Annotated in this window: 54 protein-coding genes, 1 tRNA gene and 1 pseudogene (2 of these 56 cut by a window edge); 27 read left to right on the forward strand and 29 right to left on the reverse strand. The window is 66.3% G+C overall.

Annotation, left to right across the window (positions count from 1 at the left end; all coding sequences use genetic code 11):
• From EQZ23_RS10995 to EQZ23_RS11005, 3 genes are all read left to right on the forward strand, one after another.
• Positions 1-1,817: the 3' portion of a terminase family protein gene (locus tag EQZ23_RS10995; protein WP_240663493.1), read on the forward strand. 424 nt of this gene lie to the left of the window's left edge; only the last 1,817 of its 2,241 coding nucleotides appear in the window; its start codon lies beyond the left edge, outside the window; it ends in the stop codon at positions 1,815-1,817.
• Positions 1,738-2,586, forward strand: a complete 849-nt coding sequence (locus EQZ23_RS11000) for a phage portal protein (RefSeq protein ID WP_240663495.1) — start codon at positions 1,738-1,740, stop codon at positions 2,584-2,586. The genes EQZ23_RS10995 and EQZ23_RS11000 overlap by 80 nt, the downstream gene beginning before the upstream one ends.
• A 190-nt stretch (positions 2,587-2,776) precedes the next feature.
• Entirely contained in the window at positions 2,777-3,589 is an 813-nt protein-coding gene (locus EQZ23_RS11005) for a DNA adenine methylase (RefSeq protein ID WP_128454432.1), read from the forward strand.
• A 348-nt stretch (positions 3,590-3,937) separates the two neighbouring features.
• Here the strand turns inward: EQZ23_RS11005 and EQZ23_RS11010 are convergent, their stop codons facing one another.
• The 6 genes from EQZ23_RS11010 to EQZ23_RS11035 all read right to left on the reverse strand — a co-directional run bounded on the left by EQZ23_RS11010 (position 3,938) and on the right by EQZ23_RS11035 (position 9,139).
• Positions 3,938-4,309 carry a hypothetical protein gene (locus EQZ23_RS11010; protein ID WP_128454433.1) on the reverse strand — a complete coding sequence of 124 codons (372 nt, stop codon included), beginning with the start codon at positions 4,307-4,309 and terminating at the stop codon, positions 3,938-3,940.
• A 241-nt stretch (positions 4,310-4,550) separates the two neighbouring features.
• The gene (locus EQZ23_RS11015; protein WP_128454434.1) at positions 4,551-5,417 is read right to left on the reverse strand and encodes a helix-turn-helix domain-containing protein; all 867 of its coding nucleotides are present in this window, start codon (positions 5,415-5,417) and stop codon (positions 4,551-4,553) included.
• A 13-nt stretch (positions 5,418-5,430) separates the two neighbouring features.
• Positions 5,431-6,687, reverse strand: a complete 1,257-nt coding sequence (locus tag EQZ23_RS11020) for an integrase arm-type DNA-binding domain-containing protein (RefSeq protein WP_128454435.1) — start codon at positions 6,685-6,687, stop codon at positions 5,431-5,433.
• Positions 6,688-6,847: 160 nt separating this feature from the next.
• Positions 6,848-6,923, reverse strand: a tRNA-Thr gene (locus EQZ23_RS11025).
• Positions 6,924-6,954: 31 nt separating this feature from the next.
• A complete protein-coding gene (locus tag EQZ23_RS11030) occupies positions 6,955-7,827 on the reverse strand; it encodes a hypothetical protein (RefSeq protein WP_128454436.1) in 873 nt (290 codons plus the stop codon).
• Entirely contained in the window at positions 7,820-9,139 is a 1,320-nt protein-coding gene (locus EQZ23_RS11035; RefSeq protein ID WP_128454437.1) for a replication-associated recombination protein A, read from the reverse strand. The genes EQZ23_RS11030 and EQZ23_RS11035 overlap by 8 nt, the downstream gene beginning before the upstream one ends.
• A 256-nt stretch (positions 9,140-9,395) precedes the next feature.
• Between EQZ23_RS11035 and EQZ23_RS11040 the strand changes: the two genes are divergently transcribed.
• Positions 9,396-9,986, forward strand: a complete 591-nt coding sequence (locus EQZ23_RS11040) for a PadR family transcriptional regulator (protein WP_128454438.1) — start codon at positions 9,396-9,398, stop codon at positions 9,984-9,986.
• Positions 9,983-10,276, forward strand: coding sequence for a DUF2218 domain-containing protein (locus EQZ23_RS11045; RefSeq protein ID WP_128454439.1), 294 nt, complete (start codon positions 9,983-9,985; stop codon positions 10,274-10,276). Before EQZ23_RS11040 ends, EQZ23_RS11045 begins: the two co-directional genes overlap by 4 nt.
• 156 nt (positions 10,277-10,432) lie before the next feature.
• Here EQZ23_RS11045 and EQZ23_RS11050 read toward each other — a convergent pair whose 3' ends face one another.
• A complete protein-coding gene (locus EQZ23_RS11050) occupies positions 10,433-11,584 on the reverse strand; it encodes a glycosyltransferase family 1 protein (RefSeq protein ID WP_128454440.1) in 1,152 nt (383 codons plus the stop codon).
• A gap of 103 nt (positions 11,585-11,687) precedes the next feature.
• Here EQZ23_RS11050 and radA point away from each other — a divergent pair, with 103 nt between their 5' ends.
• The 7 genes from radA to EQZ23_RS11085 all read left to right on the forward strand — a co-directional run bounded on the left by radA (position 11,688) and on the right by EQZ23_RS11085 (position 17,290).
• Positions 11,688-13,058: a DNA repair protein RadA gene (radA, locus tag EQZ23_RS11055; RefSeq protein ID WP_128454441.1), complete on the forward strand. Its 1,371-nt coding sequence runs from the start codon at positions 11,688-11,690 to the stop codon at positions 13,056-13,058.
• 149 nt (positions 13,059-13,207) lie between these two features.
• On the forward strand, positions 13,208-13,528 hold the full coding sequence (locus EQZ23_RS11060; RefSeq protein WP_240663497.1) for a hypothetical protein: 321 nt from the start codon (positions 13,208-13,210) through the stop codon (positions 13,526-13,528).
• A 48-nt stretch (positions 13,529-13,576) separates the two neighbouring features.
• Entirely contained in the window at positions 13,577-14,137 is a 561-nt protein-coding gene (locus tag EQZ23_RS11065) for a YkgJ family cysteine cluster protein (protein WP_128454744.1), read from the forward strand.
• Positions 14,138-14,212: 75 nt separating this feature from the next.
• Entirely contained in the window at positions 14,213-14,779 is a 567-nt protein-coding gene (locus EQZ23_RS11070; protein ID WP_128454442.1) for a CvpA family protein, read from the forward strand.
• Positions 14,776-15,207, forward strand: coding sequence for an iron-sulfur cluster assembly scaffold protein (locus tag EQZ23_RS11075; RefSeq protein ID WP_128454443.1), 432 nt, complete (start codon positions 14,776-14,778; stop codon positions 15,205-15,207). The genes EQZ23_RS11070 and EQZ23_RS11075 overlap by 4 nt, the downstream gene beginning before the upstream one ends.
• Positions 15,207-16,967, forward strand: coding sequence for a cation:proton antiporter (locus EQZ23_RS11080; protein ID WP_128454444.1), 1,761 nt, complete (start codon positions 15,207-15,209; stop codon positions 16,965-16,967). The genes EQZ23_RS11075 and EQZ23_RS11080 overlap by 1 nt, the downstream gene beginning before the upstream one ends.
• Positions 16,964-17,290, forward strand: coding sequence for a DUF423 domain-containing protein (locus tag EQZ23_RS11085; RefSeq protein ID WP_128454445.1), 327 nt, complete (start codon positions 16,964-16,966; stop codon positions 17,288-17,290). Before EQZ23_RS11080 ends, EQZ23_RS11085 begins: the two co-directional genes overlap by 4 nt.
• An 86-nt stretch (positions 17,291-17,376) precedes the next feature.
• Here EQZ23_RS11085 and EQZ23_RS11090 read toward each other — a convergent pair whose 3' ends face one another.
• The 3 genes from EQZ23_RS11090 to EQZ23_RS11100 are packed head-to-tail and all read right to left on the reverse strand — an operon-like array spanning position 17,377 to position 19,165.
• Positions 17,377-17,517: a DUF2256 domain-containing protein gene (locus tag EQZ23_RS11090; RefSeq protein WP_082444318.1), complete on the reverse strand. Its 141-nt coding sequence runs from the start codon at positions 17,515-17,517 to the stop codon at positions 17,377-17,379.
• On the reverse strand, positions 17,517-18,617 hold the full coding sequence (gene aroB / locus EQZ23_RS11095) for a 3-dehydroquinate synthase (protein WP_128454446.1): 1,101 nt from the start codon (positions 18,615-18,617) through the stop codon (positions 17,517-17,519). Before aroB ends, EQZ23_RS11090 begins: the two co-directional genes overlap by 1 nt.
• The gene (locus EQZ23_RS11100; protein ID WP_128454447.1) at positions 18,614-19,165 is read right to left on the reverse strand and encodes a shikimate kinase; all 552 of its coding nucleotides are present in this window, start codon (positions 19,163-19,165) and stop codon (positions 18,614-18,616) included. Before EQZ23_RS11100 ends, aroB begins: the two co-directional genes overlap by 4 nt.
• A 101-nt stretch (positions 19,166-19,266) precedes the next feature.
• On the opposite strand from EQZ23_RS11100, the gene EQZ23_RS20460 reads away from it, so the two are divergent.
• From EQZ23_RS20460 to EQZ23_RS11115, 4 genes are read left to right on the forward strand one after another with little or no spacing between them, the layout of a single operon-like run.
• Positions 19,267-19,401, forward strand: coding sequence for a hypothetical protein (locus EQZ23_RS20460; RefSeq protein ID WP_267904487.1), 135 nt, complete (start codon positions 19,267-19,269; stop codon positions 19,399-19,401).
• Positions 19,385-21,235 carry a hypothetical protein gene (locus tag EQZ23_RS11105; protein ID WP_128454448.1) on the forward strand — a complete coding sequence of 617 codons (1,851 nt, stop codon included), beginning with the start codon at positions 19,385-19,387 and terminating at the stop codon, positions 21,233-21,235. Before EQZ23_RS20460 ends, EQZ23_RS11105 begins: the two co-directional genes overlap by 17 nt.
• A complete protein-coding gene (locus tag EQZ23_RS11110) occupies positions 21,232-22,155 on the forward strand; it encodes a tyrosine-type recombinase/integrase (RefSeq protein WP_276318467.1) in 924 nt (307 codons plus the stop codon). The genes EQZ23_RS11105 and EQZ23_RS11110 overlap by 4 nt, the downstream gene beginning before the upstream one ends.
• A 53-nt stretch (positions 22,156-22,208) precedes the next feature.
• Positions 22,209-23,156, forward strand: coding sequence for an acetyl-CoA carboxylase carboxyltransferase subunit alpha (locus EQZ23_RS11115; RefSeq protein WP_128454449.1), 948 nt, complete (start codon positions 22,209-22,211; stop codon positions 23,154-23,156).
• 75 nt (positions 23,157-23,231) lie between these two features.
• Here the strand turns inward: EQZ23_RS11115 and EQZ23_RS11120 are convergent, their stop codons facing one another.
• Both EQZ23_RS11120 and EQZ23_RS11125 read right to left on the reverse strand, forming a co-directional pair.
• The gene (locus tag EQZ23_RS11120; RefSeq protein WP_128454450.1) at positions 23,232-23,408 is read right to left on the reverse strand and encodes a Flp family type IVb pilin; all 177 of its coding nucleotides are present in this window, start codon (positions 23,406-23,408) and stop codon (positions 23,232-23,234) included.
• A gap of 123 nt (positions 23,409-23,531) precedes the next feature.
• On the reverse strand, positions 23,532-23,735 hold the full coding sequence (locus EQZ23_RS11125) for a Flp family type IVb pilin (RefSeq protein WP_128454451.1): 204 nt from the start codon (positions 23,733-23,735) through the stop codon (positions 23,532-23,534).
• A 31-nt stretch (positions 23,736-23,766) separates the two neighbouring features.
• On the opposite strand from EQZ23_RS11125, the gene EQZ23_RS11130 reads away from it, so the two are divergent.
• A complete protein-coding gene (locus EQZ23_RS11130; protein ID WP_128454452.1) occupies positions 23,767-24,195 on the forward strand; it encodes a (deoxy)nucleoside triphosphate pyrophosphohydrolase in 429 nt (142 codons plus the stop codon).
• A gap of 384 nt (positions 24,196-24,579) precedes the next feature.
• Here the strand turns inward: EQZ23_RS11130 and EQZ23_RS11135 are convergent, their stop codons facing one another.
• From EQZ23_RS11135 to EQZ23_RS11160, 6 genes are all read right to left on the reverse strand, one after another.
• Positions 24,580-24,759 (reverse strand): hypothetical protein, encoded by a 180-nt coding sequence (locus tag EQZ23_RS11135; protein WP_128454453.1) that lies wholly within the window; start codon positions 24,757-24,759, stop codon positions 24,580-24,582.
• A 261-nt stretch (positions 24,760-25,020) separates the two neighbouring features.
• Positions 25,021-25,899, reverse strand: coding sequence for a hypothetical protein (locus EQZ23_RS11140; RefSeq protein ID WP_128454454.1), 879 nt, complete (start codon positions 25,897-25,899; stop codon positions 25,021-25,023).
• Between the two features lie 36 nt (positions 25,900-25,935).
• Positions 25,936-26,208, reverse strand: a complete 273-nt coding sequence (locus EQZ23_RS11145; RefSeq protein WP_128454455.1) for a hypothetical protein — start codon at positions 26,206-26,208, stop codon at positions 25,936-25,938.
• Positions 26,205-27,734 carry a PAS domain S-box protein gene (locus EQZ23_RS11150; RefSeq protein WP_128454456.1) on the reverse strand — a complete coding sequence of 510 codons (1,530 nt, stop codon included), beginning with the start codon at positions 27,732-27,734 and terminating at the stop codon, positions 26,205-26,207. Before EQZ23_RS11150 ends, EQZ23_RS11145 begins: the two co-directional genes overlap by 4 nt.
• A gap of 25 nt (positions 27,735-27,759) precedes the next feature.
• Entirely contained in the window at positions 27,760-28,125 is a 366-nt protein-coding gene (locus EQZ23_RS11155) for a CsbD family protein (protein ID WP_128454457.1), read from the reverse strand.
• A 202-nt stretch (positions 28,126-28,327) separates the two neighbouring features.
• Positions 28,328-29,623 (reverse strand): MFS transporter, encoded by a 1,296-nt coding sequence (locus EQZ23_RS11160; protein ID WP_128454458.1) that lies wholly within the window; start codon positions 29,621-29,623, stop codon positions 28,328-28,330.
• Between the two features lie 205 nt (positions 29,624-29,828).
• Here EQZ23_RS11160 and EQZ23_RS11165 point away from each other — a divergent pair, with 205 nt between their 5' ends.
• Positions 29,829-30,062: a hypothetical protein gene (locus tag EQZ23_RS11165; RefSeq protein WP_128454459.1), complete on the forward strand. Its 234-nt coding sequence runs from the start codon at positions 29,829-29,831 to the stop codon at positions 30,060-30,062.
• A complete protein-coding gene (locus tag EQZ23_RS11170) occupies positions 30,059-31,312 on the forward strand; it encodes an arsenic transporter (protein WP_128454460.1) in 1,254 nt (417 codons plus the stop codon). The genes EQZ23_RS11165 and EQZ23_RS11170 overlap by 4 nt, the downstream gene beginning before the upstream one ends.
• A 312-nt stretch (positions 31,313-31,624) precedes the next feature.
• On the opposite strand, the gene EQZ23_RS11175 is transcribed toward EQZ23_RS11170, so the two are convergent.
• Entirely contained in the window at positions 31,625-32,161 is a 537-nt protein-coding gene (locus tag EQZ23_RS11175) for a DnaJ domain-containing protein (protein WP_128454461.1), read from the reverse strand.
• A 261-nt stretch (positions 32,162-32,422) separates the two neighbouring features.
• On the opposite strand from EQZ23_RS11175, the gene EQZ23_RS11180 reads away from it, so the two are divergent.
• Genes EQZ23_RS11180 through EQZ23_RS11190 form a run of 3 tightly spaced genes read left to right on the forward strand, consistent with a single transcriptional unit; the run spans position 32,423 to position 36,209 of the window.
• Positions 32,423-33,040 (forward strand): (2Fe-2S)-binding protein, encoded by a 618-nt coding sequence (locus EQZ23_RS11180; RefSeq protein WP_128454462.1) that lies wholly within the window; start codon positions 32,423-32,425, stop codon positions 33,038-33,040.
• Entirely contained in the window at positions 33,040-34,059 is a 1,020-nt protein-coding gene (locus EQZ23_RS11185) for a xanthine dehydrogenase family protein subunit M (RefSeq protein WP_128454463.1), read from the forward strand. The genes EQZ23_RS11180 and EQZ23_RS11185 overlap by 1 nt, the downstream gene beginning before the upstream one ends.
• The gene (locus EQZ23_RS11190) at positions 34,056-36,209 is read left to right on the forward strand and encodes a xanthine dehydrogenase family protein molybdopterin-binding subunit (RefSeq protein ID WP_128454464.1); all 2,154 of its coding nucleotides are present in this window, start codon (positions 34,056-34,058) and stop codon (positions 36,207-36,209) included. The genes EQZ23_RS11185 and EQZ23_RS11190 overlap by 4 nt, the downstream gene beginning before the upstream one ends.
• Before the next feature lie 326 nt (positions 36,210-36,535).
• Here the strand turns inward: EQZ23_RS11190 and EQZ23_RS11195 are convergent, their stop codons facing one another.
• Both EQZ23_RS11195 and EQZ23_RS11200 read right to left on the reverse strand, forming a co-directional pair.
• Complete coding sequence (locus EQZ23_RS11195; RefSeq protein ID WP_128454465.1) at positions 36,536-38,635, reverse strand: phospholipase C, phosphocholine-specific; 2,100 nt, start codon at positions 38,633-38,635, stop codon at positions 36,536-36,538.
• An 88-nt stretch (positions 38,636-38,723) separates the two neighbouring features.
• Positions 38,724-41,123: a TonB-dependent receptor gene (locus tag EQZ23_RS11200; RefSeq protein ID WP_128454466.1), complete on the reverse strand. Its 2,400-nt coding sequence runs from the start codon at positions 41,121-41,123 to the stop codon at positions 38,724-38,726.
• A gap of 163 nt (positions 41,124-41,286) precedes the next feature.
• Between EQZ23_RS11200 and EQZ23_RS11205 the strand changes: the two genes are divergently transcribed.
• Entirely contained in the window at positions 41,287-42,045 is a 759-nt protein-coding gene (locus EQZ23_RS11205; protein ID WP_240663499.1) for a DeoR/GlpR family DNA-binding transcription regulator, read from the forward strand.
• 6 nt (positions 42,046-42,051) lie between these two features.
• Here EQZ23_RS11205 and EQZ23_RS11210 read toward each other — a convergent pair whose 3' ends face one another.
• A complete protein-coding gene (locus EQZ23_RS11210) occupies positions 42,052-43,269 on the reverse strand; it encodes a DUF5690 family protein (RefSeq protein ID WP_164913428.1) in 1,218 nt (405 codons plus the stop codon).
• Positions 43,270-43,655: 386 nt separating this feature from the next.
• Here EQZ23_RS11210 and EQZ23_RS11215 point away from each other — a divergent pair, with 386 nt between their 5' ends.
• Both EQZ23_RS11215 and EQZ23_RS11220 read left to right on the forward strand, forming a co-directional pair.
• Positions 43,656-44,273, forward strand: a complete 618-nt coding sequence (locus tag EQZ23_RS11215) for a tyrosine-type recombinase/integrase (RefSeq protein WP_240663500.1) — start codon at positions 43,656-43,658, stop codon at positions 44,271-44,273.
• 77 nt (positions 44,274-44,350) lie between these two features.
• A pseudogene (locus EQZ23_RS11220) lies at positions 44,351-44,840 on the forward strand (mechanosensitive ion channel domain-containing protein); the annotation flags it as partial.
• A 79-nt stretch (positions 44,841-44,919) separates the two neighbouring features.
• Here the strand turns inward: EQZ23_RS11220 and EQZ23_RS11225 are convergent.
• Entirely contained in the window at positions 44,920-46,845 is a 1,926-nt protein-coding gene (locus EQZ23_RS11225) for a glycoside hydrolase family 97 protein (protein ID WP_128454470.1), read from the reverse strand.
• Between the two features lie 206 nt (positions 46,846-47,051).
• Between EQZ23_RS11225 and EQZ23_RS11230 the strand changes: the two genes are divergently transcribed.
• On the forward strand, positions 47,052-47,504 hold the full coding sequence (locus EQZ23_RS11230; protein WP_128454471.1) for a DUF302 domain-containing protein: 453 nt from the start codon (positions 47,052-47,054) through the stop codon (positions 47,502-47,504).
• Positions 47,505-47,539: 35 nt separating this feature from the next.
• Entirely contained in the window at positions 47,540-48,340 is an 801-nt protein-coding gene (locus tag EQZ23_RS11235; RefSeq protein ID WP_240663502.1) for a haloacid dehalogenase type II, read from the forward strand.
• 41 nt (positions 48,341-48,381) lie between these two features.
• On the opposite strand, the gene EQZ23_RS11240 is transcribed toward EQZ23_RS11235, so the two are convergent.
• From EQZ23_RS11240 to EQZ23_RS11265, 6 genes are all read right to left on the reverse strand, one after another.
• Positions 48,382-49,590 carry a hypothetical protein gene (locus tag EQZ23_RS11240; RefSeq protein WP_128454472.1) on the reverse strand — a complete coding sequence of 403 codons (1,209 nt, stop codon included), beginning with the start codon at positions 49,588-49,590 and terminating at the stop codon, positions 48,382-48,384.
• Positions 49,587-50,993, reverse strand: a complete 1,407-nt coding sequence (locus tag EQZ23_RS11245; RefSeq protein WP_128454473.1) for a DUF2254 domain-containing protein — start codon at positions 50,991-50,993, stop codon at positions 49,587-49,589. The genes EQZ23_RS11240 and EQZ23_RS11245 overlap by 4 nt, the downstream gene beginning before the upstream one ends.
• Entirely contained in the window at positions 50,990-52,261 is a 1,272-nt protein-coding gene (locus tag EQZ23_RS11250) for a sodium:proton antiporter (protein ID WP_128454474.1), read from the reverse strand. The genes EQZ23_RS11245 and EQZ23_RS11250 overlap by 4 nt, the downstream gene beginning before the upstream one ends.
• The gene (locus EQZ23_RS11255; RefSeq protein WP_128454475.1) at positions 52,258-53,820 is read right to left on the reverse strand and encodes a DUF389 domain-containing protein; all 1,563 of its coding nucleotides are present in this window, start codon (positions 53,818-53,820) and stop codon (positions 52,258-52,260) included. The genes EQZ23_RS11250 and EQZ23_RS11255 overlap by 4 nt, the downstream gene beginning before the upstream one ends.
• Positions 53,817-54,764 (reverse strand): mechanosensitive ion channel family protein, encoded by a 948-nt coding sequence (locus EQZ23_RS11260; protein ID WP_206364221.1) that lies wholly within the window; start codon positions 54,762-54,764, stop codon positions 53,817-53,819. Before EQZ23_RS11260 ends, EQZ23_RS11255 begins: the two co-directional genes overlap by 4 nt.
• 93 nt (positions 54,765-54,857) lie before the next feature.
• On the reverse strand, positions 54,858-55,712 hold the end of the coding sequence (locus tag EQZ23_RS11265; protein WP_240663504.1) for an SLC13 family permease. The gene runs 954 nt beyond the window's last position; 855 of the gene's 1,809 nt are visible here — the last part of the coding sequence; its start codon lies off the right edge, out of view; its stop codon occupies positions 54,858-54,860.

Genomic DNA, 55,712 nt, shown 5'->3' on the forward strand with positions numbered 1-55,712 from the left:
ATCATCTGACGGCCGACCAGGTCGCTGAGATAAAGGCCGCCTTCGAAAGCGGCCTGTTCGATTACCAGCTCGCCTGGCGCGCGCCGCTTGCCGGCGTCGACGTCGCGGCTGGCAATGTCGTTCCGTTGCGGCAAGACCTCGTTACATCTTCGGCGAACGTCACCCGGTTCATTCTGAAGTCACGCCAGATCGGTGCGACGTTCTACTTCGCACGCGAAGCATTCATTCGCCTGCTGGAAACCGGCAACAACCAAATATTCATTTCGGCTAGCCGCGCGCAAGCGAACATCTTCCGGCAATACATCGTTGATTTCGTGATGGCGGTTACCGGCGTGAAGCTGGAAGGCGATCCGATCACGATGGATCTGACCTGGGACGACGGCGCCGGGATCACTGGACCGAACGACGAAAGCCCGAAGCTCTATTTCCTCGGTACGAATTACCGGACGGCGCAGGGTTATCACGGCGACGTCTACGTCGACGAATGTTTCTGGGTGCATGGTTTCGACCGGATCGACGACGTCGCCAGCGCGATGGCGACGCAGGCGCGATACCGGATCACCTATTTCTCGACGCCATCGACGGTCGCGCACGACGCGCACCGGACTTGGAACGGCGAAAAATTCAACGAGGGCCGGGAAAAGTCCGAGCGCGGCAGCTTCAAATTCACGGATGACGAACTGCGCGCCGGCGTGCTCGGCGCAGACGATATCTGGCGCCAGCGCGTCACGATCCTCGACGCGATCGCCGGGGGTTGCGACCTCATCAACCTCGATCGGCAGCGCAAGCGCTACGCGCCGGACGTCTTCGACCAGCTCTATATGTGCCAGTTCATCGACGACAGTCAGTCGATGTTCCCGTTCAACCTCATGCGGCGCGCGATGTGCGACAGCTGGGACGAATGGGCGAAGGATTTCCAGCCATATGCGATCCGCCCCTTCGGCGAGCGCCCGGTTTGGGTCGGCGTCGACCCGGCGGAGAGCGCTGCCGGCGACGCCGCAGCCGTCGTCGTTATCGCGCCGCCCGATGTTCCCGGCGGCAAGTTCCGCGTGCTCGAGAAGTATCGGCACACCGGTTACGACTTCCAGCGCCTGGCGGCGTTCGTCCTCGCGTTGCGCGATCGGTACAACGTCGAGCACATCGCGATCGACACGACCGGCATGGGATCCGCGACCTGGAAGCTGGTAGTCGCAGAATTCCCGACGGCACGCCGGATCGATTACAACGTCGCCGTGAAGACCGAAATGGTGCTGAAGGCGAAGAACGTGTTCAGCGCCGGCCGGATCCAGTTCGACAACGGCGCGATCGATATTGCGCACAGCTTCATGGCAATCCGCGCCGAGCTTACCGGCAGCCAGAAACAGATCACCTATACGGCCAGCCGCGCCGGCGACACCGGGCACGCGGATCTCGCCTGGGCGATCATGCACGTTCTTCACAATGAACCGCTCGACCCGGAACAGGCCGGCGTGAGAAAATCCCGAATGAGGATCTACGGAAATGGACCAGCCAAAAACGATCGACGCGATTCCGGCGACACCCGCGCCGAGCGGCGCGATCGTCGCGACGTCGTCACCCGACACCGCGACGGCGCCGGCACGCAGTCGCGCCTTTCGATTCGGCGAACCAGAGGCCGTGCTCGATCGCCGCGAGTTCCTCAACCGCATGGAGGCGCGATGGAACGGCAAGTGGTACGAGCCGCCTATATCGCCCGTCGCGCTCGCAAAGACGCGCCATATGTCGCCGCATCATTCGAGCGCGATCAAATACAAGGTCAATCAGCTGACGCGCTTCTTCGAGCCCTCGCGGTGGCTTGATCGAAAGACGTTCGCCAATTTCGCGACCAACTTCGTCGCGATGGGTAACGCCGCGGTTCAACGGCTCGACAGTATGGCGAACCGGCCGTTGTCCCTGGTCAACGTTCCGGCCGCCTATCTGCGCGCCGGGCGCGACGGCGCGTTCTGGTGGGTGCCGGGCACACAGCAGCAGGCCGTCGAGTTCGCGGCCGGCACCGTGTTCCATCTGCTCGAGCCCGATCTGTTGCAGGAGCTTTACGGCCTGCCCGACTGGCTCTCGGCGCTACAGTCCGGACTGCTCAACGAGGCGGCGACGATCTTCCGTCGTCGCTATTACATCAACGGCGCGCACTCGGGGCACATCCTCTACATCAACGAGGCTGCGTTCAGCGCGGCCGACGCCGACGAGCTCGAAGAGCAGGTCCTGCAGAGCAAGGGCCCCGGCAACTTCAAGTCGATGTTCCTTCACATCCCCGGCGGGAAAGAGAAGGGGGTGCAGGTCATCCCGGTCGGTGAGACGGCCGCGAAGGACGAGTTCCTCAACATCAAGATGGTGACGCGCGACGACATCCTCGCCGCGCACCGCGTGCCACCGGTGCTGATCGGCGTGGTGCCGCAGGTCACGGGCGGGTTCGGCAAACCGGGCGAGGCGGCCGACGTGTTCCACTTCGCCGAGATCGAGCCGCTTCAGCAGCGCATGCTCGAGCTGAACGACTGGCTCGGTTACGAAGCCGTCCGGTTCCGCGAGTATCAGCGCCAAGCGGTAGCAGCGACCAGCGCGAAGGATTGATTGTCGGCGGGGCTGTTGTCGGACGATTCGCGACAACAGCCCCGCATTGCCGCATGACAGCGGCGGGTGGAGCGGGGTCCTGCGGGCGGTAACCCGCAGAGACGACGAGCAGTGGGCTCGCCATGACCGAACTGGCCGATCCGGCCACCCCGCACCCGCGCAACGGGCGGGGCCCTAGGAGCCCACTCACATGCATACGTCAAGAGCCGCGATCGCGGCGACCAAGCCGCTTGCCGGTTATATCGGCGGCAAGCGCAATCTCGCCTCGCGCCTGGTGCCCATGATCGATGGCACCGAACACACCAGCTACGCCGAGCCATTCGTCGGGATGGGTGGGATCTTCCTGCGACGCCGGCAGCGCCCGGCCGCCGAGTTCATCAACGACATCTCAGGCGACGTGACGACGTTCTTCCGCGTCGTGCGCGAGCATCATGGTTTCTTCATGGACACGCTGCGCTGGATGATCGCGAGCCGCGGAGAGTTCGACCGGCAGCAGGCTATGCCGGCGGAGCATCTTACCGACCTGCAGCGCGCCGCGCGCTTCCTCTACCTTCAGCGCCTGGCATTCGGCGGCAAGGTCGCCGGCCGCAACTTCGGCGTCTCGCCAGGGCAGGGCGCCCGGTTCAACGTGCTGCGCCTCGAGCGGGATCTCGCGGACCTGCACGATCGCCTCGCCGGCGTTCTGATCGAACGGTTGCCGTTCGACGAATTCATTCGGCGATATGATCGCGCGGGCATGCTGTTCTACCTCGATCCGCCCTACTGGGGGTGCGAGACCGATTACGGGAAGGACGTCTTCACCCGCGACGACTTCGGCCGGTTGAGCGGCCAGCTGGCGGGGATCCGTGGCAAGTTCATTCTGTCGATCAACGACACGCCCGGCGCGCGCGAGGTGTTCGGCCGGTTCATGCTGCGCGAAGCAGAGGTAACCTACTGCGTTGGGGGCGGTGGCAATGCCACCCGAGCGCGCGAGCTCATCATCAGCAACTACCAGCCCGGCTGACGCCGAGGCCGCCGACGTCGCCCCATCAGGGGCGGCGGAGGCGTCATCGAACGGCCCGACGCGGGCCGAGGGGCACGGCCTGCCCCCTCGAAACCACGACCGAACCGGACCCATCGACCCCCGAGGGGGGGCACCCCACCTCCGCCCGGCGCACCGCGCTTGCCCCCACGCCTCGCCCGCCCGCTTTTGGGATGCCTATTCGTGCAGTTTTGTACGCTGGCGGGCGGCTGGAACCCGCCGGGCACCGTGAGAACAGGCGATTTGGCGGTCGATAAGCTCAACGCAATTCCGTGCGCGCCATTTGGCGCGGCGATGTTCGTGCTTTCGGATATCAATTGTTCGGCGCCGCTAGATCGAATCGGGCTGGACGAGACCGGCGGCTAGATCCTCGCGGTACCGCAGACAGTCCGCGAGGTTCCGCCAGTCGTAATCGCCGACGATCCAGTCGTTGCCGCATGCCCGGCAGTATTCCATGCCGACCCCACCGCCGCCACCGCCGAGAATGTCGGCCCCAGGCGCGCCGCAGAATTGACATGGCTCATGCACGAACGCCTCCCAGTCGTCGGCCGCGATCGAGCCGAGCGGGGCGTTCGATCCAATCCGCCATGCAGGGTGGGTTGCGTCACCGCGACCGCTGACGAAGCGACAGATCGCCAGTCGTGCCGCCCACTGGCGTGTGCGATCGAAACGGCAGTCGGTAATTCGATCGAGCGGCGTCATATGGGTCTCTGCTTCGACAGCGCCGCATGCGCGACGCAAGAAAAGAACAACGGATCTCGCACACTTCCCCCATCGATAGCCCGGGGCGGCGCAAGCCGCCTCGTTCCGACAGCCGGGTCTTGGCGGTCGGGTGCTTGAGGCATGCCGTTTCGGCTTTGGGGGAATATCAAACTAGCGCCGGCTCCGCGTTCAGCGGAGACGTTCCTTATTCCTCATACCTGAATGCAGGATAGAGCACATATCATGTACTCGCGTTAGCGAACGACGAAGCCGCGCTGGCGAGGGCGGCGCGCAGGGCGGGGTCCTGGACTTCGCGGGGCGCTGCCGGCGCACCGGGTGCCACGGCGGCAGGGACGGCCCCTAGGCGCCGAAGCTTGGCGACGAGGATCTGCATGTACCGCTGCCATGTTCGGGGCGCCATGCTGCGCCTGTGGTCGAAATAATACGCGTTCGACGTCTGCTCGCGCTGGGGGGCAAACTCGCCGTCGTTATTCGTCCGGATGCTACGGCGCACCCAGTCAACGAACCCGCGGCTCTTCAGCCGCTTTATCGCCTCGATCGCCGCGTTGCGGCTGCAGACCGCCCACTCGGCGATGGTATCGTACGACGGGAAGAGCGCGCCGGTGGCGAAGTCGATCTTCGCGAGCAGCGCCTCGAGGACGGTAACGTCGATACGTGTCAGCCGGCCGTCGGCGCGCGCGATCGTCGCGTCAAGACGCTCGATCTCGTGCCGAAGCGTCGCAGGCCGGCCGATCGGGGCTTGCCCCTGGGCAACGAGCGCTGCCAGCTCGGCCGCGAGAGTGTCGCGCAATTCGCGGACCTCGCGCAGTCGGCGGTTTGGGAGTTCCTTCCAATCCTGCCGGCGCTGCTCCTTCGCGCTCTGAACCAGCGCCTCGCCATGGATTACACCCTGGGCGTGCGATCCGTCGCCGACCTTCTTCCATGGCTGCGCGCGCAGATCGTCGACGTCGTAGCTAAGGCGCCGCGGGACGCGACGGCCTTCGCCATGATCGGGGCCGCGGGACTTCTCCGAGAACTGGGCGCTGGCGCCGCGGATCAGGTTGCGGACGGCGTGCGCCGATGGCGCGGTACGATCGACCGCGCTCATCGTGCTGCACCCTTCAGGAGTGCCGCGACCCCTCGAGGAGCTGGGCTGGATTCAACAGATCGACGCTCAGCAAGTCCGCCCATTCCTGCGCGATCTCGCGCCGTCGAGGCATGTATGCATATCGATTGTAGATTGCTTCCGTGCTGCCATCGATATGCGCCAACATCAGGTCGACGATCTCTCGATCGCCCTTCCGCCCCTCCTCGGCGGCGAGCCGGTTCATGACGGTCGAGAACGTTGCCCGCCAACCATGCGGCACATGGACCGCGGCGTAGCCAGCCTCCCGATACAGTTTGCTGATCGTGCTGTCGCTGAGTGGCCGCTTGGCAAACCTGATCGATCGGAAAATCAGACCAGTCGTACCGCTGAAGCTGATCGCTACCTTCACGATCTCGACGGCTTGCCGCGACAGCGGAACGACAAATTCGAATGCTGGATCGTTGCGACGCTCCTGCGCCAGTTTCATCTTGGCAGCCGGAATGCGCCAGATCGGGGCATTGCCGTCCAAGTCCTCGAACTCGTGCACCTCCGCCAGGCGCAACACCCCCGACCTGACCGCCGTCAACGCCAGTAGGCGCGACGCTAGGCGCGTCAGCGGGTAGGCCGGTCGTGCCTCGACCACCCTCAGCAGTTCCCGCGCGTGAGCGATCGTCTGGACCGCCGGATAGTGACGATGCCGAACACGGCCGAGCGCCTTGCCCATCTCCGCGGCCGGATTGTTGGTCGCGATCGCGCTGGCGATCGCGTGCACGAAGATGTCGGAGATCCGCTGCCGGCATCGGTGCGCGACGTCGGCCGAGCCGCGCGATTCGATCTTCCGAAGCAGGGTGACGATCTGCGGCGATGTCACCTGCGATATCGGCATCTTGCCGATCGCCGGGAACACGTCGTTCTCCAAGGTACGCAGCACGTGCGCCGCATGGCGCGGCTTGAAGAGCGGGACCTGACTGGCGTGCCACGTCAGCGCTACCGACTTGAACGTATGCTCGCCCTGAGCTGCTGCCTGCGCTGCCTGCAGGACGCGATCGACTGAGGGATCCACGCCTGTCCGGAGCAGCGCCGCTGCCTGCTCGCGCGCGATTCGCGCCTTCTTCAGCGAGACGTCCGGATAGAGGCCGAACGTCAGTCGCTTTTCCTTGCCGTGGATGCGATATTTCCACCGCCAGGACCGAGCACCCGACTTTAAAATCTCGAGATACAGGCCGTGCCCGTCGAATAGTTTCGACTTCCCGTCCGCCGGTGGCGATTTGCACTGCAGGTCGGTTAGCATGTGATGCCCCCAACCCCGAAATACCATGCCCCCATAATGCCCCCGAATGCCCCCGCCAGTTCTGGCGGACATTGGCGGCTTTTGACGGTAACAGAAACCCCCAAAAGTGGCTGATTTCTGGGCTTTTTGGCGGGCCTTGACCGTCTATGGCGGTGAAAAATGGTGCCGGTTGCAGGAATCGAACCCGCGACATCCAGTTTACAAAACTGGCGCTCTACCAACTGAGCTAAACCGGCCCGTTCGCGTCAGGCGTGACCGCCCAATGCTTCAAGATACGCCGAAGGTCCAGCCCTCGGTTTGCGCAATATGCGGCGTCATCGCCGTCGGTGTCCAGAGTTCGGGGCGGTGCGCGTTGGCACGCAGCCAGGCGGCGGTGAGGATCGCGTCGGTGGCGTGATCATCGTAGCGCGCGAGCGGCGCGTGGCGATGGCTCCGCAGATTGGCCAGCGCCGCGTCGAGCGCGGCGGCGTCGCGCATCTTGCTGAGCCCCTTGCGGATACCGGCGGCACGGGCGGCGATCGTGGTATAGATCTCGACGATCACCGGGCCTTCGGGCGGTAGCGGATCGAACGGCCAGACCGGCACGCGGCCGGCGAGGCGGTGGAGCACGCGCATGCCGGTCAGGCTCGACTTGCCGACCTGCGCCGCGCCGATCAGGTTGAAGCAGCTCGTCGGCGACAGGCCCATCGCGCGCTGGCCGTGCTCGCAGACCCGCATCCGGCCCGGGCCACCGGGGAACAGGTCGCCGCAATCGCGGTGCTGGCGGAAGTGGCGGCGAATTTCGGGATCGGTGAGCAGGGTCGACACTGCGAGATGCGGATCGGAGGCGGAGGCTTGGTCGACCATCGCCCAGAGCGTGCGGGCGTCGGGCGGACTACCGGGCGCGCCGGGGAAATACCCGTCGCGATCGACGAACGGGAACGCAGGGGACAGGTCCAGGCCAACCAGGGTGGGCATAGTCTGGTCGAGCAACCACGCCAGCACATCGTCCCGCGACCATGCTGTCGCTGCCGGCGGCTCGACCAGCGTCGGCGCGGCATCGCCGGTATCGCAGATCGCGACGGCGATGCCCTTGTGTCGATGCCCCTGCGCGCCGGACCAGTCGATCGCAGCAAACCGCGTGAACCGCGTCTCAGCCATTCTTCTCGGCGCGCAGGCCGTCCCAATAGGCGAGACGTTCGGACAGGCGTTTCTCAAAACCCCGTTCGGTCGGGGTGTAGAAGGTCTGCGGACACATTTCGTCGGGCCAATAGTCCGAGCCGGAAAACGCGTCTTCGGTGTCGTGATCATACGCGTAACCCTTGCCGTAGCCGATATCGCGCATGAGCTTGGTCGGCGCGTTGCGGATCGATGCGGGCGGCATCAGCGAACCGGTCTCCCGCGCCGATTTCCACGCGGCCTTCTGCGCCTTGTAGACTGCGTTCGATTTGGGCGCGGTGGCGAGGTAGACGCAGGCCTGCGCGATCGCGAGTTCGCCTTCGGGACTGCCGAGGAAGTCATAGGTGTCCTTGGCGGCGATGCACTGGACCAGCGCCTGCGGGTCAGCGAGGCCGATATCCTCGACCGCGGCGCGGGTCAGCCGACGCAGCAGGAACAGCGGTTCCTCGCCCGCCGTCAGCATCCGCGCGAGGTAATAAAGTGCTGCCTGCGGATCGCTCCCACGGATCGATTTGTGGAGCGCGGAGATGAGGTTGTAATGCCCCTCGCGATCCTTGTCGTACACCGCGACGCGGCGTTGCAGGAAGTTCGATAGCCCCGCGGGATCGAGCGGCTCGGGCAGGTTCACCGAGAACAGCGTCTCCGCCTGGTTGAGCAGGAAGCGGCCGTCGCCGTCGGCGCTGGCGATCAGCGCGTCCTTGGCGGGTGGGGTGAGGGGGAGGGGCCGCTCCATCTCCGTCTCGGCGCGGTCGAGCAGCAGTTCCAGCGCACCCCGGCCGAGCCGTTCGAGGATCAGCACCTGCGCGCGGCTCAGCAGTGCGGCGTTGAGTTCGAACGAAGGGTTTTCGGTGGTCGCGCCGACCAGCGTGACGGTGCCGTCCTCGACATACGGTAGGAAGCCGTCCTGCTGGGCACGGTTGAAGCGGTGGATCTCGTCCACGAACAGCAAGGTGCGCTTGCCCATCTTGGCGTGCTCGCGCGCTTCGGCGAACGACTTCTTGAGGTCGGCGACGCCGGAGAACACCGCCGAGATCGCGACGAACCGCAGGTCGACCGCGTCGGCGAGCAGGCGTGCGATCGTGGTCTTGCCGGTGCCGGGCGGCCCCCAGAGGATGATCGACGATAGCCGCCCCGCGGACACCATCCGTCCGATCGCACCTTCGGGTCCGGTGATGTGATCCTGCCCCACCACCTCGTCCAGCGTGCGCGGGCGCAGGCGATCGGCGAGCGGCGCGTTTTCAGGGGGCGTTTCGGTGGGGGCGGCGGGTTCGAAGCCCGCGAAGAGATCGGCCATTGCAGGAAGATAGGGGCGGGGGCCCGGTTTGCCCATCTCTACCCTCCTCCTTCGTCATGCCGGGCCCTTCGACTACGCTCAGGAGAGCCTTGTTCCGGCATCCGCGCTTCCGCCTGATCAATGACGGTGAATTTGCGGAACGGTAGACCCCGGAACGAGCCCGGGGTGACGGAGTTTTTCGACACGCTCTCTTGAATCGAAAACAGTCTGCGATATATCGCGACTCATGATTAAAGATATATCGGAGAACACTCAAATGCGTTTTGGTATGGGATATGGAGCCTGGACCGGTGGCCCGCGGGCCGATGGCGAAGGCCGGGGTCGGCCTGGTCAGGAAGGTCACGGTCGGCATGGACACGGCCATCGCGGCGGCCCGCGTGGCCGGCGGCGGCTGTTCGACGGCGGCGAATTGAAGCTCGTCATGCTGAAGCTGATCGCGGACGCGCCGCGCCACGGCTACGACCTGATCCGCGAGATCGAGGGGCTGACCGGGGGTGGCTATGCGCCGAGCCCGGGCGTCGTTTATCCGACGCTCAGCATGCTCGACGAAATGGGGCTGATCGAAGAGCAGCAGTCGGAAGGCGCGAAGAAGCGTTTTGCGGCGAGCGATGAGGGCCGCGCGCATCTGGCGGAGAATGCAGCCGTGGTCGACGGTTTGTTCGCGCGCCTTGCCGCGGTCGGCGCGGAGTCCGAGCGGACCGATGGCGCGCCGATCCGGCGGGCGATGGGCAATCTGCGGCAGGTGTTGCAGACGCGCTTGATGCGCGAGGACGTCAACGAGGACACGCTGCACGACGTCGCGGCGCTGCTCGACGAGGCCGCGCAGAAGATCGAGCGCCTCAAGTGAACGTCTCGGTCGCACGCGTGCCGACGCACTCGGGCAGCAAGTATCTCCAGCAACTCGCCAAGCATTGGAGCCACAAGATGGAGGTGACGTTTTCGGAGGAAGACGGCCGCATCGCCTTTCCGAACGGCAGCGTGCTGGAGATGCGCGCCGACACCGATACGCTCGATGTCGCGCTGACGGTGCCGGAGGGCGAGGATTTCGAGCGGATGCGCGGCGTGGTATCGAGCCACCTCGACCGTTTCGCCTTCCGCGAGGCGCCGCTGACGTTCGACTGGACGACGGCGGCCTGACTAGGTCCTACCCCGCAAGGGGGAGGTGGCTGGCCCTTGCCAGACGGAGGGGGAGGTAAGGGAAACCGCTGTTCCGTATCCTCCCTTTCCGTCGCCTTAGGCGACACCGCCCCCTGGCGGGGGAGGATCGCGCGGGCGGCACCTAGAAATCCCTGCCTACGCCCCCCGCCGCGCCATAACCTCGAGATACGTGTCCAGCACCGTCTGGTTGATCGTATCCCACAGATACCCGGCGGCCTTGTCGTGCCCGGCCCAGCCCATCGTCTCGCGCAGCCCGGGCTCCGTCACGATCCGCCCGATGGCGTCCGCATACCCACCGATGTCCGTCGGCGGCACGAGGAAGCCGGTCACGCCATCATCGACCAGCCCGACTGCTCCCGACGCGCGTGCCGCCACGACCGGCACGCCAGCCGCCATCGCCTCCAGTGTCACATTGCCGAACGTCTCGGTCACGCTGGGATTGAAGAACACGTCCATCGACGCGACCGCCCGGCCCAGATCGTCGCCCGACTGGAACCCCGCGAACACCGCGCCCGGCACGCGGGCGGCGAACCAGTCGCGCGCGGGGCCTTCGCCGATCACCAGCACCTTGTGCGGCACGCCGCGCTGCTCGAGCGCGTGGATCACGTCGGCAAAGACGTCGAGCCCCTTCTCCTTCACCAGCCGCCCGAGAAACCCGACCGCGACCTCGCCGTCCGCGATGCCGAGCGCCCGCCGCCAGTCGAGATCGCGGCGCGTCGGCGTGAAGCGGTCGTGGTTCACGCCGCGCGACCAGATCGCGGTCGGCGTCGTCACGCCCCAGCTCCGGACGATTTCGGCCATGCCGCGCCCCGGCACCAGCACTTCGTCGACGCGATTGTAGAAGCGCGTCAGGATCTTCACCATGATCGGCTCGAAGAACGCCATCCGGTAATAGCGGAAATACGTCTCGAACCGCGTGTGCAGCGAGGCGACCGTGGCAATGCCATTGCGCCGCCCGTAACTGATCGCGCGGTGGCCGAGAAAATCCGGCGCCGAGACATGAATCATGTTCGGCGCGAACGCATCCAGGTCGCGGCGGATCGCCGCCGGCAGCCCGCGCGCCATCTTGTATTCGCCCCGCCCCGCCGGCAACGGCAGCGACGGTACCGCGACCAGATCGCCGGTCGGCGGGAAGGCCGGCTTGGCGTTGGTCGGCGAATAGACACGCACCGTCGCGCCCTTCGACAACAGATGGCCGACGAGCAAATTCAGCGCCTGGTTTGCGCCATCGCGAACGTAATTATAGTTGCCGCTGAACAGGGCGATGCGCAGGTCGGTGGCGTGCATCGTGGCGCGGATAACGCGGCGAGCCCCGAAGCGCCACTAAATCCGCAACATAGTACGAGTGCTCGGCATTGATGTTCCCGTATCGTTCTCGTACACGCGAGACATGGCGAAACCCCAGAAGCGTTATGTGTGTCAGGCTTGCGGATCGGTGTCGCACCGTTGGGCGGGGCAATGCGCCGATTGCAACGAGTGGAACACGCTCGTCGAGGAGGCGAACACCGCCGCCACGCCGTTCCATTCGAAGCATAATCTCCAGACTGGCGGCCGTGCGATCCAGCTCGTCGGCCTCGATGCCGAGATCAAGCTGCCCGACCGGATGGCGACCGGCATCGCCGAGCTCGACCGCGCGCTGGGTGGCGGCTTCGTCGAGGGCTCGGCAACGCTGATCGGCGGTGATCCGGGGATCGGCAAGTCGACGCTGCTGCTTCAGGCCGCGGCGAAGATGGCGCTGGCCGGGCAGTCGGTCGCCTATGTCTCGGGGGAGGAGGCGGCGGATCAGGTCCGGTTGCGCGCACGGCGGCTGGGGCTGGGCAATGCGCCCGTGCAACTCGCGGCGGCGACCTCGACCCGCGATATCCTGACGACGTTGCAGACGAAGCCCCCGGCGATGCTGGTGATCGATTCGATCCAGACGATGCACTCCGATCTGATCGAGGGCGCGCCGGGGACGGTCAGCCAGGTCCGCGCGTCGGCGCAGGAACTGATCCGCTTCGCCAAGGAGCGTGGGACCGCGGTGGTGCTGGTCGGACACGTGACCAAGGACGGCTCGATCGCCGGCCCGCGCGTGCTCGAGCACATGGTCGACACGGTGCTCTCGTTCGAGGGCGAACGCAGCCACCAGTACCGGATCCTCCGCGCGATCAAGAACCGGTTCGGCGGGACCGACGAGATCGGCGTGTTCTCGATGCAGACCGAAGGATTGGCGGAGGTCGGCAACCCGTCGTCGCTGTTCCTCACGCACCGCGACGATGCGATGACCGGCGCGACGGTGTTTCCCGCGCTGGAGGGCACGCGGCCGGTACTGGTCGAGATCCAGGCGCTGACGGTGCGGCTGGCGTCGGGTGCGACGCCGCGGCGTGCGGTAGTCGGCTGGGATTCGGGGCGTCTCGCGATGATTCTCGCGGTGCTGGAGGCGCGCTGCGGACTGAGTTTCTCCAATGCCGAAGTCTATCTGAACATCGCCGGCGGCTACCGTGTGCAGGACCCCGCGGCGGACCTCGCAGTGGCGGCGGCGCTGATCTCGGCGATGGCGGAACGCCCGGTGCCGGTCGATTCGGTGGCGTTCGGCGAAGTCGCGCTGTCGGGCGAAATCCGCCCGGTGGCGCATGGCCCATTGCGGTTGAAGGAGGCGAGCAAGCTCGGCTTCGAACGCGCCTTGGTGCCCGCGTCGATGACGGGCGAGAAGAGTGGCATGAAACTGTCGGGCTTTAAGACGCTCTCCGCGTTCGTCGATCATATGCTGGGGCGGGGGTAGGCGTCTCGAATCTTGTTTCCCCGCGAAGGCGGGGACCCAGACTGGGCTCCCGCCTTCGCGGGAGAACAAGGTTTGCTCGTGACGAGGGACGTATCCTGGGCAGCGCCAAGCGCATGGCGTGGCACCGCAGCTATGCTATGGCGCCCGACATGGCGAATATCCGAAGCAATACCGGTACCGTAAGCGTCGATGGTACCACCTACGACTGGTGCCTTCAGCGGGAGCCGCAACACACCGATGCCGACGGGTGGAAGGGCATGACGATCTCGCTGTTCGAGCGAGATATGCAGCGAGAAGCGTTGCTGGAATTCCCCGCGCCCAAGCGGCTGTTGAAGGGATTGCCCCGAGGGCGGCTCCAGATCGACGATGCGACCGTCACGCGCGGCGTGCGGGCCGCGCTGCTCGCCGGATGGGAGCCGGCGTCGCGCGGCAAGCCGATGGTCTTCACGGTGGATTCCGAAGGAAATTGAGCCGTGGATCGGCGTGATACCCCGACCGCGGCGGATCCACGGACGCAGATGCAACCTCACGCAGACCTGGAAACCGCGCTGTTGGGGCCGGTTCTAGCGGAGCGGAGCTGTGGCGATTGCACGGTGTGCTGCACCGAACTCACGGTCGATACGCCCGAGTTCGCCAAGTCTGCGGGGACGCCGTGCGTGCACCTTTCAGGACGTGGTTGCGGCATCCATGCCGTCCGTCCTCGGATCTGCCGGACATGGTTCTGCGCCTGGCGCCGGGTGGCCAGCTTGCCCGACGAGGCCCGGCCCGATCGATCCGGCCTGCTCGTCTCGCTCAATTTCGTCAGCAAGCCGCAGAACTGCCTCGAGGGCGTGGCGATTCATGTCCGCGTGCTCGCCGGCAGCGATGCGATCGCGAACGGCATGGCCGCCACCGTCCTGGACAGCGTGTGCGACCAGCTGGTCCCGGTTTGGTTCAGCGACGGGGCCAGGAAAATGTTGATGCATCCAGACAACGACGTCGCCAGCCTCGTGATCTCGGGCGCGCTAGCGCCCTCGCATCTGCGGGACGAAGTCGCCGCGTGGCGCGGCCGCTACGATGTCTTTGCTTCGAACGACTAGAGGTCGGCGCGCTTGGAGAGCCTCGCCGACAGCGCGCACTAGCGGTTCGCCTCCAGCGTCCCTATTCCAGAGCGCATGAACCTCACCGCGCTAGACATCGTCGTCCTGATTGCCGTCGCCGGGTCCGCGGTGCTCGGGTTGATCCGCGGGTTCGTCACCGAAGTGCTGTCGATGTTCGCCTGGGTGGCGATGGTGGCGATGCTGAAGCTGTTCCACATCCCGCTCTCTGCCGCGCTGTCGCCGATGGTCGGCACGGTGGGTGGGGCTGCGGTACTCGCGTTCGCGATCATCACCGGCGTCACCTATATCGGCGGGCGGCTGGTCGCCAACGCGATCGGCGCGCGGACGCGGACCTCGATCCTCGGGCCGGTAGACCGCGCGCTCGGCTTCGGGTTCGGCGCGCTGAAGGGCCTGATCCTCGCTAGCCTCGTGTTCCTGCTCGCCACGCTCGTGCTTGACACGATGGGCGGTGGACGGTCGCATCGGCCGGGCTGGATGACCACGTCGCGGACCTATCCATTGCTCAACGCGACCAGCGCGAGCATCGCCGATTTCGTCGACCGCCGCCGTCGCGGCAAACCCGTCTTCGGCGCGATAACGCCGCCTTCCTCTTCCGATAACGCAAGCGACCCGACGACATGAGCGCGCCCCTCTACAATGCCGAAATCCTCCGCCTCGCAGCCTCGATCCCGCATCACGAACGCCTGCCCGAGCCGATGGCGACAGCCGAACGACGCTCGCCGATCTGCGGCAGCCGCGTGACGATCGACGTGTCGGTCGACGACGCCGGTCGGGTGAGCGAGGTCGGCCTATTGGTCCGCGCCTGCGCGCTCGGCCAGGCGTCGTCGTCGCTGCTCGCCGCAAATATCCTCGGCCGCACCCCCGCCGAGCTCGCCGTCGCGCGCGACGCGGTGACGGCATGGCTTGCGCGCGAGGGCGATGCGCCCGAATGGCCGGGCATGGATATCTTCACGCCCGCGCTTGATTACACCGCGCGCCACCCGTCGATCCGGCTCGCGTTCGAAGCCGCGACCGAGGCTGCCGAGACCGCCGCAAAGGCGAAGGTCTGATGGCCGAAACATCGCCCTCCCTGTTGCGGGACGGCGTCGTGTTGCTCGGCTTCGGCCTGATGTTCGTGCTGCTGTTCCGGCGGCTCGGGCTGGGCGCGACGCTGGGTTATCTGGTCGCGGGCGCGGTCGTCGGACCGCATGTGCTCGGGCTGGTTGGCGATGCGGAGTCGAAGCTCGGTTTCGCCGAGCTCGGCATCACGCTGCTCCTGTTCATCGTCGGGCTCGAACTCAATCCGACGCGGCTGTGGCGGATGAAGCACGAGATTTTCGGGCTTGGGCTCCTGCAGGTCGCGATCTGTGGAATTGCGATCACCGCAATCGTCTGGGTCGGCGCGAAATTCTCGTTGCCCGCCGCGTTCGCGCTGGGACTGCCGCTGGCACTGTCGTCGACCGCGCAGGTGCTGCCGATGCTGCGCTCGTCGGGGCGGATGCGCACCCCGTTCGGCGAGCGTGCCTTCTCGATCCTGTTGTTCCAGGACCTCTCTATCGTGCCGCTGATCACGATCGTCGCGGCGATGAGCCGTAATCCGGCGGATGCCAACGCGCCGCCCGGCTGGTTGCTGGCGATCTACACGGTGCTGGCGATTGGCGGCCTGATCATCGCCGGGCGCTTCGTCCTGCGGCCGTTCTTCCGGCTGATCGGCAATCTGGGCGAGCGTGAGATGTTCGTGTTCGCCGGCCTGTTCACCGTCATCGCCAGCGCCGCGATCATGGAATGGCTCGGGCTGTCGACGGCCCTCGGCGCGTTCATTGCCGGCGTCATGCTCGCGGACAGCCCGTATCGCCACGAGCTGGAAGCCGATGTCGAGCCGTTCCGTTCGATCCTGCTCGGGCTGTTCTTCCTCGCGGTCGGCATGGTGCTCGACCTCAATGCGATCGCCGAGCGGCCGCTGTTCGTGATGGCGATGGCGGCGGCGCTGATCCTGACCAAGACGAGCGTGATCATGCTGATCGGCATGGCGTTCAAGATGACCTGGCGACAGGCGTTCGCGCTCGGCCTGCTGCTCAGCCAGGGCGGCGAGTTCGGGTTCGTCCTGTTCGCGCAGGCGCAGGCGGGGCTGTTGATCGAACCGCAGGCGGCCAGCCTGTTCGGCGCGATCATCACGCTGTCGATGGCGACGACGCCGTTCCTGATGGGCATCACCAAGCGCTTCCGCACCGAGCCTTTGGCGAAGAACCAGGAGCGCGACGGGCCCAGGACCGATGGCTCGAATGCGATCATCGTCGGCTATGGTCGGTTCGGGCAAACCGTCGGCCAGATGCTGCTGACGCAGGATATCCCGGTCACGCTGATCGATACCGATATCGAGATGATCGACATCGCCGGCGAGTTCGGTGCCAAGGTCTATTATGGCGACGGTACGCGGCTCGACCTGTTGCGCCAGGCGGGGGCGGCGGAGGCGGAGCTGATCTGCTTCTGCATGGACGGCGATCAGCTCGAACCCGACACGATCGAAGGCGTGCACGAAGCGTTCCCGAACGCGGCGATCTATGTCCGCGCGTTCGACCGCCGCGCGCTGGTCAAGCTGAAGAACACCTCGGCGTCGTATGTCGTGCGCGAGGTGCTCGAGTCTGCGGTCAAGATGGCGCGGCTGGCAATGAACGGGCTGGGCGTTGCGAGCGCGGACATCGACCGGGCGGAGGACATGTACCGCGCGCGCGACAAGGAGCGGTTGCAGCTCCAGATCGATTCGGGCGACATGCGCGCGGCGCGTGCCGAGACTGCCGAACGCTTTCCGTGGGGGAACGACGCGACATGATACTTGTGATTCTCGCGGCCTTGTCGGGCGCGATCGCGGTCGCGGCCGGGGCGTTCGGCGCGCACGGCGCGAGCGGGCCGGCGGCCGAGTGGCTCAAGACCGGTGCGCAATATCAGCTCGTCCACATCGTCGCGGCGCTGGTCGCGATCCGGATGGAGGCGAGGGGGCCGGCGTGGCTTTTCATCATTGGCGCGGCGATCTTCGCGCTGACGCTCTACGCGATGGCGCTGGGTGCGCCGCGCTGGTTCGGGGCAATCACGCCGATCGGCGGCGCGCTGCTGATCGGCGGGTGGCTGTGGCTGGCGTGGAGTGCTCGCGGATAACGAGGAAAGTTTGTTTCCCCGCGAAGGCGGGGACCCAGACTGGGCACCCGCCTTCGCGGGTGAACAAGCTTACCTCAGTAAGGTAATTACCGCTTCTTCCGGCACGCATCCGAGCAGTAGATCACGCTGTCCCAGTCGCGCGCCCATTTCTTTCGCCACGTGAACGGGCGCTCGCACGCGGGGCAAACCTTGGTCGGCAGATTCTGCTTGGCGACACCGTTCGGCATCAGCGGGGCTGCGCGTCGAGGAAGGTCTCGACATCCCGGAGATCGACGGTCTTGTCTAAATACGTCTGACCGATCCCGCGCGCGAGCAGGAACGGGAGCGTCCCCGCCGCCATCTTCTTGTCGTGGCGCATGTGATCGACCAGCCGCGCGCCGTCCGCCGACACCCGCGCCGCGGCCAACCCGTCCGGAAGCCCGACGTCGCGCCAATGCGCCGCGACCCGCTGCGCATCCTGGCCCGAGCAGATGCCTTGCGCTGCCGAGAAGCCGAACGCCAGCGAACACCCGGCGGCCACGCCTTCGCCGTGGATCAGCGCCTGCGAGAACCCCGTTTCCGCCTCCAACGCATGCCCGAACGTATGCCCCAAGTTCAGCAAAGCGCGCGTGCCGTTGGTCTCATGCTCGTCCGCCGCAACGATCCGCGCCTTGGCCGACACGCTGTGCGCGATCGCGTATTCGCGAAGCGCGAGGTCGCCCGCCAGCAACGCGGCGCCATTCGCTTCGCACCATTCGAAGAAGGCGAAATCGTCGATCAGCCCGTATTTCACAACCTCGGCATAGCCCGCGCGCAGTTCGCGGATCGGCAGCGTGCCGAGCACTTGCGGATCGATCAGCACCAACGCCGGCTGGTGGAACGCGCCGATCAGGTTCTTGCCGGCACGCGTGTTAATCGCGGTCTTGCCGCCGACCGAGCTGTCGACCTGGGCCAGCAGCGACGTCGGGATCTGCACGAAGTTGCACCCGCGCTTCAGGATCGAACACGCAAACCCGACGAGATCGCCGATCACGCCGCCACCCAGCGCCACGACATGATCGCCGCGCTCGACACCGAGGTCGAGCAGCCGGTCGCACAGCATCTCCAGTGTCGCCCAGCTCTTGCTGCCCTCGCCGGGTGCCAGCACGATCGCCTCGGACGTCATCCCCACAGCGGTCAGCGATCCTCGCAATGTCGCAAGATGCTCTGACAAATTCTCGTCGGTGACGATCGCGACGCGGCGTTTGCCGGCAAGCGGCGCAAGGATCTCACCGGCCCGCGCGAGGATCCCGGCCTCGATATGGATCGGATAGGTCCGCGACCCCAGTTCGACGGTAACGGTCTTCATCGGCCAAGCGCCCTCAGAATAGCGGCGACGGTCGCTTCGTGCGGCGTCTTGTTGCTGACAATATGGATGTGCGCCTGCGCGTAGATCGGGTTGCGGACGCGCGCGAGTTCGGCGAGCACCTTGCCCGGATCGCGGTTGCGGAGCAGCGGCCGGGTATCGCGCCGCCCGACACGCTCGACGAGAATGTCGGGATGCGCGCTAAGCCAGACCGAGATCGCGTCGCGCAGGATCAGCGCGCGCGTGTCGTCGTTGATGAACGCGCCGCCGCCCGTCGCGATGATCTTGGGCGTGCCGTCGATCAGCCGCGCGATCACGCGGCGTTCGCCGTCACGGAAATACTCCTCGCCGTATTTGGCGAAGATCTCGGCAACCGTCATGCCCGACGCAGCCTCGATCTCGTGATCGGCGTCGACGAACGGCAGGTTCATGCGCAGCGCCAGCCGGCGGCCGACGGTGGTCTTGCCGACGCCCATCAACCCGACGAGCACGATCGGGCGATCGATCGGATGGCGGCGGGGCCCGCCTGAAGGGTTGTGGCTTTGCAACATCGTGAGGGGCGCTATACAGCGGCACCGCGCGAGGGCAAAAGCTCTTGGCGCCGATCTTTCTGCCCCGTTCACTACCCCCGCTCACTACAAGGTTACGTCGTATGTCCCGTTTCATCGTCTCGGTCGTCGTCGTGCTTGTGGTCGTGGTCGGCGGCCTGTTCCTGCTCGCCGGTCGCGCGACCGAGCGCCCGCAGAGCCGCGTCGAAAAGGCCGTGACGCTTGCGAACCTCTCTTAAGGCCACCCTTGCGGCGGCGGTCGCCGTCGGCGCGCTGACCGTTTCCGGCGCGCTCGCGTTGGCCCCGGCGATCGGCCAGGATCGTCCCGAATCGATCCTGCCCCCCGGCTTCGGCGAGCCGACGCCTGCGCCCGCGCCGCGTCCCGCCCCTCCCGCCGGTACGCAACCTGCACGGCCGGCAACGCCCGCCCCGCCGCAGTCGCGAACGCCGGGGGAAGCGTTGCCGCCCAGTGCGATGATCCAGCCGCTGCCGGCGACGCCGCCCGAAACCGCGTTGCCCACGCCCGTCGTGACGCCGCCTCCGGTCGATCCGGCAGTGCTCGCGCGCTATGAGATGCCCGAATACGCGCGTCGGTCGCTCGCGACGGTCGGTCCCGTGACTTCGAGTGAGGGCGGGCTGCAGACAGATGCGTTCGGCGATGCTGATGGCCAGTATGTCGAGACACTGATGCGCCGGCTGACCGCGCCGCTGCCATCGCGCTGGATGTCGATCCTGTTGCGGCGTGCGCTGGTGTCGCGCGTCGATACGCCCAGCCACACCAACGGCGCGGACTTCGCCGCCGAACGCGCGTGGCTGTTGCTGCGGATGGGCGAATCGGTCGCCGCGCGGGCGGTCACGCAGGGCGTCGACACCGACAACTACACGCCGAAGCTCTATCAGGTCGCGATGAACGCCTCGCTGGCGACCGGCGATCCGGCCGGGTTCTGCCCGCTCGTTCCCGGTGCGATGCGGTATGCGCCCGCCCGCGGCTGGACGATGGCGCAGGCGATCTGCGCGGGCCTGTCCGGCAATCCCGCGCAGGCGACACCGCTGATCGCGACAGCCAAGCGCCGCAACGTCGCCAGCGGCATCGACATGCTGCTCGCGCAGAAGGTCGTCGGCGCCGGTGCGCAGGGACGGCAAGCGGTGACGATCGAATGGGACGGCGTCGACCAGCTGACCGCGTGGCGGTTCGGCCTGGCGATGGCGACCGGCGTCGCGGTGCCCGACGAGCTTTATGCGAGCGCCGGCCCTCAGGTGCGGTATTGGCAGGCACTGTCGCCGTCGGTCCCGCTCGGTGCCCGGCTGGCGCCTGCGGAGTCTGCGGCGGGGCAGGGGGTGCTTTCCAGCGCCGCGCTGGTCGATCTCTATGCGGCGACTGCCAACGATGACGATGCGCAGAGCGCGGCGACGGCGACCGCCAATGATCTGCAGACCGCCTATGCCGATCGCAGTCCCGACGCGCGGCTGAATGCGCTCCGCCAATTGTGGGGCGGGGCGGACACGCAACCGTCCTATTCGCGCCTCGTGCTGACCGCGCGGGCGGCGGCGCGGATGAACCCGACTTTGGCGAAGGCCGAGGCGGATCATCTGGTTGCGTCGATGCTGTCCGCCGGGCTCGACCGCACCGCCGCGCGCTGGCTGGGGACCGTGCCCGCCGGCGGCGACGCATGGGCGATGATCATGCTCAGCGATCCGGACGCGTATCGCCGGCTGAGCTATTCCGACCTTGCCTCCTATTCCGGCGGCGCAGGCGATTCGGCGTTGAAGCAGCGCATGTTGTTTGCGGGTCTGGCGGGGCTCGGGCGGCTCAACTCGGGCGATATCGAACGCGCCGCGCAATCGCTCGGCGTCCGGATCGGTGCGGACAATGCCTGGACCCGCGCGCTCGATCGCGCCGCGCGTGCCGGTCAGTCGGGGACGGTCGTCGTGCTCGCCGCGATCGGGATGCAGGCGTCCGGGTGGAAGGATATCCCGCCCGAGGCGCTGTACCGGATCGTCGGTGCGTTGCGCGCTGTGGGCCTCGACGGCGAAGCGCGGATGATCGCCGCCGAGGCGATTGCCAGGGCGTGACCCATGCCGGGCGCGAGGGCGTGACCCACGCCACCGACCGCGCGCTGATCGATCGGTTCCTGGAGATGATGACCGCGGAGGCGGGAGCGGCGGTCAACACCGTCGCCGCCTATCGCAGCGACCTGACGCTCGCCTCGCAGGCGCTCGAGGGTGGGCTGGTCGAGGCGAATGCGGACACGCTGGCGACACTGGCAAGCGGATGGTCGGCGCTGTCCCGTTCGACAGTCGGGAGAAAATCGGCCTCGCTCCGCCGCTTCTTCGCGTTCCTCGCCGGCGAAGGCCACCGCGCCGACGATCCCGGCAAGGCGCTGCCCCGGCCGGGCACCGCGCGTACGCTCCCCAAGGTCCTGAGCCATGCCGATATCGACCGGCTGTTCGCGGCGATCGCCGAACGCGTCGTGCGCGACCCGCTCGACCCCAACGACCTGCGGCTCTCCGCCTTGTTCGAGCTCCTCTACGGGTCCGGCCTGCGCGCCACCGAGCTCGTCAGCCTGCCGCGCAACGCGGTGCATCCCGATCGTCCGTTCCTGATCCTGCGCGGCAAGGGTGGGCGCGAGCGGCTCGTGCCCATCTCGGACCGGGCGCGCGCTGCGGTGGCGCTTTGGCGTGCCCATGTCGCGACGGATCGCTTGTGGCTGTTCCCCTCGGGCAAGGGGCATCTGTCGCGCATCCGCCTGTATCAGCTGGTCAAGGCGCTCGCCGCCGAAGCGGGTATCCCCCCGGACCGCGTTAGCCCGCACGTCCTGCGCCATGCCTTCGCGACGCATCTGCTCGCAGGTGGCGCCGATCTGCGCGCGTTGCAGTCGATGCTGGGCCATGCGGATATCGCGACCACCGAGATCTACACGCATGTCGATTCGAGTCGCCTGGTGGAACTCGTCAACACGCGCCACCCGCTGGCGGATATGCCCCCGCGATAACGCGAACGGGGTGGCGCGTTGACGCGGACGGCGCTGCGCCGTAACCGCCGCTGATGCCAAGCTTCCTCGACTTCGAGAAACCGATCGCCGAACTCCAGGGCAGGATCGACGAACTCCGCGACACCGCCGCCGAAGGCAGCGTCGACCTCGCCGCCGACATCGCCCGTCTACAGGCGAAGTCCGACAAGCTGTTGAAGGACACCTTCGCGCGGCTGACCCCGTGGCAGAAGACGCAGGTCGCACGTCATCCCGAGCGCCCGCACTTCAAGGATTACGTCGCCGCGCTGTTCGACGAGTTTGTGCCGCTCGCGGGCGACCGCGCATTCGGCGACGACCAGGCGATCATCGGCGGCTTCGCGACCTTCCGGGGCCGCAAGATCATGGTCCTCGGCCACGAGAAGGGCGACGACACCGCCAGCCGGTTGCGTCACAATTTCGGCATGGGCAAGCCCGAGGGCTATCGGAAAGCGATCCGGCTGGTCGAACTGGCCAACCGATTCGGGCTGCCGATCGTGACTCTCGTCGACACGTCCGGCGCGTTCCCCGGTATTCAGGCCGAAGAGCGCGGGCAGGCAGAGGCGATCGCGCGCTCGACCGAAGCATGCCTTAACGCCGGTGTCCCGATCGTCGCGGCGATCGTCGGCGAAGGCGGTTCGGGTGGTGCGGTCGCGCTGGCCGCGGGTAACCGCGTGCTGATGTTCGAACACGCGGTCTATTCGGTGATCAGCCCCGAAGGCTGCGCCTCGATCCTGTGGCGCACCGCCGACAAGGCGCCCGAAGCCGCCGAAGCGATGCGGATCACCGCGCAGGACCTGAAGGCGTTCGGCGTCATCGACGATATCGTCGCCGAACCGCTTGGCGGCGCGCACCGCGACCGGGTCGCGGCGATTGGCGCGCTGGGGGATGCGCTGTCGTCGGCGCTCGACGATCTGGTGGCTCTAGCGCCTGCGGATTTGCGGAAGGATCGCCAGGCGAAATTCCTGAAGATGGGCCGTCTTTAAGACGGCGCACGAAAAAGGCGGCGAAACAAAGTCTCGCCGCCCCATCTCGTAGATTGCTTCGTGATCTATCAGTGATCAGGTACCAGTCGAACCGTTCAGCTTGGTCGAGACGTTGTTGAACGTCTTGTTCAGGCTGTTGCCCAGGCCCTGCATCGCCGCGATGGCGGCAACGGCGATCAGCGCGGCGATGAGGCCGTACTCGATTGCGGTCGCGCCCTTGCTGTTCTTGAAAAACTTGCGAATCGTCTTCATTCCGGTCTCCATCGTTGGATTGCTTCAGTGTCACCCGGCTGGACCGGACAGGCCGGATCAGCAGTTCAAGAAGTACGAGTCGTGCGTTGAGAAAGGCTTAAGGCGGCCCGGTTTCTTTCCAGGTCAGCGCGCGGTACTGACCTGGGTATTGACGCTGTTCCACATACCCGTGGTCGAGTTGGCCAATGCGGTCAGGCCGACGATCATCGCGATCACGACGAAGGCGAGGATCAGGCCATATTCGATTGCGGTCGCGCCGCGCTGTTGACGCAACGCGCGCGCGATCGTCCGGACGATCAGGGATGTTGCGAAATCTTTCGGCCTCATGGGGCTGATCTAGTCGTGGGGAGCTTAAGGAATGACCAACATTCAGTCCGGTACGGCGGGATCGTTGCTGTTACCCGTCGTCGCGGCCGCGCTGGTCGACCTGGACGGTCGCGTTCTGCTGCAGCAGCGTCCGGAGGGGAAATCGCTCGCCGGCCTTTGGGAGTTTCCCGGCGGCAAGGTCGAACCGGGCGAAACGCCGGAAGGCGCGCTGATCCGCGAACTGGAGGAGGAGCTGGGCATTGCCGTGCCGCATGCCTGTCTCGCGCCCGCGGCGTTCGCCAGCGCACCGCTGGGCGATCGTCACCTGCTGCTGTTGCTCTACATCACGCGCAAGTGGAGCGGGGTGCCGCGTGCGCTCGAAGCTGCGGCGCTGCGCTGGGTCCGACCCGCGGATATGCACGACCTTGCAATGCCACCAGCGGACCGCCCGTTGATCGGCCTGCTCGACGCGCTGATCTGACGGACTGTCGACGCGGTCGGAAATAGGCCGGTTCGATGTCGTCGAATGCAGCAAAATCGCCGGCGATATGCATCCGACTCAATGGGTTATCGATTTGAACGAGGGTATGTCGGTTCGTCGCTCCACCGATGGCTCGTCACCATGGCGGATCGGCATACTCCCTCTTCAAATATCTCCTTGATCCGGGCGAAACGCTGGCGCATGATCCGGCAGTCGGCTAGCGTTCCCAAGACCGTCGCTGGCCATCCGGACTGCGGCTCGCACGCGTTATTCCCTTTTCTCGCGCGAGCCGTTTCCCGCAAAATCGGTTTGCCGCGCTCCATACCGCAGTGCCGTATCGGGACGCGATCGTCTGTCGAAGCCGCCCCCTTGACCCCTGGTGGTCTAGATTGTCGCGATTTTATCGGCATCGTTTCCAAGCGACCCGGCGCCAGACCGTTCAGCCGTTTCCAGCGCGTTGGCAAGTATCGCAGCGACGAGCGTGTCATCTTGCTCGTCGGCGAGATGCAGGGCCCAGGCGATCGCCGAGCGGAGCGACAGTGCGTCGTCAGGGGAAATTTCCATAGTCGTCACTCTCCGCGTCCGGCGATCCACGGTCGGTCCGGACGGATTTGATACAAGTGGTTCCGCACGGTCGAAGGCGGCGCTCCAACATCGCTGCTGGACCGCCGCCCTCGACGCGCTGAACTCTGAGGGTGGCGCGATGCTCTACCCGGCATCGCGCCGAATCGGTATCGGATACCGATCTCAGGCTGTTACACGCGGCCCGTTACACGCGGCCCGTTACACGCGGCCCGTTACACGCGGCCCGTTACACGCGGCCCGTTACACGCGGCGACGCGCTGCGGTGGTTGCGCCGAAGCCAGCGGCTGCGGCACCGATCAGCAACGCGATCACGACCATGAACGACGTCCCGGCAGCGGCACCGGCGGCTACGTCGGTGGCCGACTTGGCGGTCTCGATCGTGTCGTTCTTGGTCTTCACGAACTGTGCCTTGGCGCGCGTGACCTGGGCCTGGGCCTCGGGGCGGCTGATCTTGCGCTGGGCGGCGACGATGTCGACGATCCGGCTCTCGGCCTGCGCGCCGTCCTGGCCACCGCGCGCAAGCGCTGGCAGCTGCTTGGCGATTTCCTTCTGGGCCTGCTCGGGCGTCATTAGGGCAGGATCCGACGGCGCGTCCGACAGATATTCTGCGGCTTCCTGGCGCACATCGGTCACGTCGACGTTCGCGACGTCGGCGACCTTGGGTGCTGCGGCGCCGATGCCGCTATCGGCTGCGGTCGCGACTGACCCGACGGTGCGGAATGCACCCCCGATGATGCCGCCAACGGCCGAGGTGAGCAGGTACAAGGTCAGGATGAGCGTGACGCCCCACACGACCAGGCCGTGGACCAGGCCGTCGAAACGGTCCTGCACGCCAGCAACGCGTGCCGCCGCATAGCCGCCGGCGCCGAGCGCGATGATCGTCGTGATCACCCAGTAGATACCCGCGCCGATACCAAAGCCGGCTGCCCCCGGCGTGGTGCCCTCGACGGGATCGACGAGGGTGAGACCGATGCCGGTCCCGAGGATGCCGAGCACGAGCTGGATCGCGATCGCGAGCACGACGCCCGCAAAGATCGCGCCCCAGGATACGCGCGTCGGGGTCTTCGCATAACGAATGTCGTCGACCGGCAAACCGCCGGGCGTCAGATGGGTAGCCATAAATACTCCTGTTATAAAAACTGACGAAAGACGGCGTTAGTCTGCGCCGTTCTCGTCGCTGCGCTGGCCGCGCTTCGCGGGCGGGTAGCCGGGCTTGCGCACATCGACCCTGTCGCCGCTGCCAACATCGGCGTCCGGGACATCGCCATCCGGGACGTCGGCATCGCCATCCGGCTGCTCGCCGATGATCTTGCCGATCGCATCCTGCACTGATTCCCGGGCTTGGCGGACACGTGCGCGGTCTTCGGCGGGCGTGGTTTCCGTGTCATGCGGCGAACCGTCCTGCTCGAGATCTTTTGCGCGGGTCATGCCGTCGCCTCCAGGGAATGTGAATCGGCGCGCGGCGTGGGTGCCGGCATGGAATCGCCGTCGAAGCCGCGTGCGCGCGCCCATGCGGCGGCGGCGTTGCGACGATTGACCCCGATCTTCGAATAGATCCGTGCGACGTGATTGCGCACGGTGTTGCCCGACACGTTGAGCGATCGCGCGATCGACTTGTCGTCGAGCCCGCGACAGATCAGCGCCAGTACTTCACGCTCGCGCTGCGTCAGTTCGTCCAGCCCGACGCCGATCGGCTCGGCCTGCGGCGTACGGATACGCGCGAGTTTCTCCATGATCGACCGGCTGAGCCAGCTCGTATCCTTCATCACCGCCTCGATCGCATTGACGAGTTCGCGCTCCGACGCTTTGCGCGTGCTGATGTCGCGCATGGCCCACAGCACACAGGCCTCGTCGCCGAGCATGATCGGTTCGGTCGACACGATGCAGTCGATGACCTGCCCCTCCTTGAGACGCAGGCGAACCTCGCGGTCGCGGATCGGCGTGCCGGCCTCGATCTCGCTTTCCATCGCCTGGCGAATCGCCGGCGTTTCCCACAGGTCGACCTCGTCGAGCGGGCGTCCCACGATCTCGTCGGCGGTGTAGCCAGTCAAATCGGTGAAGGCTTCGTTCACGTCGCACAGCCGGTGGCCGTCGAGCGCGCCGATCGCCAACGCCACGGGAGCAAGCGAGAACGTCCGCGTGAAGCGTTCCTCGCTCTGACGAAGCGCCTGTTCCGCTTTGCGCCGCGGCTCGAGATCGGCAAAGGTGAACAACATGCACGGCTGCCCGCTCATGTCGATCGGCTGTCCGGCAACGATGACCAGCTTGGTGGCACCCCCGGGAAGATCCAGTTCGGCCTCCATCTGCGGGATCGTGCGTCCCTCCTTCAGCCGCTCCTTGGCGAGGTCGCGCTTGTCGGCGCGCGCCAGCACGTCGATGTCGTAGACACTGCGCGACAGAATGGCGTCGCGGTCGTGCCCGGTCATGTCGATGAAGCCCTGGTTGACCTTCACGAAACGAAGGTCGCACAGGCGGGCGATGATCGCCGGCGCCGGATTGGCGTTGAACGACTGTTCGAAGCGGTCCTCCGCCTCGAACCGCGCCGATACGTCCTGGATAATCAGGACGAGGCATTCCGGTTCTTCGGCCTCGTTGGTCAGGACCAGGCTGCGGACCTGATGGACCCAGCGTGGCTCGCGCTCGCCCGCCACCGCGACCTCGACGACCACCTGCGAGAACGCCTCGCCCGACACCACCCGCTCGATCGGATAGTCGGAGTCGTTCAGCTTGTGGTTGTTGCGATACCGCAACTGGAATCGCTGGCGGTAATCGTCGACCGTGCTGCCGAGATCCTCGACCGAGTCTACCCCGTGCATCCCGAGAGCCGCATGATTGGCCCACAGGATCGCCTGATCGGGGTCGATGAGGATCACGCCCTCGTTCAGCCCCGCGATGATCTGGCGCAGGTGGCGCAGATCGGCGGAGTCGCGGAGCGACTTGAGGGCCGGAGCCAAGGGGGCGGGGTCCGTAGCCACGGGATCAGTCGCGCCGACCGTGCACGAGCCACGCGATGCCGTAGCCCATCGCGGCCGCACCGAGCGCCCACAGCACGGGTGCGTCCTGCGCCGAAGCCTGGGCCGATGCGGCCCCCCGACGCGCTACCTCGGCGGCACGTTCGCCGGCGTCGCGTGCCTCGCTGCCGATCTTCTCGGCCAGTTCGGGCGCACCGTCGACCGCGTCGTTGATCGCCGACTTGGCGCGACCGTAAAGATTCTGTGCGCCGCCGGCGACCTGATCGACGACGCCGTCGACCTGCCAGTCGCGGCTGTTCACGGTATCGCCAACGGCCTTTTCGACCTTGCCGCCGACATAGCGGGCGCCGCCCTGGAATTCGTCCTTGTTCATGATCGTAATCCTTTCAAAAGACCCGTCGCGCATCGCGCAACGGCGATCGGTGACATCGAGAGCGCGTTTGTTACGCCACCGTTGCAACCGGACTGGACGCATAAACTGCTCTGTAAGCGCTTGGTTCCTGGTAGTTTTGTGCCAGAGAATGGTCGATATGTACCATGCCGGGAAAGCGCCGGAGGTCATCTGCGACCCGGCTTCACGCAGCGGTGTTCGCGCTTTCCTTCGTCTCCGGCATCGCGATGACGTAGAGCGCCAGTCCAACACCCGCGATCGTCGCGAGCGTCAGAAAGCTTGTCGTGTAGCCCGACCAGACGATGATCGCCCCGGCCAGCGTCGCCGACAGCGCGGCGCCGAGACCCTGCGCGCTGGCTACCGCACCCTGGCTGACGTTGAACCGTCCCGTGCCCTTGGTCAGATCGGCGATCACCACCGGGAACAGCGCGCCGAAAATGCCCGCGCCCACGCCGTCGAGCGCCTGCACGCCGACCAGCCACCACGGATTGTCCGACACCGTATACAGCGCGCCGCGCGCCGCGAGGAACCCGAACGCGACCAGGAACAGGGGTTTGGTGCCCCATTTCTCGGTATTGCGGCCGACGACGATCGCGACCGGTACCATCACCAGTTGCGCGGCGACGATGCAGGCCGCGGTGAGCGAGGTCGCCTGATCCTTGCCGACGGTCCGCGACAGCAACTGGCTGACCGACGTCAGCATCGCCGCATTGGCGAGGTGGAACAGGAAAGCGGTGACCGCGAAGATCATCAGCGGCCTGTTCTCGATCAGCGTCTTCCAGCCGCTCGGTTCCTCGCAGCCGTCCTCGGGTTCGCAATCGAGGCCGCGCGCGACCGCGTTGTCGATGTCGCTATTGTCGATCCGCGACGCCGTCACGATGCTGGCGACGGTGAGCGCGCCCATGAGCCAGAACACGACGACCGGCCCGAACTTCCACGCGAGCACGCCCGCCAGCGCCGCCGATACCGCGTTGCCGGCGTGATTGAACGCCTCGTTGCGGCCAACCCGCTTGGCGAACAGCTTGGGGCCGACCAGGCCGAGCGTGATCGCCGAGATCGCCGGGGCGAACACCGCGCCCGCGATCGCCGCGATCGACTGGGTGACGGCGACCGCGGTGAAGCCGGTGACGATCGGCAGCGAGATGCTGCTGAGCGTGACCAGCAGCGCGGCGATCATCACGATCCGCGGCTTATTCTTGCCGCGATCGATCAGGCCGCCGGCGGGCGTCTGCGATATCAGCCCGACGATCCCGGCGATCGTCAGGATCATGCCGACCGTCGCCTCGTTCCAGCCGTGCGCCGGACCGCGCACGGCCAGGAGATAGATCGCCAGATACGGCCCCAGGCCATCGCGCACGTCGGCGAGGAAGAAGTTCAGTGCGTCGAGCGTCGTGTTCGGCGCGGCCTTGCCGCCGACGGTCTCGGCGCCCCCGTTGCCGCTGGCGTCTTCGGCGAAACCGTCACCCGTCGTACTGGCCATGGCAATTCCCTGAGAGTCGGCGTCGCTGAACCCGGCGCGGTCGGGAAACCCGTCGGCCATCGGATCGCTAAAGCTATCGCCCGAAGGAAAGTTTCCGTGGACAATAAATATAGTTCGATCCGCTATTTCCCAGTGAAGTCAAAAGCTAAACTGAAACTGAACCGCGCGGTTAAGCGTGGAATCGTGAATAAAATGTCACGGAACGATGATCACCCAGCCACGCTATGGAGCGACGCTCGACCGGGAGGCGTACGAAGACTTTGGGGCTAGTATAATGGCAGGATGCCTGACCTGGATTCACTTCGGCGATCTTCACGTCGACGAGGCTGATGGGTATGAAGGACTGTCGCGCTTTCGCGCGCTGGCCGTGGTCGCGCAGGCTCGGATGATTGCTGGAATGACGAGAATGGCCCGGCGGCTCCGGATGTCGGAAGCGTGACCGCGCAGACCTATGCGATCTGGGCGATCTGTTTCATCGCCACCTTCGGGGTGATCGCGCGCCCGTTCAAGCTACCCGAGGCCGTATGGGCGGTTGTCGGCGCAGCAGTGCTGCTCGTCTTCGGGCTCTTGTCCCCCGGTGCCGCGTGGCGTGCGGTGCTCAAGGGTGGCGACGTCTATCTTTTCCTGGTCGGCATGATGCTGCTGTCCGAAGTCGCCCGCAACGCGGGGCTGTTCGACTGGGTCGCCGCGCACGCCGTCAGGCTTGCGAAGGGATCGACCAGCCGGCTTTTCGCGCTCGTCTTCGGGGTCGGGATCGTCGTGACTACCTTTCTGTCGAACGACGCGACGGCGGTGGTGCTGACTCCTGCGGTGTATGCCGCGGCGAAGCGGGCGAAGGCGGATCCGCTACCGATGCTGTTCGCGTGTGCGTTGATCGCCAACGCCGCGAGCTTCGTGCTGCCGATCTCCAATCCCGCGAACCTCGTGCTGTACGGCGGCGAGATGCCGTCGCTGGGCGTATGGATGGCCTCGTTCGCGCTGCCGTCGCTGCTGTCGATCGGCGTGACGTTCCTGGTCCTGCGCTGGGTCGAACGCGAGCGCCTCGCTGGCAATTGCGAGACCGTCGTCGAGACCGATATGCTGCCCCGGGGCGGCAAGATCGCGCTCGGCGGCATCATCGCAACCGCGGTGCTGCTGATCGCGGCGTCGGCACAGGGCCATGATCTCGGCCTGCCTACCTGTCTCGCCGGCATCGCGACGCTGGCCGCGATCTGCATCGGCGGTCGCAAGTCGCCGCTGTCGACGCTCGGCTCGGTCTCCTGGGCGGTGCTGCCGCTGGTCGCCGGGCTGTTCGTGCTGGTCGAGGCGCTGGCCAGCACCGGCGTGATCGCGATGCTGGCGCGCTGGCTGGCGGCGGGGGCGTCACGGTCGCCGTCGATCACCGCTGGTGTGGCCGGCACGATCCTGGCGTTCGGATCGAACCTGATGAACAACCTGCCGGCCGGTCTGATCGCCAGCACCACGCTCCAGCAGGCGCACGTCCCGCAGATCGTAACGGACGGCTTGCTGATCGGCGTGGATCTCGGCCCGAACCTGTCGATCACCGGTTCGCTCGCCACCATCCTGTGGCTCACCGCGATCCGTCGTGAGGGCGAGGACGTCGGTTTCTGGCGCTTCCTGAAGGTCGGCGCAGTAGTCATGCCACCCGCGCTGTTCGCGGCCCTCGGCGCGCGACTGCTTCTGAGGTGATGGATCGTTCGAACGCAGGTGCGTCAGTCACGGATCGCGACTGAAGATCGGAGGCCCGACCGGGCCTTGAGTAACGTGGACATTACAATAGTTTAGTCTGGATAACTTGGTCGGCAACGTCGACGAATATCCCTCCTGTCCGGCGTACGATGGCTAACCGTTCTCCGTGGTTATCGACGACCGCTTTCGCCCGGTTGCAGACGTTCGCGGCTGGTTTGCAGGTTCCCAACTTCGGCCGCTCGTTTATCTCCGCGTTACGACCGCTTTTGGCGCCTGACCCTGCGAACTCGAATGTCGCGATCGGGCGATCGTTTAGGAAGCTGGCTGTCCAAGTCCGAGTTTTGTGCCTGATGAGCTGCGGACGGCTTTTGCAGGAGGCTCAGGCACGGGATGAGCGGCGACGCTACGTCGAACCGGAGATACCAATCCGGATTCCTCGTAATACAGAACGAGAATTGTCGCGATCGGTGCGGCGGTGAGGATCAGCAGGAAAAGGCCCATCAGCCATTCGTTGGTCTCTAGCGGCTGCGAGAAGCTACCGCTGGGCTGTATTGACGGGGTAGGTCGCATCGGGCGCCTGCCGGCTTTCCTTGGGTGAAACGGGCGGTCCGCAGTCGCTCGGTGGGCAGACGGTCTGATCTGCGAGCGATCATAGGCGGCGCGTGCTTCCTTCTTTCCCAAAACGGCATACGCCTCGTTGATCTCTTTCGCACGAGCAGAAACATCCACACCATGATTGGCATCGGGGTGATATTGACGGAGCAGCGCTTTCCACGCGGCGTGGATAGTGTCGCGACTTGCCGTCGAGGGCACCCCTAGAACAGAATAATAGTCGGGTGAGAGCGCCATCCAGCCGTTACTTGCGGCTAAAACGCGAAAAAGGAAAGTCCGCCCGGCGCGTGTGCGTTTGGCTTCGTCCTGCGTGGCGGAACAGCCGCCCGGTCGGCTCGGAAAGAACAGTGGCCGGTTGGACCACTGGCCTCGCTAGTGCCTGATCTAGCTTGCCAAAATCGGTGCGATCGGGAACCATGGCCGCCGTTAGGAACGTCGGTCAGCAGGCAGGCTCCCGATGCCCGCCGAACGGGAAAAGACAGAATGAGGATGCAGGGCATGTGCGGCGCTGAACAACCCAATGACGGCGTGACGGCGGTTACGCGACGAACGGCGCTTGGTGGCTCGGTCGCGATCGCATCGGCCATGATGCTGGTGGACGCAGATCCGGCAGCGGCGGCGGGGGTCGCGGCGGCGCCGACCGGTCCGACGATCGACATCGTCCCCGTCGTCAACGGCCGCGCGACGCCGGTCTCGATCGATCCGCGCACCTCGCTGCTCGATATGCTGCGCGAGCGGCTCGCCCTGACCGGCGCCAAGAAAGGCTGCGACCATGGCCAGTGTGGCGCGTGCACGGTCCATCTCGACGGACACCGCATCGCGTCGTGCCTGACGCTCGCCGTCAAGACCGACGGGCGTAAGGTGACGACGATCGAGGGGCTGGCCGATGGCGACCGGCTGCATCCGATGCAGCAGGCGTTCATCGATCACGACGCGCTGCAATGCGGATACTGCACGCCGGGGCAGATCATGGCTGCAGTCGCCTGCATCCGCGAAGGCAACGCCACCAGCCGCCCGGTGATCCGCGAATATATGAGCGGCAACATCTGCCGCTGCGGCGCCTATGTCGGGATCGTCGCGGCGATCGAGGCCGTCGCGGCACAGGGGCGCAGCTGATGCATCGGTTCAGCTATGTCCGCCCCGACAGCCCGAGCGCCGCGGTTGCGGCCTTTGCCGCAGCGGGCGCGGGCGCACGCTACATCGCCGGGGGCACGTCGCTCTACGACCTGATGAAGCTCGATATCGAGCGGCCGCTGCACCTGATCGACGTCACCGCGATCCGCGGGCTCGACGCGATCGACACCGGCGGCGATCGGCTGCGGTTCGGGGCGCTGGTGCCGATGAGCGCGCTTGCCGCCGACCGCACGGTGCTGCGCGACTATCCCGTGCTGGCCGAATCGCTGAGCAAGGCCGCGTCGCAGCAGTTGCGCAACATGGCGACGGTCGGTGGCAACCTGTTCCAGCGCACGCGCTGCCTGTACTTCCGCAACGGCGCCGGCGGCATTTCGGCGGGCACGACGTATCCCTGCAACAAGCGCGAGCCGGGATCGGGTTGCGCGGCGATCGGCGGGCTCGACCGCGGGCAGGCTGTACTGGGGCAGAGCACGTCTTGCACCGCCGTCTCGCCCGGTGACTGGCCGATCGCGCTCGTCGCGCTCGACGCCTATGTCGAGATTCTGGGCGCGAACGGCACGCGGTCGCTGCCCGTCATCGATCTCTACCGCCTGCCCGGCACGACGCCGCACCGCGAATTCACGCTCGCACCCGACGAGATCGTCACCGCGATCGTCGTGCCGAAGACCCGCGCCGGTCGCCGGTCGACCTATCACAAGATCCGCGACCGCGAGAGCTACGCCTTCGCGCTGGCCTCCGCTGCGGTGGCGCTCGAGATGGACGGAGATACCGTGCGTCAGGCGCGGATCGCGTTGGGCGGCGTTGCTACGCGACCATGGCGGGCATCGGCCGCGGAAGCGGTGCTCGCCGGACAGCGGCTGACTGACGAGACCGCGCTGGCGGCGGGTCGCGCCGCGCTGACCGGTGCGCGACCCGGCCTGCACAATGGCTTCAAGATCGATCTTGCCGCGCGCACGGTCGCCGATGCGCTGATGATCGCCGCCAAAAGGACCCCTGCATGACCAGCGCCCCCTTTCCCAACCGCCCCCGCGTCGATGCGCGCGAGAAGGTACTCGGCGCTGCCCGATATGCCGCCGACGTCGCGGTGCCCGGCATGCTCTATGCGATGCAGGTGCCGGCGACGATCGCGAAGGGGCGGGTCACCGGGCTTTCGACCGACGCGGCGATGCGTATTGCCGGTGTCGTCCGCGTGCTGACCGCCACCGATTTCCCGCCACCGCCGCCCGGCGGCGCGGGTGGTCCGCCCCCGCCCGCGACGATCACCGACGACATCGCGTATCGCGGCCAGCCGGTCGCGCTGGTCGTCGCCGACAGCCTGGAAGCCGCGATCGAAGGCGCCGAGGCGATTCGCCCGACCTATGCCGCGGTCGACTTCACGGCGACCATCGACGACAAGGGTGCCGTGACGCAGCCCGTCGAACCGACGCGAGGCGGCGATGCCGAGAAGGCGATGGCGCGCGCCGTCACGCGGCACAAGGCCGACTATGTCAGCCCGGCACAGCATCATAATCCGATCGAGATGCTCTCGACGACGGCGGTGTGGGAAAATGGCGTCCTGACGGTCTACGAGGGCACGCAGGGCAGCAACATGGTCAAGGGCGCACTGATGCGGACGCTGCGACTGACGGCCGAGCAGGTGGTCGTGAAAAGCCCGCAAGTCGGCGGCGGCTTTGGGCAGAAAGGCGGGCCGCAGCGCCAGACCGCACTGGTCGCGCGTGCGGCGATGCTGCTGGGCCGACCGGTCAAGCTAGTCGTGCCGCGTGGCCAGGTCTTCCACAACGCGACGTTCCGGCCGAAGAACCGTCACCGGATCGAGATCGGTGCCGATGCCGCCGGGCGGATGATCGCGGTGCGCTACGACGCCGATCAGCAGCAGTCGCGCGCCGGCCAGTTCCCGCCCGCCTATCACGAATCGCCGCCGATGATGTACGGCATCCCCGACTATGACGGCACCGCCGCCAATATCCGGATCGACACGCAGGCGCCGGGTTACATGCGCGCGCCTACGCCGCATCCGGCGTCCTTCGCGTTCGACAGCGCGGTCGACGAACTGGCAGTGGAGCTCGGTGTCGATCCGCTCGACTTTCGCTTGCGCCACCGCGCGACCCGCGACCCGATCGACGACAAGCCGTTCTCGACGTGCTTTCTCAACGAATGCCTGATCGAGGGCGCGCGCCGCTTCGGTTGGAAGGGGCGTCCGATTGCGCCGGGCATGATGGTGCGCCCGGACGGCACGCAGGTCGGCTGGGGCGTAGGCTGCGGTGCCTATCCCGCGAACGTGCATCCGACGATCGCGACCCTGCGCGTCGGTGCCGACGGTCGGACGCGGTTCGCCGCCGCGGGTCACGAGATGGGGCAAGGGATCCGCTCGACCATCGAACAGGTGCTGATACGCGAGCTTGCGATCGATCCGGCTGGCCTCGAGATCGCGATCGGCGACACCTCGGTCGCGCCACAACATGTGACCGCCGGATCCTGGGGCACCGCGAGTGCGGTCACCGCAGCTGAACAGGCCGCCGTCAGACTGAAGGCGACGATGGCGGACCTGCTGGCCGGGCGCACCCCGGGGGGCAACCTCCACCGTCAGCTCGCCGCGGTGCGTCGCCCATCGGTCGAGATCGAGGTGACGACCGTAGGGCCGGGCCAAGGCGAGAAGGAAATCGCACGGTTGCGGCAGGGCGGCATGGCGGTATCCGGCCCGGTCTTTCCGCAGTTCACCAGCTTCAGCTACATCGCCCACTTCGTCGAAGTGCACGTCGAACCACACACCCGCCGCATCCGCGTCCCACGCGTGGTCAGCGTCGCCGATTGCGGCCGCGTGATCTCGCCCCGCACCGCCGAGAGCCAAGTACGTGGTGGCGTCGTCTGGGGTATCAGCGCGTGCCTCCGCGAAGCGACTGAAGTCGACCCGCGCTACGGCGGCTGGCTCAACAATGACCTTGCCGATTACGTCGTCGCGGTAAACGCGGACATCGGCGAAATCGACGTTGGCTTCGTCGACCGCCCCGACGATTTGTTCAACTCGTTAGGGGCGAAGGGTCTGGGCGAAGTCGCTATGACTGGGTGCGCAGCAGCCGTCGCGAACGCTGTGTATCATGCCACCGGAAAGAGATTGCGGGAGATGCCATTCCGGGTCGAGGCACTGCTTTAGGTCGTTATGCGCCAAGTTGATGATGAGAGGGCGGCGCTTCGGTTAACTGCCGGAGCTTTGATCGAACGGTAGACAGGACCCAGAAGTCGCCGTTCAAACAGCCTTGACCGCTCCCCGAAACCTGCCGTTCATTCAGGTGATTGCTTCAACCAGCGAGGCTATTGAAGGGGTGGGGTGGGGTGGTGATTGGCAGCTATCTCGTTCGTCAAGGTGAAACCCAGACCCTTAGACCAGGACAAATTTGGTTTTGCCGCTCCTTGATTGCTGAAGGGAGAATTGCGCTGCGGTGCCGAATACACGGTCTTATTGCGACCACATGAATAGAGTCAGACCGGCTGCAATGTGACGAACGGATCGCTACACGTAATTCGGCCGGGGGCGTCGATACGCCCCGATACCCGGCGCAGATAGTGGGGGACTTTCGCTGCAACGACCGTGATGTCGTACCACCCATAGCTCTTGCCCAGCGGCCAGCTACGCTGCGCTTCGGTCAGCGGGGTCACCTGGGCCGTCGCGCCGATGCGTTCGGTCCGCGCGATCAACTTGTGCGTGCGGTGCCCGGCTGGAAGGAGCAACGCCATCTCGGTCATGGTCGCGCGCCAGACCAGCCCGGACCATAGCGCCGGGTCGTCCCTGTGCCCCATGAAGTGTCGGTGAAACCCGTTCGGACCGAGCACCCAGAGATCGTAGCGCCCTTCGGCACCGAACGCCCAGCGACCCTCCAACGCATGTCCGGGCTCGACGGTAAAGCGGCGTGGCGCTTGCGCCAGGTCGGTCCGGTCGTAGACGTGGAACACCGCCGCCTGCTCGCCTTCCGCGGCAAAACGTAGATGGATCGCGCCATCGACGATCGCCTCGCTGACGGTCAAGGCATAGGGCAGCGGGCGGGATCGGCGAAGGCCGGGTTCCTGCCAGGCAAGAGACATGCCGACCGGCGCTTGCGGGCTTACCTGCTTGGGTGTCGCCGCGGCCCGCACGGCATCCGCGTGCGGGTCGGGCATGGCGGCGAACGGCGCAGGGTCGGCAGCGGTGAAGTCGAATGCCGACGTCAGGTCGCCGCAGACCGCGCGGCGCCACGGCGCGATGTTGGGTTCGTGGAAATCGAAGCGACGTTCGAGGAACCGGATCACCGAGGTGTGATCGAACACCTGAGAATTGACCCACCCGCCGCGGCTCCACGGCGACACGACGTACATCGGCACACGCGGGCCAAGCCCGTAAGCTCGCCCGCGATACGCTGGGAGATCGAGCGCGGCATCGCCCTTGCTTGGATGAACGTGATAACTGCCCTCAAGATCAACGGTCGAGCCGCCGAGGACCGTGCCGTCTGCGGCGTGCGACGGCGGTGCAGGCGGGGGCATGTGATCGAAGAAACCGTCATTCTCGTCGAACATGACCAGCAACGCGGTCCGCGCCCAGACCTTCGGATCCGCGGTCAGCGCATCGAGCACCTCGGCCGTATAGGCGGCCCCTTGCACGGGGCTCGACGGGCCGGGATGCTCGGAGCCCTTCGCAGTGGCGATCACGTACGACACTTGCGGCAGTCGCCCGGCGAGCACGTCGGCGCGCAACACGTCCAGTCCGCACGTCGTCAACGCGCGCTCGCGCAACGCCGGGTCCCCGCCACCCCGGTGCGCCTCGCGGAACGCGGCGAAGCCGACAAGCGGGTTGTCGGTGAAATTGTCGGCCATGTCCTGGTAGATGCGCCAGTCGACACCCTTCGCCTGCAACCGCTCGACCACCGTCGTCCAGCGGTACGGTTCGGGGTTGCCGCCATCCTCGGGAAAGCTGTCGTGTGAATTGCCGATTGCCGGACCGCCAAGCGTGCCGCCGGGATCGTTGGTGCCGCTCCACAGGAACAGCCGGTTGGTGTTGGTGCCGGTCTGGACCGAGCAGTGATACGCGTCGCACACGGTGAACGCCTCGGCGAGCGCGAACTGGAACGGAATGTCCTCGCGTCGGTAATGTCCCATCGCGCGCTGGCTCTTCGCCTCGGGCCAATGCGCTATCCGCCCCTCGTCCCAACCGCGCTGCGCATCGGGCCAGCTGTGCGGCGTGCCCTCCATCCGCATCAGGTCGAAATTCGTGCGCGTCGCAAGATGGAACGGCGACACGGTGCGCGCGCCGCCCGGGGCCGTCCGGTCGCGCTGATACCAGACCGGTGCCGGCTTCGTCGCATCAGACTCGGCAGGAACGGGGATCGGCAAGCGATCGGCGAACCCGCGAACACCGCGGAGCGACCCGAAATAATGATCGAAGCCGCGATTCTCCTGCATCAGGATGACGACATGCTCGACATCCATGATCGAGCCCGTCTTCACGTCGGGCGCGATCGCCGCCGCCCGCGCGATCGCCGCAGGAAACGCGGACAGCGCCGCCCCGGCAAGGCCGGCACCGAGCAGCGTACGGCGAGAGACATCGGTCATCGAGCAACCCACAGGTAAAGAACATGGTCCGCAAACGCACGCGGACCATGCCTATTTCGGATCAGAAGTCGAGCGACCCCATTTCGGATCAGAAGTCTAGCGACAGCGACGCGGTCACGGTCCGCGGCGTGCCGAGGAACGCAGAGCCGCCATCGGCGCTCGACAGATAGCGTTCGTCGGTCAGGTTGGTCGCCTGCACCGTGAACGACACCCCCTTCAGCTGCTCGCTCACCGCCTCCAGATCAGCGCCGACATAGCCGCTCACCAGCGTGAAGCTGCCGGCCTGCGCCTTGCCCTGCGTATCGATGTTGCGGTCGCCGACGAACTTGGTGGCGATGCCGGCCTTGAAGATCGACTTCTTATAGCCCGCCGAGACCACCCACATGGTCCGCGGCGAATTGATCACCTGCTGGCCGGGCGTCACGCCGACATCGGCATCCTGTGCTGCGTCGCCGGTGCCGATATAGGTCGCGTGGTTGTAGGTGAAGCTGCCCGATAGCGTCAGGGGCGGCAGCACACGGTATGCGAGCGCAGCCTCGATGCCACGGCTCTTCACCCCGCCGACGTTCAGATAGACGCTGTCCTGCTGTTCCAGATAGTCGATCCCGGTAACAAGGTTCGACGAGATCGAGACGATCTGGTTCTTGAACTTGATGTCATAGCCGGTGAGCGACGCCTGGATCCGCCCGGTATTGTAGCGTGCACCGATCTCGACATTGTTCGCGGTTTCCGGCCGCAGGTTGCGGATCGTCTCGGGCGGCTGGCCGAGCGGGCCGTTGCCGATCGCGGCGAAGTTCTGCGAATAGCCGGCGAACAGCTCCATGCCCTGTAGCGGCGTCACATAGGTCAGGCCGGCGTTGATCAGCGGATCGGAATGCGACTGGATCGACGTCGCGCTCAGGTCGCCGAGCAGTTCCGTCCGGCTCTGGTCGAGGAAGAACTGCTTGACACCGAGTCGTGCGGTGAGCGGGCCATAGGTCACCGCGTCCTCGGCGTAATACATCACCTCGTCGAGCCCGTAGTTGGTGCTGAACTGCATGTAATAGGGCGTGCCGTCGAACGCCGGTCCGACCCGCGCGTTGGTGATCTTATGCCAGTCGCGAAGCTGGTTGGCGCGGCTGTGCTCGAACCAGAATCCGGCGCGGAACTGGTTCTGCACCACGCCGAAGTCATGCTGCCAGTCGACGTCGCTCGTGAAACCCATGCGGTCATTCTTGTAGTGGGTGTGACGGTACGACATGACCGGCGTCGCATCGGACGCGTAGCAGGCGGGCGAATACTCCGCGGGTACGCCGCTGGTGCCGACGCAGCCGGCGGTCATGGTCGCGGCCGCACCGGTGGGCCTCACGAAGTAGATCTTGCCGAGCGCGTCGCTGCCGCGCACGGTCGGGCTGCCGACAAATTCGCTTTCCGGGTTGCCGCTGCCGTCGTTGCGGACATCGACCAGATAGGGCGGCGCGAAATCGCCGCGGCCGCGCATCCGGTGGTAATAGCCCGCCACCTGCAGCTTCACTTCACCGACCTCGGTACGAGCCTTCAGATACCCGAACAGGTTCTTCCGCAGCGCGCGCGACGTCGAGCGATAGGCTTGGTCGATATACGGCAAGCCGGTCCAGCTGTCGGTATAGGCGTCATGGTTCGGATCGTTCGCGAACTGGGCGGGCGATACCGATCCGAACTCGGACTCGTCGGCATCGTCGTACGACACGAAGCCGGTCAGATCGACCGTACCGACACGACTGAGCACCTTAGCGTCCAGGTGATCCCGCCGCGTTTTGCCCGATCCGCCGATCCAGTCGCGGACGCGCGATGTCGACGCGCTGACATAGGCGGTCGTGTTCGGCGCGATCGTGCCGGTATCGCCGCGCACGTAGAATTTGCGCGCCCCGAAATCGCCGCCCGCCGCGGTGAAGCGCAATCGGCTGTCCGTGGTCGGATCGGAGGTCACGTAATCCAGCGTCGCGCCGAGCGCCTCGTTCGAGCGCGACGAGATGTCGGCGGTCCCCTGCGACACGTTGACGGTCTTCAGGTCGAGCACGTCGATATACCGGTTGGCGCGCGATCCGCCGCCATAGCCCGACCCGCCGTTCGGCAGGCCGTCGATCGTCGAGCCGATCTGCTGGCCACCGCCACCGCCGCTGTTGAAGCCGCGGATGCTGATCGAGGTCGCCCAGTCGGACGACCCGAACGCATCGCCCTCGCCGACGAACACGCCGGGCAGTTCGCTGATGACGTCGTTGACGCTGGACAGCGCGGACTGGCGCTCGATCATCGGCGCGGTCACGCGCGTGTTCGCAAATGCCGTGGATTGCCCCGTCACGACGATCTCGTCACTGCGCGGCTGTTCCGCCTCGCGCGTCGGCACTGCGGCCGGCACGTTAGTCGATGCCGCGGCCGGCATCGCGGCTGGCGTTTCCGTCGTCTGCGCATGCGCGTTCGTCGATGCCACGATCGCGAGGATCGCAGCCCCCATCATCCACTTGGTCATGTCGTCTTCCCCTGCCGCGGTCCGAATTTCGCCGGGCATCCCGTGCCGATGCCCTTGCAAGCACCGTGTGACATGGATGTGACATTATGTGGATATGATTGGTATTTTGTGGCTTGTGCAGGACGGGGGATACGGAGAGACAGGCGCGACAGGAGAAGCCGTAGTGACGCAGTCGGATCGTATAGCCAGTCTGGTCGCTTTGCTCGAAGCGCGAGGATCGTGTTCGATCACGATGCTCGCCGATCACTTCGCGGTGTCGGACGAGACGATCCGGCGCGACGTGCGCCAACTCGAGGCGAGCGGTCGCGCGTACAAGGTGCATGGCGGGGTCAAGCTTCCCGACAATCGCCTGGAGGCGCCGTACCGGCTGCGGATGCAGGCCCAGGCGGACGCAAAGCAGGTGATCGCGCGCCGTGCCGCAACGCTGATCGAGGACGGCATGACCGTGCTGATCGATTCGGGCACCACCTCGTGCTGGGTCGCACGCGCGCTCGCCGATCGGCGACGACTGACGATCGTCACGAACAATCTGGAGGTTGCAGGCGACATGCTTGGTCGCGACGGGATCCGTGTCTTCCTGGCCGGCGGCGCGGTCAACGTCGATTACCGTGCGACGTTCGATGCCGAGGCGATCCGCTATTCGCGCGGCTTCTCGCCCGACGCAACGATCCTGTCGATGGGCGCGATCGAGGCGAAGCGCGGCTTCATGGATTTCGAACCCGACGAGGCGGCGTACAAACGCGCGCTGCTCGACGGTGCGCGCCGGGTTATCGTCGTCGCCGATGCAGGAAAGTTCGACCGCGCGGGCACCGTCCATGTCGCCGAGTTCGCGCAGGTCCACGATCTGGTCACCGACCTGCCTGCGCCGACGACGATCGCCGACGCCGCGACCCGCGCCGGCGTCCGGCTTCACACAGGCTGACCCCCTTCACCGCGTCGGTGGATGACGGACGAACCAGAGTGCCGAGACGAACGTTAGCACCAGCAACGCGGCGCCGGTCAGCACGCCCGCATTGAGAAACAACCCGAGCCAGTCGCGCCCGGGAGCGGTCGTGCTCCGCATCAGCAACAGTCCGATGCTGCCCGAATAGCCGAACGCGTCCGCCAGATAGATCAGGAAGCCGGCCGTTCCCGGCGACGGGCTGGCTGCCATGATACGATCGAACAGGATCGCGCTGAACGGGGCATAGGCGAGGTAAATACCGACGCCGGTCAAGACCATGCCGGTGACCGGGCCGATTGCGCCTGCCCGCAACGCCAGCATCGATCCCACCAGGATCGCCGCACCCGCCATGATGACGCCGTGAATCGTGAGCACCGCATACCGGTTGTCGCGGACCAGCCCCAGCATCGCCAGGCCGAGCAGTACGATCACCGCCACGGGCACTTCGGTCGCGGCATACAGCGCGGGCGTCGCTGGATGATGAAGCGCGATCCACAGTTCGGGCGCAAAATTGTCGCGCAGGTCGCGGAGTGCCGCCAGCATCGTATAGCCCGCGACCAACGCGATCACCGGCACCCAATGCCGCTTCAGAAAGGCGCGCCGGGCGGCCGCGTTCATTGGTCCGCGTGCCCCTCGCGCGGTAGCGTCCGCCACGTCCGGCGGTGGGGATCGCGTCAGCGCGGCCATGCCGACCAGCAGCAGCGGCGTGAAGATGAGGCCCGTCAGTGCAGGCATCCAGAACGCGGTGACACCCTGCTCGAGCAACAGACTGCCAACCGACCGAGTCACGCCCGACGACAGGATGAAACTCGCAGTCAGGATCGACGCCAGCACCTCCGAATTGCGTCGCCCCTCCAGATAGCTGAACACAAGCCCCCAGATCATGCCGAGCGGCAGGCCGTTCAGCAGCATCGCCACCGGGCCGAACCGGGCGGGCAGAAAGGCCAGCAGCAGCAACGCCCCCCACGCCGCGCCGATCAGCGAGAGGATCAGGTGCGTGCGATGCTCGGGCCGATGGACCGACACGACATGCACCCCGATCATCTTCGACACAGCATAGCCGATAGCCTGCGACAGAATTAGCGCCGTCTTGTAGTCGAGCCCGGCAAACACGGCGGGCACGCCCTCGAACCCCGCCGTGGCGACCGGCTTGCGAAACCCGTACATCGCGAAATACACGCAGAACGCCGCCAAGCCCGGCATAATCGACGATCGCTTGGCCGGGAAGAGTTTTGACGACGACGGGGACCACGAGTTCACCGCCAGTAGCTATGCTAAATACGTTTCACCGGCGTGACACAACCCTGGTTATCCACAAACGCAAGAGCACACGCGGCAACACCTGCGGTCTCGCCCTGCTTCGTACTACGACCCCCTGTAAATAGCCGGCGGAGCTTGAAATGTCATTTGCCGACGAGCAGCCCCACTTCCGGCCGCACAGAGACTGCGAGGCGCCGCCCGAAACCGACAGCGCGTTCAGCATCATCGACGGCTGATCAACCATATTTCCAAACCGCCGGTTTACTCCGCCTGCGTACACTCGATCGACCGATCTGGGCCGATGGAGATGATCGATGGGGCACTCGTCAATGGACCCCGCCTTTCACGAACCTCGGCCTTGGAACGAAGGTCGGCTGATCGGTGCGAAGCGGGCGCCGAAACAGCAGCAGGTCTGGGCCATTCGCTTCTGGCTCGACCAGCATAGGCGACTGCGCGACCGAGCGCTGTTCGACTTCGCCATCGACAGCAAGCTGCGCGGCTGTGACGTGGTCAGGGTGCGGATAGGCGATGTAGTTTCCGGCGGGCGCGTCCGTGACCGCGCCGCCGTGGTTCAGCAGAAAACCAAACGACCGGTTCAATTCGAGATAATGGACACGGCGCGAAAGACGATGCGGGCATGGTTGGAGCGACGTGGGGGTACACTGAACGACTTCGTTTTCCCGAGCCGCAACGACTACATGGACCACATGAGCACGCGGCAATATGCCCGCCTCGTGCGCGAGTGGGTGGTCGGCATCGGCCTTCCGGCGCAGGGTTATGGGACGCACTCGCTGCGGCGCACGAACGCATCGATCATCTACAAGGCGACTGGCAACCCCCGCGCCGTTCAGATCCTTCTCGGCCATGCCAAGATCGACAGCACGGTGCGTTACTTGGGCGTTGACGTGGAGGACGCTTTGGAATTGGCCGAACGCACCGAGGTCTGAGCGGACCCAGATTCAGGCATTCAATGGCTTGTCTGTACTTCCCTGCCGCCCGCGCATTGCCTGGGTTTATCCTGCGCTGGATCGGCCGGGCACGTCTGCTCGACGCGGCGCAAAGGGTGCTGTTCCAGAAGCTCGCCCAGATCGCGGTCGTGATCTGGGCGAGCTTTATCGGGACCGACCTGCTCGGCATCGATCTCACCGCGTTGGCCGTGTTCTCGGGTGCATTCGGGCTGGCGATCGGGTTCGGACTCCAGAAGACGCTCGGCAATCTGATCGCGGGTCTGATCCTGCTGCTCGACCGATCGATCAAGCCCGGCGACGTCATCGCGGTCGGAGATACGTTTGGCTGGGTCAACAAGATCGGTGTTCAGGCCATGTCGGTGCTGACGCGGGACGGCAAGGAGCATCTGATCCCGAACGAACGCCTGATGACCGACGAAGGAGAGAACTGGTCCTTCTCGAGCCGGGACGTCAGAGTCCATGTCGAATTTTTGCGCGTCGCTTGATTGCGATTTGCGAGTGACGCAACGGCTCGCTGTCGAAGCCGCCAGCATCTCGCCACGCGTGCCGATCGAGATCTTTCATCCTGAAGCGACTGATCGGCGTACCAGCGCTAGCGCCCCGCGCGTGATGACGAGCCTTCCCCTCATCGCCGCTCGAAGATAAGCGCAGCTCCGCCGTTTGCCGATATGGGGACGCCCAGTCGGCCGTTGGCGCCGATCTCGCCCTTCCGTCCATCGATCGCAGTTGGCTTATCGCCGTCGAGCCAGGCGCGTACCTTCCAGCGTCCGTCTCGCAGGAAGTCGAGTGGCAGAGACACGGTCCTTGCCCTGCTGTCGGTTATAACGCCCAAGTACCAACGACGTCCTTTGCGGCGGGCGACAGCGATCCATTCGCCCATTGCCCCAGCGATCCCGCGCGTTTCGTCCCACGTGGTCGGCACTTCGCGGAGGAAGGTCACGCCCGGCGCCCAGCGCCCGTCTGAGGTCCGGTACGCGACAGGCGCATCGGCAAGGCTGGTCAGGGGACTTGGATAGAGCACGAACAGCGCGAGTTGATGCGCCCGCGTCGTCATCACCTCGGGCGCGGGCGCCTGTGGCGAGAACGCGGCCGGCGTCACGTTTCGGAAGCCACCCGGCGTATAGTCCATCGGTCCGATCGTCGCACGCGTGTAGGCCGCCCGGACATCATAGCCTGCGGTGACCTTGCGGCTCCACCGATTATACTCGTTACCCATCGCCCCTTCCTGGGTCAGGAAATTTGGGTACGTCGTCTCCAGACCACGCGGCACGAACGCGGCGTGCATGTTGATCAGTATGCGGTGCTGGGCTGACGTGGCGAGCAGGCGGTGATAAAAACCCACGACGGCCTGATCCTGGCGGTAGATGAAGTCGACCTTCATCCCCGCCACGCCCCAGCCCTGCCAGCGCGCGAGGACGGCATCCATCCGTCCGTCGAGCGACTTCCAGTCGGTCCACAGCCAGATCCGGACGCCGCGCTGCCGGGCATATTCGGCCAGTGCGGGCACATCGATGCCCTTGGCCGGAGTCAGCACGTCGGCAGGCTGACCCTTGCCCGATGGCGTGGCTGCCCAGCCCTGGTCGATGACATAATAACGGAGCCCCATGCGCCCGGCAAAGTCGATGTAACGCCGGTACGTCGCCATGTTGTGCCCCGCATCGGGCACGTCCGGTGCGAGCAGGCCGGACCACCAGCCCCAGGCCGCCTTGCCCGGCGTGATCCATGTCGTGTCGGCGATCCGGGATGGCGCGGCTAGGCGCTGGACCATGCGGTTTTCGACCAGCCGTTCGGGCCGGTCGGCGATCATCACGATGCGCCACGGCGTCGTGATCGGCTTACCGGCGGGCAGGACGACGGCCAGGCGATCATCGTCGGGGCGCGGCGTCAGGCGGACCGAGACGCCGTCGCCGGCGGCCGTGCCCGTCAGATAGGCCGCGGAATAGTGTTCGATGTTGCTCTCGGTGAGCGCGTAGGTCTCACCGCCATGCCCGGTGCCGCATGTCAGGGGGAGATCGTAGAGATCGTCGTGCTTCAGCGTGCGGAGGCGAACGGGCCGGTAATCGCCTTCATGGCTGTTGAAGAACTTCGCATGACGAACCCCCAGACAGGCATCGTTGCGCGCGGTGACGAAGCGCGTCGACTCGCCGGTCACGCGCCACGTGCCCGCGCCCGGCCGCGCCGGAACGATGAGCCTGAACGCAGCACCGTCATCGCACGCGCTCGTCTCCAGGATGACCCTACGACCGCCCTGGATCTTCTCGCGCGCCGTGATCCGCTCGCCGGTGCATCCGGGAGCCGGAACGACGGCGTCGCGCGCTGTCTCGACGAGCGCGCCGAACGGGCGGTCCGCCAACAGGATGCCTGCCGGTGACGGCGAGATCAGCGGGGTGCCGTGATGCCGGACCGACACCTGGAAGATGCCGCCCGGCGACACATCGGCTGCGATAGCGACGCTTCCGTCCGGCGACAGGCCGGCCTTCGCAATTTCGGATCTGGCACAGCTGCCGGTCGCCAGGACGAGCATCAGGCCAAGCGCACCTCTTGGAAACATTGGGGGTGCCTACTCCGGAGCGGTCAACATTGCCGTCCCCATGTCCCATTGCACTCCGCCCCGCCAGCCTCTCCGGAGATGCATCCACGGAAAATCTGACGACACATGCGAGGGTTCGTCGATAGCGGTGCGAGATACTGGCAAACTCAGTGATTTACGCTAAGTTCGCACGCAGACTGACGACCTCGGCACATCGAAGGACGCTTATGCCGCATTTGGCCATCGCGCTGGCGCTCTTCGCCGCGCCCGCATCCGCCCAGCCAACCCCGCCAGACGATTGGCAGGTCCTGTCGACGCCGCGTCCGGTCACCGAGGTGGTCACGCGGCTGAAGGCGCGCATCGGGGCGGGCGGCGGTCGCGTCGTGGCAATCGTCGATCATGCCGCCAACGCACGCGCCACGGGCGAACCGCTCGCCCAGACGACGGTGGTGATCTTCGGCAACCCGAAGCTCGGAACGCCGCTGATCGCGCGCAATCGGGCGATCGCGCTCGATCTTCCCCAGCGCATGCTCGTATGGCGCGAGGGCGGCGCGACCAAGGTCGGGTATCTTCGCCCGGCTGCTCTGGGTGCGCGCTACGCCATTCCCGCCGACGATCCGGCCATCGTCGCGATGGACAAGGCGCTGTCGGGACTCGCCGCCGCCGCCACCGCACCGTGACGGACCCAAACAGCCCCCCGTCGCGCGAGCGGCACGTGGCGACATTCACCCGCCGCGGGGCGGTCGCCTTGGGCGGCATGCTCGCCCTGACGCCCGCCGCTTCCGCCACACTGGGCCGAAACGCATTGCTGGAGACGCTTCCGATGACGACCCCGCCCCGCACCCTGATCGTCTTCGACGTCAACGAAACGCTGCTGGACATCGACGTCCTGGAGCCTTTGTTCGATCGCATCTTCGCGACGAAGGGGCGGATGCGCGAATGGTTCGCACAGCTGATCCTGTATTCGGAGGCCCTGTCGCTGACCGGCGATTATGTCCCGTTCGGCAAGCTGGGTGCCGGGGTGCTCCGCATGCTCGGCGAGATCCACGGCGTGCCGATCAGCGATCTACAGGTCCAGGAGCTGGGCACGCTGATCGCGAACCTGCCGGTGCATGGCGACGTCGCTCCCGCGTTGCATCGCCTGAAGGACGCCGGGTTCACGCTCGTCACCCTGACCAATACGCCTGCCGGCAGCGGACCGGATCCCCTCGACAAGGCGGGTCTGGGGCAACTCTTCGACCGGCGCTTCACGGTGGATCCGGTGCGACGGTTCAAACCCGCCCCTGCGACCTACATGCTGGTGACCGAGACGATGAAGGTGCCGCGGGCGAACACCTGGCTGGTGGCGGCCCATACATGGGACACGATCGGTGCGCAGTCGTTCGGGTGGAACGCGGCGCTCGTGACGCGGGGAGTCAACGCCCCGCTGATCCTCGAAGGCGTACCGCAGCCCGCCGTGACCGCCGCGGTGCTGACGGACGTCGCGGACGCGATCGTGGCGCACGTACGAGGCTGACGCGACGCCGACATTATGGCAGCCGTCGTCTGGCCTCTCGCTCAGCCCTCCGCCGGCGCCCCGACGAACACCGCGACCAGGCAGATCAGCCCGATCGCGACGAAGCCGATCCGCTGCGGAACGCTTCCTGCCCCCGACTTGATCGAGACGAGCAACGCCAGCGCGCACTGCATCGCATAGAACAACGCGAACGCGCGTGAGGAGAGCGCGACGACCTCGAACGGATCGGTCAGCCAGACGATGAGGATCGCGAGCGCCCCCGCGAGCGTGAAGGCGATCGGCACGCTGATCTTGCGACGCGACACTTCGTTGACGAGCCCGCCCGAGCCGATCGAGTCCGCGACCGCCGCGCTCAACTGGCTCGACACAGCGCCGATCAGCACGAAGATGCCGAGCGCGGGCGCGATCAGCTCCATGATGTCGAGGATGCCGGCAACGCCTTCGGTGGTCGCCGCCCGCGCGAGGAACGGCGTCAGCAGCGCGATGAAGGCGAGATAGATCGCCGACGCGATCCATTGTGCATGCCGCATCGTCCGGATCCGCATGTCCGCGGGATAGTCATGCCCCAGATAGCGCGACGTCTCGAACCCCTGCACCGTGATGATGAGGCCGAGCAGCATCGGAATGCCCGCCCAGGACAACCGCGCCGGCGGCAACGGGTCGGCGAGGCCGTTCGTCACCCACGCGATCCCCAGCGCGACGAGCAGGCCGGCGATGATCCCGATCTTGATCGACACCGTGCCGTGCGCGAGATGCTCGACCCGGCGCAGGCTGCCGCCGAGCGCAAGCGCGGTCATGAGGATGATGATGACGGTGACGATGATGTTGGCGGCGACCGGTTGCCATGCCGGGTCGATCGCGACGGGCTTCAGCGAGAATTCGGCGAGCAGCTTCAGATAATAGGCGACCGACACCGCATAGGCGAGCGCGAGCACGCCCTGCGTGATCCGCGCGGTCCAGGCGATCGGATCGTTGAACGGCGCCTTCGCCAGGTGATCCTCGACATGGACGATATTGAACCGGATCACCCAGCCCGCGGCGTAGGCGATTGCGAGGAGGGTCGCCATTGCGAGGATCGCCGCGCTGCCGAATTCGCGCGCGAGCAACGGGCCGCAGATCAGGAAACCCGAGCCGATGATCGAGGCCAGCGGCGTGACGGTCGCGCGCCATCCGTCGCTCCGCGCGAATTTCCCGAACGTGAGCGCCAGCGTGACGATGAGCGCGACGACGAGCGCGATGGCGACGATCATGCGGTGCCTCCCAGCCAGGCCTGCCCATCGCGGAGCCGGCGTTTGTAATCGGGTTGTGCCAGCGCGCGCAGCAGTTCGTCGGCGCGTTCGAGGACGGCATCGCGGTTCGCGCCCTTCAGTGCGCCATCGGCGAGATCGCGGAACTGTCGGGTGTGATCGGCAAGCACCGCGATCCGCGAGGCGGCGTCACAGCTCAGCGCGACGTCCCCCAGTGCGGCGAGGAAGCGCTTGCCGGCGATCATGTCGGCCGACGCGTATTGCGCCAGCGCGCCGAATGCCCGGTCGATGAACGCGGCGAAGGTCAGCGGATGCGCGATGACCCGCAACTGCCCGTCGTCATCGGCGCGCAACCGCGACGGCAGATCGCGCCGTGCGAGATCGGACAGCGCCGCCCCCAGCCAGTCGAGGCAGGAATTGGCGGTGAAGGGATCGTTGACGCCCGGCGACAGCGCGCGCGCCGCGATCTCGACCAGTTCGTCGATCAGGAAGCGCAGGTCCTGCAGGCCGGTGCGCCGCGATCCGATCGCGAAGGCCGCGCGCAGATCCTTCGCTGCCTCGTCGTCGAGCGACTCGGCAGGCCATGCCTCGATCATCGCGCTGCCGCGATGGACGAAGTCGCCCGACTGATATTGCAGCCGCAACACCAGTCCCTTTTCACGGGCGGTGTCGATCAGCGCGGCCTCGTCGATCAGCTGGATATAGCCGGTGTCCTTTGCCCGGATGCCCGCGCGCCGTTCGATCGCATCGGCGGTCGCGTCGGGGCGGAACGCGGCGGGGATCCGGTCCGCGTCCTCGCGTTCGTCGAGCGGCTTGCCGACGAAGACGGGAAAGCGTTCGTCGATCTCTTCGATGAGGCGATCGCCGATCCGCTCGATCACGCTGTTGATGTGGATGCGGCTGGGAACGTGGTGGATGAAGTAGATCAGCACCGCGATCGAACACAGGACGAGGAGCACGCCGACCAGCACCGCGAGCTGCGGGACGAACGCGGGCTCGCCCGCCGCCTCGCCCGGCGACCGGATCGTCCGCACGACGATCAGCGAATAGAGGAAGGTCGCGATGAAGGTGCCGAGCGTCACCTGGTTGCCGCGATCGGACATGAAATTGCTCAGCAGCCGCGGGCCATATTGCCCCGAGGCATAGACGACCGCGGCGATCGTCACCGAGAAGGTCGTGCCGGCGACCCCGATCATCGACCCGCCGATCGACGACAACAGGCTGCGCGCACCATCGGGGCGTGCGGCGTAGAGCCAGGGCAGACGGTCCATCCACTGCGTCGCCTGATGACTGTCGAGCCACACCATGGCGGCGGCGAGCAACAGCGCCGCGACCGCCATGATGGTCGGGACGAACCAGTAGCTCTCGCGCAGCTGATTGGCGAAACGGAGCAATCGTGCCCTCATCGGGTCGTTTCCTTGGCTGTCAGATATTCGAGGACGCGCTTGATCGTGCCGCCCTGAACGATGACCGAGAAGAGGACGACGACATAGGTCGCCGCGAGGATGACCGACCGCGCCGGGCCATCGGGGAGACCCAGCGCGAGCGCGATCGAGATACCGCCGCGCAGGCCGCCCCAGATCAGCGTGACCGGCGCGACCAGGCCGTAGCGATGCTTCGGCCGGATCACCCGCAGCGGCAGGATGACGGACAGCGAACGCGCCGCGAGCGCCAGCGGGATCGCCGCGACGCCCAGCACCAGCAGACGCAGATCGCCGGGGATCGTCACCACCTCCAACCCGATCAGCAGGAACAACACGGTGTTAAGGATATCGTCGATCAGGTCCCAGAACTTGTGCAGATAGTCGCGTGTCGTATCGCTCATCGCGTGGGCGACGCCGGCATTGCCGATGATCAGCCCCGCGACCGCCATCGCCACCGGGCCGCTCGCATGGAGCGGCCGCGCGATCGCATAGCCGCCCATGACGACCGCCAGGCTGATCATCACCTCGACCTTATAGTCGTCGATCGACCGCATCGCGCGGAACGCGACCCAGCCGATCGCGAGACCGAGCAGGATTCCACCGCCCGCCTCGACCGCGAACAGATGCGCGCCGTGCGCGACCGAGAACGGCTCGCCCGATACCGCGGAGGCGAGCAGGATCGAGAAGACGACGACCCCGACGCCGTCGTTGAACAGGCTCTCACCCGCCACGGTCGCCTCCAGCGCGGGCGACACGTCGGCGCGCTTGAGCACGCTCATCACCGACACCGGATCGGTCGGGCTGATCAGCGCACCGAAAACGAAGCACCAGATCGCCGGCACCTCGAACCCGACCATGCGCGACAGCAACAGGAACCCGCCACCGACGAGCAAGGTCGACAGCACGACGCCGACGGTGCTGAGCACGAGGATCGGCCAGCGCCCGCGTGCCATCTCGTGCCAGTCGACGTGCAGCGCGCCGGCGAACAGCAGGAACGAGAGCATCCCGTCCATCAGCGTCGTCTGGAAATCGATCCCGGCAATGAATTGCACCACGTCGTGGCCGAAGCCCGCACCCGGAAACACCCGGTCGAGCCCGACGACGATCAGCGAGGCGAGCGCGCCCATGATGGTCAGCCCGATCGACGAGGGCAGCTTGAGAAAGCGAAAATTGAGATATCCGAGCGCCGCGGCCAGCACGATCAGGATCGCCGCGGCATCGAACGGCGTGAGCGCGAGGCCGCCGATCACTGCGCGACAGCCGTCATGCCGGTGACGAGCGCGAAGCGCTGGCCGGCCGGCGGTGCGGGAACGGGCTTGATGCCCTGTCCCCGGATTATCGTCGCAATGGCGAGCGCCCGGCGTTCGGTAAGGTTGGGGGTTGCCGGTGCCGCGCCCTCCGACAGGCCGGGCACGCCGAGCGCGATCATGTTCCAGCGCCGCGCCGCCCAGATCGACGTCGCGACGGCGGATCGCGCCGCGTCGTCGAGTGTGTCGATATTGTCGGCAAAGGCGATCTCGGGCAGCGGCCCCTGCGGTGGCACGATCACCACAGACCAGCCCTCCGTTTCAGACGCCGCCCGTGCCTCCAGCGTACGATAGGTCGCGACGGTCGCACCCGGCAACGCCGCGGCCGCCGCGGTCGCGCGGCGATGGTCGCGGTCGATCGTGACGTCGTCGGCGGCGATACCGGTCACGAGCGCGATCATCTTGGCGAGCGACGTCATCCGCTGCGCCTCGGGGCTGGGAGTATCAGCGGCCTGGCGAAGCTCCTCGCGCTGCGCCTCCAGTGCTCCTGCCCCCGGCTCGAGCAGGATCTGGTCGAGATCGAGACGGACGGGCCTGCCCAATGTCTCGGTCAGCGCGGCCTGTATCATCGGTGTCTTCTGCATGTTGCCGCGCGGCGTGATCACCACCGCCCGCACGACGAGCGGATCGGCGGCGAAATCGAGATCGAGCTGCGTGACGCGCGCCTCGTCGCCGAACCTCGCGATCAGCAACGATCGGGCCTGCGATACGGCCACGGCCTCGCGTCCGATCCGGTTCAGCGATACGCCCAGCGGGATCGCCATCGCGACGAACACCAGCACCAGCACGATCGTCTGCATCCAGCTCTGCCGCCGCGACAGATGATGGCCGAACCCGTAGAACCGCGCCATCACCGTCGCCGACAGCGCGATCGTGATGAAGTTGGTGACGAACAGCGCGAACGCCCCGGTCGCGACGGGCACGTTGTGCGTGGCGATGCCGTAGCCGACGACGGCGAGCGGCGGCATCAGCGCGGTGGCGATCGCAACGCCGACGATCGTCTCGCCGCGCCCCCGGATGATCGCGAAGCTGCCGGCAAGTGCTGCAAACAGCGCGACGGCCAGGTCGAACAGGTTCGGCCTGGTCCGCGCGACGATCTCCGCGGTCGGCGCCTGGAGCGGCGAAATCGTGACGATCAGCGCGGTGAACGCCACCGCCGCGACGGCACCCAGCGCCAGCGCCTTGAGCGATCGTCGCAACTCGCGGAAATCGAAGAGCGCGAGGCTGAACCCGAAGCCGAGGATCGGGTTCATCAGCGGCGATATCAGCATGGCGCCGATCACCACGGCCGGCGACGACAGCAACAGGCCGAGGACTGCGATCCCCGCCGACATCATCGTCATGAACGCATAGCGCGGCGACCAACCGCTTTCCTCGACGATCCTGGCGATCACCGCTTCATGATCGACCGGCGCCACCACCGATCGGCGCCACCACCGGTACAGCGCCAGCCGCGCCAGGCGATCGGTCAGGTCGGAACGTTCGACTGCAATACCATTCATTCTTGGGGCTTTTGCCCCACGGCGACGGCAACGTCACCCTCTGAACGGCGGCTTCTACGCGGCGGCGGGTTCGGTCCCGCCGGCCAGCCCTCACGCTGCGACGTCCGGTCACCGTCGGTCGCTTCGCTCTGGTCGTGGAACAGCATGACGGTGGTGGGATAGGGAAGGTCGATCGCAGCGTCCTTCGCGGCCTTGTAGAGCGCGAGGATCACGCGCGCCTGTATGTGCGCGACGTTGGTCCGCTTGGACTCGGTCCACCAGCGCGCGCGCAACGTGACGTAGCTATCGGCCAGGCCCCAGGGCAGAACCTCGGGTGCCGGGTCCGCCTCGACGCCCTCGACCCCGGCGATCGCTTTGGCGAAGATCCGGCAGGCCTCTTCAGGATCGTCGCCATAGCCGATGCCGACATCGAACTGGCTGCGCCGTGTCGGGAACGCGGTGTTCACGATCACGGGCGAGGTATAGACGTCCGAATTGGGGATGATGACGCGGCGCCCGTCATAGGTCTTGATCAGCGTCGCGCGGCTCTGGATGTGTTCGACGGTACCCTCGAAATCCTTGACCACGATCTGGTCGCCGCGCCGGTAGGGCCGGTTGATCAGCAACAGGATGCCCGCGAGCAGGTTCTGGAGGATATCCTTGAACGCGAACCCGATCGCGACCGAGCCGATACCGAGGCTGGAGATGATCGTCGCGGGCTTCACGCTCGGGAAGACGATGACCGACGCGATCAGGACGGACGCCGCGACGATCAGGCCGAACACCAGCGACGACAGCACCCCGCCAAGATCGACCAACCCCTTGTGATGGAAACCCTTGCGCAGGCCATTTGCCACCAGCTTGCCAACGAACCACGCCAGCAGCACGAAGACGATGCCGCCAAGGATGTTGGGCAGTTGCAGGAAAAAGTCGTTCGACGCGACGTGAAGCTTGGCCAGTATCAAATCGAGGGGGTTCTGGACCGGCGGAGGCGTAACTGGCTGCATCGATAGCGAACGGGCCGCGGCAAGCGTTGTTCCGCCCGCGTCACGGTCTGTTCACCGGATAAGCCATTCTATTGCAACGCAAGTGGCCAGCCCAACGGTGATGTTCATCGGCACCCCGATCTTCACGAAGTCGGAGAAGCGATAATCGGCCGCGGCGTAGACCATCGTGTTCGTCTGGTATCCGATCGGCGTCGCGAAGCTTGCCGAAGCCGCGAACATCACCGCGACGATCAACGCGCGCGGGTCGTTGCCGGTCGCCTGCGCGAGGCCGATCGCGACCGGCGTCATGATGACGGCGACCGCGTTGTTGGTCACGGTCTCGGTCAGGACCGACGTGAGGAAATAGAGAACGAGAATCAGGACGAGTGGCGACAGCGTGCCGAGCCATGGCGAGATCGCGTCGACCACCAGCCCGACCGTGCCGATCGCCTCCAGCCCGCTGCCGATGCCGAGCATCGCGAAGATGAGGACCAGGACGCTGCCGTCGATCGAGCGCCATGCTTCCTCGGGATCGATACAGCCCGTGATCAGGACGACGCCGACGCCGATCAGCGCGAGCGCGACGACGGGCAGCACGCCCAGCGCCGCCAGCACGATGACACCGGCCAGCGTCAGCAGCGCGATCGGCGCGCGCCGTCGCCGGAACCGTCGGACATGGCTCGTATCCTCCGCGATCAGGTTCGTGTTTTCGCGTAGTTCGGCGATCGCGGATTCCTCCGCAGCGACCAGCAGGCTGTCGGCCGCGCGCAGCCGCACGCTGCCGAGATCTGGCCCCGGCAGATGGCGCGCGCGCCCGACGCCCAGCACGCGCGCAGGCAGGTTCGACAGGAACGGGATGTCGCGCAGATGGCTGCCGAGCGCCGGATGCGACGGCGCGATCGTCAGCCCGATCAGCCGGACGTCGTC

Origin of the sequence: Sphingomonas sp. UV9 (assembly GCF_004101245.1) — a bacterium.
In the GTDB taxonomy this organism is placed as follows: Bacteria; Pseudomonadota; Alphaproteobacteria; order Sphingomonadales; family Sphingomonadaceae; genus Sphingomonas.

Excerpts from the sequence above, each read along its gene's own strand:
- EQZ23_RS11000 (WP_240663495.1), top strand. The coding sequence starts at position 1,738 with ATGTCGCCGCATCATTCGAGCGCGATCAAATACAAGGTCAATCAGCTG.
- EQZ23_RS11005 (WP_128454432.1), top strand. The coding sequence starts at position 2,777 with ATGCATACGTCAAGAGCCGCGATCGCGGCGACCAAGCCGCTTGCCGGT.
- EQZ23_RS11010 (WP_128454433.1), bottom strand. The coding sequence starts at position 4,309 with ATGACGCCGCTCGATCGAATTACCGACTGCCGTTTCGATCGCACACGC.
- EQZ23_RS11015 (WP_128454434.1), bottom strand. The coding sequence starts at position 5,417 with ATGAGCGCGGTCGATCGTACCGCGCCATCGGCGCACGCCGTCCGCAAC.
- EQZ23_RS11020 (WP_128454435.1), bottom strand. The coding sequence starts at position 6,687 with ATGCTAACCGACCTGCAGTGCAAATCGCCACCGGCGGACGGGAAGTCG.
- EQZ23_RS11030 (WP_128454436.1), bottom strand. The coding sequence starts at position 7,827 with ATGGCTGAGACGCGGTTCACGCGGTTTGCTGCGATCGACTGGTCCGGC.
- EQZ23_RS11035 (WP_128454437.1), bottom strand. The coding sequence starts at position 9,139 with ATGGCCGATCTCTTCGCGGGCTTCGAACCCGCCGCCCCCACCGAAACG.
- EQZ23_RS11040 (WP_128454438.1), top strand. The coding sequence starts at position 9,396 with ATGCGTTTTGGTATGGGATATGGAGCCTGGACCGGTGGCCCGCGGGCC.
- EQZ23_RS11050 (WP_128454440.1), bottom strand. The coding sequence starts at position 11,584 with ATGCACGCCACCGACCTGCGCATCGCCCTGTTCAGCGGCAACTATAAT.
- radA (WP_128454441.1), top strand. The coding sequence starts at position 11,688 with ATGGCGAAACCCCAGAAGCGTTATGTGTGTCAGGCTTGCGGATCGGTG.
- EQZ23_RS11060 (WP_240663497.1), top strand. The coding sequence starts at position 13,208 with ATGGCGAATATCCGAAGCAATACCGGTACCGTAAGCGTCGATGGTACC.
- EQZ23_RS11065 (WP_128454744.1), top strand. The coding sequence starts at position 13,577 with ATGCAACCTCACGCAGACCTGGAAACCGCGCTGTTGGGGCCGGTTCTA.
- EQZ23_RS11070 (WP_128454442.1), top strand. The coding sequence starts at position 14,213 with ATGAACCTCACCGCGCTAGACATCGTCGTCCTGATTGCCGTCGCCGGG.
- EQZ23_RS11075 (WP_128454443.1), top strand. The coding sequence starts at position 14,776 with ATGAGCGCGCCCCTCTACAATGCCGAAATCCTCCGCCTCGCAGCCTCG.
- EQZ23_RS11080 (WP_128454444.1), top strand. The coding sequence starts at position 15,207 with ATGGCCGAAACATCGCCCTCCCTGTTGCGGGACGGCGTCGTGTTGCTC.
- EQZ23_RS11085 (WP_128454445.1), top strand. The coding sequence starts at position 16,964 with ATGATACTTGTGATTCTCGCGGCCTTGTCGGGCGCGATCGCGGTCGCG.
- EQZ23_RS11090 (WP_082444318.1), bottom strand. The coding sequence starts at position 17,517 with ATGCCGAACGGTGTCGCCAAGCAGAATCTGCCGACCAAGGTTTGCCCC.
- aroB (WP_128454446.1), bottom strand. The coding sequence starts at position 18,617 with ATGAAGACCGTTACCGTCGAACTGGGGTCGCGGACCTATCCGATCCAT.
- EQZ23_RS11100 (WP_128454447.1), bottom strand. The coding sequence starts at position 19,165 with ATGTTGCAAAGCCACAACCCTTCAGGCGGGCCCCGCCGCCATCCGATC.
- EQZ23_RS20460 (WP_267904487.1), top strand. The coding sequence starts at position 19,267 with ATGTCCCGTTTCATCGTCTCGGTCGTCGTCGTGCTTGTGGTCGTGGTC.
- EQZ23_RS11115 (WP_128454449.1), top strand. The coding sequence starts at position 22,209 with ATGCCAAGCTTCCTCGACTTCGAGAAACCGATCGCCGAACTCCAGGGC.
- EQZ23_RS11120 (WP_128454450.1), bottom strand. The coding sequence starts at position 23,408 with ATGAAGACGATTCGCAAGTTTTTCAAGAACAGCAAGGGCGCGACCGCA.
- EQZ23_RS11125 (WP_128454451.1), bottom strand. The coding sequence starts at position 23,735 with ATGAGGCCGAAAGATTTCGCAACATCCCTGATCGTCCGGACGATCGCG.
- EQZ23_RS11130 (WP_128454452.1), top strand. The coding sequence starts at position 23,767 with ATGACCAACATTCAGTCCGGTACGGCGGGATCGTTGCTGTTACCCGTC.
- EQZ23_RS11135 (WP_128454453.1), bottom strand. The coding sequence starts at position 24,759 with ATGGAAATTTCCCCTGACGACGCACTGTCGCTCCGCTCGGCGATCGCC.
- EQZ23_RS11140 (WP_128454454.1), bottom strand. The coding sequence starts at position 25,899 with ATGGCTACCCATCTGACGCCCGGCGGTTTGCCGGTCGACGACATTCGT.
- EQZ23_RS11145 (WP_128454455.1), bottom strand. The coding sequence starts at position 26,208 with ATGACCCGCGCAAAAGATCTCGAGCAGGACGGTTCGCCGCATGACACG.
- EQZ23_RS11155 (WP_128454457.1), bottom strand. The coding sequence starts at position 28,125 with ATGAACAAGGACGAATTCCAGGGCGGCGCCCGCTATGTCGGCGGCAAG.
- EQZ23_RS11160 (WP_128454458.1), bottom strand. The coding sequence starts at position 29,623 with ATGGCCAGTACGACGGGTGACGGTTTCGCCGAAGACGCCAGCGGCAAC.
- EQZ23_RS11165 (WP_128454459.1), top strand. The coding sequence starts at position 29,829 with ATGATCACCCAGCCACGCTATGGAGCGACGCTCGACCGGGAGGCGTAC.
- EQZ23_RS11175 (WP_128454461.1), bottom strand. The coding sequence starts at position 32,161 with ATGGCGCTCTCACCCGACTATTATTCTGTTCTAGGGGTGCCCTCGACG.
- EQZ23_RS11180 (WP_128454462.1), top strand. The coding sequence starts at position 32,423 with ATGTGCGGCGCTGAACAACCCAATGACGGCGTGACGGCGGTTACGCGA.
- EQZ23_RS11185 (WP_128454463.1), top strand. The coding sequence starts at position 33,040 with ATGCATCGGTTCAGCTATGTCCGCCCCGACAGCCCGAGCGCCGCGGTT.
- EQZ23_RS11190 (WP_128454464.1), top strand. The coding sequence starts at position 34,056 with ATGACCAGCGCCCCCTTTCCCAACCGCCCCCGCGTCGATGCGCGCGAG.
- EQZ23_RS11195 (WP_128454465.1), bottom strand. The coding sequence starts at position 38,635 with ATGACCGATGTCTCTCGCCGTACGCTGCTCGGTGCCGGCCTTGCCGGG.
- EQZ23_RS11200 (WP_128454466.1), bottom strand. The coding sequence starts at position 41,123 with ATGACCAAGTGGATGATGGGGGCTGCGATCCTCGCGATCGTGGCATCG.
- EQZ23_RS11210 (WP_164913428.1), bottom strand. The coding sequence starts at position 43,269 with ATGCCGGGCTTGGCGGCGTTCTGCGTGTATTTCGCGATGTACGGGTTT.
- EQZ23_RS11215 (WP_240663500.1), top strand. The coding sequence starts at position 43,656 with ATGGACCCCGCCTTTCACGAACCTCGGCCTTGGAACGAAGGTCGGCTG.
- EQZ23_RS11225 (WP_128454470.1), bottom strand. The coding sequence starts at position 46,845 with ATGTTTCCAAGAGGTGCGCTTGGCCTGATGCTCGTCCTGGCGACCGGC.
- EQZ23_RS11230 (WP_128454471.1), top strand. The coding sequence starts at position 47,052 with ATGCCGCATTTGGCCATCGCGCTGGCGCTCTTCGCCGCGCCCGCATCC.
- EQZ23_RS11240 (WP_128454472.1), bottom strand. The coding sequence starts at position 49,590 with ATGATCGTCGCCATCGCGCTCGTCGTCGCGCTCATCGTCACGCTGGCG.
- EQZ23_RS11245 (WP_128454473.1), bottom strand. The coding sequence starts at position 50,993 with ATGAGGGCACGATTGCTCCGTTTCGCCAATCAGCTGCGCGAGAGCTAC.
- EQZ23_RS11255 (WP_128454475.1), bottom strand. The coding sequence starts at position 53,820 with ATGAATGGTATTGCAGTCGAACGTTCCGACCTGACCGATCGCCTGGCG.